Source organism: Sphingomicrobium sp. (genome assembly GCA_036563485.1).
Taxonomy (GTDB): domain Bacteria; phylum Pseudomonadota; class Alphaproteobacteria; order Sphingomonadales; family Sphingomonadaceae; genus Sphingomicrobium.
Genome location: DATCMI010000001.1, coordinates 1056444 through 1110000 on the forward strand (window position 1 = coordinate 1056444; position 53557 = coordinate 1110000).

Sequence of the window (53557 nt, forward strand, 5' to 3'; positions counted from 1 at the left end):
CCGGCCGGCTAATCGGCAGGGGCGCAACGGCTCAGGGCGGAAGGCCGCACGCAGAAGCCATCGCGCTTGCCCAGGCCGGCAAGAGAGCAGCCGATTCGACCGTCTACGCGTCTCTCGAACCGTGCGCGCATGACAGCGACCGCGGCCCTGCCTGTACCGATCTGCTCTTGAATGCTGCGCCGGCGCGTGTCGTCGTCGCCCTCAAGGATCCGGACCCGCGCACCTCGGGCAAGGGGATCCGCCGCTTGCGCCGTGCCGGCATCGAAGTGACGCTCGGCGTCGGCCGTGAGTCGGCGAAGCGCTCGCTCGCCGGGTGGCTGACGCGGCTGGAGCTGGGACGGCCGCGGATCACGCTAAAGCTGGCGCTGTCAATCGACGGCAAGATCGCGCTGCCGTCGGGCGAATCGAAGTGGATCACCGGCGAGGACGCCCGCCGCCACGTCCACCTGGAGCGCGCGCACAGCGACATGATCCTCGTCGGGCGCGGGACCTATTTGGCAGACGAACCGCGGCTGGACGTGCGCCTGCCGGGCCTCGAGGACCGCTCTCCACGCCGCGCGTTGCTGACTCGCGGCGATGCCGTCGAAGGGTGGGAAACGCTGCGAAATCCGCAGGATGTGCATCGACTTCATGACGTCAACGACCTGCTGGTCGAAGGCGGATCGACGACCGCGACGGCGTTCCTGACCGAAGACCTCGTCGACCGCATCCTGATCTACCGCGCGCCGATCATCGTCGGCGAAGGCAAGTCGAGCTTCGGCTATGTCGGCCTCGACGCGATCGCCGACGCCCATGGCCGCTGGCAGATGGTCGACGAGCAACGCCTCGGCGTCGACCGGCTCGAAGTTTACGAGCGGGTGAGGGCGGACTAAGCCGCCGCCATGTTCACCGGGATCATCACCGACGTCGGCATTGTCCGAAGCGCCGAGCAGCGTGGAGACCTCCGGCTGGTGATCGAGACCAGCTACGACATGGCGAGCGTCGATCTCGGCGCGTCGATCGCCTGTTCGGGCGCATGCCTGACCGTGGTTGACAAGGGCGACGACTGGTTCGCGGTCGACGTGTCGGGCGAAACCGTATCGAAGACCGCGGCTGGCCACTGGCAGGAAGGCGCGCGGCTCAATCTCGAACGGTCGCTGCGCCTTGGCGACGAGCTTGGCGGCCATATCGTCACCGGCCACGTCGATGCGGTCGGGACGGTCGTCGGCGTCTGCCCGGAAGGCGATTCCAAACGCATCGGGATCAGCGTGCCGCGAGCCCTCGGCGAAATGATCGCGGCCAAGGGCTCGATCGCGCTCGACGGCGCCTCGATGACCGTTAACGACGTCCGCGATGCGGAGGACGGCACCACCCATTTTTCGATCAACCTGATCCCCCATTCGGCGCAGCACACGACCCTCGGCGAACTCGACGCAGGGAAACAGCTCAATGTCGAAGTGGACGTGCTCGCCCGCTATATTGATCGCATGCTCGCCGCCCGCTCACATTAGGAACAAGCTTGTTCCTGCTTGTCGTCACATTGCAGTGTGATATCTGGCAGCCATGAGTACGACCCTCATCGACCGCCTCGAAGCGATCATCGCCACTGGCGAAGTTAGCCGCGCCGGCCTTGCCCGCGCCGCCGGCCTTCACCCCAACTCCCTGCGCAAGCTCGGCTCGCCGGAGTGGAACCCGACCGCCGACACGCTGACCCGGCTCGAAAAGCTCATCCAGCGCGGCAACACCGAAGTGCTGGTCGGGCCCGAGGCGATCATCAACGAAGCGCGCAACGGCCGGATGTTCATCCTCGTCGACGACGACGACCGGGAAAATGAAGGCGACCTCGTCATCCCGGCCCAGATGGCGACGCCCGACGCGATCAACTTCATGGCGCGGCACGGGCGCGGCCTCATCTGCCTGGCGTTAGGCAAGGAGCGGGCGGACCAACTCGGTCTCGAGCCGATGACCCGCACCAACCGCAGCCGCAACGAAACCGCGTTCACCGTGTCGATCGAGGCGCGCGAAGGCATCACGACCGGCATCAGCGCCGCCGACCGCGCCCGCACGGTTGCCGTCGCAATCGACGCTTCGCACGGCGCCGATGCCATCGTGTCTCCCGGCCACGTCTTCCCGCTGGTCGCCAAGCCAGGCGGCGTCCTGGTTCGCGCCGGTCACACCGAAGCGGCGGTGGACGTCTCCCGCCTCGCCGGGCTCAACCCTAGCGGCGTCATTTGCGAGATCATGCGCGAGGACGGGACCATGGCCCGGCTCGAAGACCTGATGGACTTCGCGCGCACACACGGCCTGAAAATCGGCACCATCCGCGACCTCATCGCTTACCGGCTCAAGAAGGATCATCTGGTCGAGCGCGTCGCTTCGACCCCCTTCACCGCGGAAAGCGGCGGGCAGTGGCAGGCCCAGGTCTTCCGCGACAAGGCGAGCGGCGAGGAGCAGCTGGCGCTCGTCCACGGCACGCTGAACCCCGACGAGCCGGTGCTCGTCCGCATGCACAGCCTCGACCTGTTCGCCGACGTCATCGGCGAGAAGGGGCCGAAGTCCGGCATCATGCATACGGCGATGCGGATGATCGAGCAGGAAGGCTCCGGCGTCGTCGTTGCGCTCCACGCGGCCGCGCCAGGGTCGCTGTCGCGAAGCATCGACATCCGCTCGGGCAAGCCGGCGGAAATCGGCGATTCCGTGCGCGGCTACGGCACCGGCGCCCAGATCCTCGCCGCCCTAGGCATCCACGACATGATCCTGCTGTCCAACTCGCGCCACTCGCCCGTCGGCCTGTCGGGCTATGGCTTGGCGATCGTCGAAGAACGGCCGATCGAGGGGGCGCACTGATGGCCACTATCCTGCTCGTCGAGGCTCGCTTCTACGGCCACTTGAACGACATGCTCGTCGAAGGCGCACGCCGAGCCGTCGAAGCGGCGGGGCACAAGCATGAGACGCTGACGGTGCCGGGCGCGCTCGAGCTGCCAGGAGCCATCGCGCTTGCCGCGCGCAGCGGCCGCTTCTGCGCCTTCGTCGCGCTCGGCGTCGTGATCCGCGGCGAGACCTACCATTTCGAAGTGGTCTCGAACGAAAGCGCGCGCGGCCTCATGGATCTGACGCTCCAGGGCTTTGCGATCGGTAACGGCATCATGACGGTCGAGAATGAAGCGCAGGCGATCGTCCGCTGCGACCCCGACCAGCTCGACAAGGGCGGCGCCGCGGCCCGCGCAGCGCTCGCGCTCTTCGAGCTGAGGGAGACGTACGGTCCCTAAGCCGCCTTCGCGTCCTCCAGAAGCGGATAGTCGGTATATCCGCGCGCATCGCCCGAGTAGAAGGTCGCCGGGTCGCCCTCGTTGAGCGGAGCGCCGAGCGAGATCCGCTTCACCAGGTCGGGGTTGGCGATGAACGGCCGGCCGATGCTGATCGCGTCGGCGATGCCGTCGATCACGCTGCGGTGCGCGCCGCTCCAGTCGCCGTCGGTGTTTAGGACGATCTTGCCGGAATAAAGGTCGCGGACGGCGGGACTGACCGGTGCTGTCGGGACCACGCCGAGGGCGGTCGGCAGCCGCGGCTCGCGCAGCTCGATCCACGGCACCGCGAGCGCTTCGACCCGGCGCGCCACCGCCTCGAACAACGCCGGCGGATCGCTGTCTTCGACCCCCTGGGCGAGCACGTTGGGCGAAAAGCGGATGCCGACCCGGTCCATGCCGATGGCGGCCCCGACCGCTTCGAGGACTTCGGTCATGAACCGGAGTCGGTTGTCGATCGAACCGCCATAAGCGTCGGTTCGCTGGTTCGTGCTGTCGCGCAGGAATTGGTCGATCAGATAGCCGTTTGCGCCGTGGATCTGGACGCCGTCGAACCCGGCCGCGATCGCGTTGCGCGCCGCCGCCGAATAATCGGCGACGATCCGCTTGATGTCTTCGCGAGTTGCCGCGCGCGCTTCGACATACGGCTTCTTGCCGTCATAGGTGCGCGCGAAGTCGGGCGCTGTCGTCGCCGACGACGAGAGCGGCTGTCCGCCGCCCAGGTCGGGGTGCACGACGCGCCCCATGTGCCACAGCTGGGCGACGATCCGACCGCCAGCTTCGTGAACGGAGCTTGTGACGCGCCGCCAGCCGGCGACCTGCTCGTCGCTCCACAATCCTGGCGCGTCGGGCCAGCCGAGCCCTTCGCGGCTGATGCCGGTGGCTTCGGTGATCAGCAGCCCGGCACTCGCGCGCTGTGCATAATATTCGGCCATCAGCGCGTTCGGCACGGCCTCGCGGTTGGAACGGGCGCGGGTCAGCGGCGCCATGATGATTCGGTTGGGAAGCTCGAGAGCGCCGAGCTGAAGCGGGTCGAACAAGCAGGCCATATTCGTCTTTCTCAGAAGATCCCCTCTGCGCCGGAGAAAATGGTTGCTTGGGGAAACTCTTCAACGCGGAAACTATGCAGCACCCGATAAGCCCCGCTTATGATCTGTCCTGATCTTGTCGCTTCCTAGCGCGAGCGCGTGCGCCTAACGGGCTCGGATGGAGCAGCCGCAGCAGCACCGCCACGCCTTTTCAGCCCTGCTGGTCGGCGCCTGGGCCCTGGCATTCGGGCCGTGGTTCGTGCGCCTGGCGGACGTGGGGCCGATCGCCACCGGCTTCTGGCGGCTCGCCATCGCCCTGCCGTTCCTGTGGGTGCTGGCGAGGTTCAAGGGGCAGCCGGCGCACTGGCCGCGGCGCGGGCTCACCTACGCGATCCTCGGCGCGGCCATCTTCTATGCGCTCGACCTCGCGCTGTGGAACGTCGGCATTCGGATGACCAAGCTCGGCAATGCGACTTTGTTCGGCAATGCCGGTAGCCTCGTCTTCGCTTGCTGGGGGCTGTGGCTCGCGCGGCGCCTGCCGCTTGTGCAGGCGATTGCGATCGTGCTGGCGACCGGCGGCTCCGTGCTGCTGATGAGCGGCAGCTATGAGCTTTCGCCGAAGAACCTTGCCGGCGACGGCTTCGCGCTGGTGGCCGGGCTCCTCTACGGCGGCTACCTGATCCTGGTCGACAAGGTGCGCAGCGAACTTCATCCGCTGCCGCTCCTGTTCCTTGCCACCGCATTCGCAACGCCGATCCTGCTCGTCCTCAGCTTTGCGGCCGGCGAGCGGATCTGGCCGCACGATTGGACGCCCGTCGTCATGTTCGCGCTGTCGAGCCAGGTGCTCGGGCAGGGCTTGCTAGTCTTCGCCATCGGCAACCTGTCGCCGCTAGTGGTCGGCCTCGTCCTGCTCAGCCAGCCGGCGATCGCCGCACTGATCGGCTGGTTCGCCTATGACGAGCGGCTCAGCGCGACGGACATCGCGGGCGCGTTGGCGATCGCCGCGGCGCTCGTCCTCGTCCGCCTGCCGGACCGGGGGTTGCGAGTCGCCGCCGACCAGCCCAGTTGAGCGGCATGGAATCGACCAGCGACCTGCAACCCAGTCCGCTCGAACGCCTCCGCCGTGAGCTTGCCCTGGCCGTGGGCGAGAATGCGGTGTTCGACGGCTGGACGGTGAAGGCGGTCGACGCCGCCGCTCAGCAGCTCGGCATCGACCCGGCCCAGGCGCGGCTGGCGATGCCCAAGAACCCGGCCGGCATGGTCGACGTGTACATCCAGGAAGTCGATCGCGGCCTGGAGGCTTATTTCACGCCCGAGCGTCTCGCCGCGCTCAAGATCCGCGAAAAGATTCGCGCCTTGGTTTGGCGGCGGCTCGAGATCATGGAGCCGGCGCGTGAGGCGGTCCGCCGTGGGCTGGCTATCCTCGCCATGCCGCAGAACGTGGCGCTTGGCCTACGCATCTCCTGGCGCAGCGCCGACGTGATGTGGCGCATTGCCGGCGACACCAGCAGCGACTTTAATCATTATACCAAACGCATGATCCTCAGCGGCGTCTACGGCTCGACCTTGCTCGTATGGCTGGAGGATCAGAGCGAGGGTTGGGCCGACACGGCCGCCTTCCTCGACCGCCGCATCGACGACGTGATGAAGTTCGAGAAGTTCAAGGCGCAGTGGCGCGGCTCCGCCGACCAGCGGCTGAGCCTGACGCGCTTCCTCGGGCGGCTGCGCTATCCGCCTAGGTAATTGCCCGGATCGCCAGGCGCTTGCCGGCGGCTACATTGCCTATGGCCAATGCAGCTCGTTAATGATAATCACTCGCAACAATGAACGCGCCGTTCCAGCCTGACGTGACCAGCCTCGACCTGCTTACGGTCGGCACCAAAGCGCGCGTCTTGTCGGTGGATTGGGCGTCGCTCGAGGAATCGGAAGCGTGCCGCCTCCGTCACTTCGGGTTCGACGAGGGCGTCGTCGTCGAGCCGCTTCACCTTGGGCCGTTCGGGCGCGATCCGATTGCCATTCGCGTCGGCCGGATGACGGTGGCGATCCGGCGCCGGCAGGCGTGCGCCATCCGGGTCACCTCGGCCGCCTGACCCCTACAAGCTTCACGTGAACCCGCTTCCGCTCGTCGCCATGGCCGGCAGCCCGAATGCTGGCAAAAGCGCGCTCTTCAACGCGCTCACCGGCGCTCGCCAGAAGGTCGGCAATTATCCCGGCGTCACGGTGGAGCGGCACTCCGGGCGGATGACCCTCGGCGACGGCCGGCCGGTCGAACTGGTCGACCTTCCGGGCGCCTATAGTCTCGATCCGGCAAGCCTCGATGAAGCGGTCACCCGCGACGTGCTGCTCGGCAAGCAGCAGGGCGAGCGCCAGCCCGATGCATTGGTGGTGGTGCTCGATGCGTCGAACCTCGACAACCACCTCCGCTTTGCGCTCCAACTGATCGAATTGGGCCTGCCGACGATCGTCGCCTTGAACATGGTCGATCTCGCCAAGCGGGACGGGCTCGAGCTCGACGCGGCCGCTCTGTCGCGCGAGCTCGGCGTGCCGGTCCTGGAGACCGTCGCCGTGCGCCGCCGCGGCATCGCCGAACTTGGGCAGGCGCTCGACGAGCTGCTCGCCGGGCCGGTCCGGCGGCCGATGCCGGCCACGCCGAGCGACCTCATCCACCTGCAGCGCCGCGCGCGCGAAATTGCGACAGCGGCAGTAATCAGCGAAACGCCGGTCCGGCGTTGGACTCACCGGCTCGACAGCGTGCTTCTGCATCCCGTCGCGGGTCCGATCATCCTCGCGCTGGTGATGTTCGTGATGTTTCAGGCCGTGTTCGCCTGGAGCGAGACGCCGATCGCCTGGATCGAGAGCGGCGTCGCCTGGCTGTCCGACCTCGCAAGCCGCGCGGTCCCGGAAGGGCTGCTGCGCTCGATGGTCGTGGACGGCGCCATCGCGGGTGTCGGTGCCGTCATCACTTTCCTGCCGCAGATCCTGATCCTGTTCTTCTTCATCCTGCTGCTCGAGGGCACCGGTTATATGGTGCGGGCGGCGTTCCTGATGGACCGGCTGATGCACGGCGTGGGCCTGTCCGGCCGGGCCTTCATCCCACTCTTGTCGAGCTTCGCTTGCGCAGTGCCGGGCATCATGGCGACGCGGACCATCGACAATGAAAAGGATCGGCTGACGACCATCCTGATCGCCCCGCTGATGACCTGCTCGGCTCGGCTTCCGGTCTACACATTGCTGATCGCCGCGTTCATCCCGAACCGTCAGCTGGTGTGGGGGGTCGGCCTCCAGGGCACCGTCATGTTCGCCCTCTACGTCAGCGGCATCCTCGGTGCGCTTGGCGCTGCCTTCGTGCTCCGCCGCGGCGTGCTCAAGGGCGGCAGCAGCGGATTCATGATGGAGCTTCCGAAATACCAGCTCCCGCCGCTGAAGGACGTCGCAATCGGCCTCCTCACCCGCGCCGAGATTTTCCTGAAGCGCGCGGGCACCATCATTCTCGGCACCACGATCGTCTTGTGGGCGCTCGCGAGCGTGCCGCAAGCTGGCCCCGGCGAGAAACAGAGCGAAGTGTCGATTGCCGGAAAGATCGCCAGCGGCATCGAGGTCGTCGTGCGGCCGATCGGTTTCAACCACGACATCGCGCTTGCGCTGCTTCCGGCAATGGCCGCGCGCGAAGTGGCGGTCAGCGCCATCGCGACCGTCTATTCGCTCGACTCCGACGATGAGGAAGCGATCGAGAAAAGCCTTGCCGAGCGGCTTCGCCACGCCTGGCCTCTGCCCACCGCTTTGGCGTTCCTCGCCTGGTTCGTGTTCGCGCCGCAATGTGTGTCGACCATCGCGGTCACGCGCCGCGAGACGAACGGCTGGAAATGGCCGCTCTTCATGATCGGCTACTTATTCGCCTTGGCCTACATCGCGGCGGGTCTGACCTATTGGACGGCGGTGGCGCTCGGCCTATAGCCGCTTTCGAGGAAGAGGAGAGCGACGATGGCGGGCGTGAACAAGGTGATTCTGGTCGGCAATTTGGGTGCAGACCCGGAGTCGCGTTCGTTCAGCAATGGCGGGGAGGTCGTGAACCTCCGCATCGCTACCTCGGAGACCTGGAAGGACCGCGACGGCAACCGCCAGGAAAAGACCGAATGGCATTCGGTCGCCATCTTCAACGAGAACCTCGGCCGGGTCGCCAAGAACTATCTGCGCAAGGGCTCCAAGGTTTACGTCGAAGGACAGCTGCAGACCCGCAAGTGGCAGGACCAGTCGGGCAACGACCGCTACACGACCGAGATCGTGCTGCAGAAGTTCCGCGGCGAGCTCGTCCTGCTCGACAGCCGTGAAGGCGCGGGCGGCGGCCGCGGCTCATTCGGCGGCGGCAGCGACAGCTATGACGATTTCGGCGGCGGCAGCTCGAGCGGCAGCCAGCGCAGCCAGTCGCGTCCGCAGCCGGCGGCGTTCGACACCGATCTGGACGACGACGTCCCCTTTTAAGAATCGCTGCCCTTCTTGAGGGCGGCAAGCGCGGCGAACGGCCCCGCTTGCTCTTCGGTCAGGACGCCCGCTTCCTTCAGCGCGACCTCCGCGCCTGCGCTGCGCGGATAAGGATCGACGCTCAGCGCCAGCGTGTCGGCGATCGCGCCGCCGAGATCGATCTGCGCCCCGTCGTAGAAAACTGTGTCGCAATCTTCCGCGCCGAGCTCGATCTCCTCGTCCGGAGCCGACGTCTCAGGCTCCGGCATGAACAGGAGCGCGAAGGGTTCGTCGACATGGCCGGCGACCGGCTCGCCGGTGACGACGCAATTCTGGTCGAGCGCCGCGCTCAGGCGGCCCTCGGCGCGCACGATCTCACCGGTGCGCGACAGCACCACATGAGCCTCCAGCCGTTCGAGGCCGGCAAGCCCGAGCCGCTCGCCGATCGCCTTGCGCTCGGCGTCGTCGGCAATCAGGTCCAGCCGCTCGCCGTCGCGGATCTGGTCCAGGCGCAGCTGATGGGCAAATCGGTCGCTCATTCCACGCGTCCCTTCTCGATGTCGGCAAGGCTCGCTTGGTCGAGCCGGGCCCAAAGTTCGCGCAGCGCGGCAGCGGCGTGATCCAGCGCTTCCTCGGCTGCCTCCCCTTTGAACAGACTGTCGCGTGCAGCCTCGCGCCAGTCACCTTCACCGGCCACCGCCGTCCGCCACAGCTCGGTGCGCCGAGCCAGCGATCCGACTAGTTTGCGCACGGTCTTGCCGAGCGTCGGGTCGCCGAGGCCCAGTTCGCGATGCTCCGATTCCATCACTTCGATGAAACGCTCGGTGACGGCCACCGAGGCGGCATTGCCGGCCTGCCCCTCGGCTTCGAGCCGAACCAGGACCAGCGCCTGCACCGTCGTCAGCACCGCAAAGCGCCCGTCGAGCGTGTCGGCTACGCCGCCCTCGACATACCAATGGGGCCGGCGCGCGATCGCGGTCACCGCTTCGAACAGGTCAGCGCCGCGCTGCGGGTCCGCCGTTAATCTCCGGAACAGGAAGTTCAGCATAGCGTCCTTGGGTTCGGGCAGCGCTTGCGCCTGCAGCCAGCCGCGGCATATGAGGCGCGCACGCGACTTGCTCAAGCACGCTTGATAGTAAGAAGCGACAAGGGCAGCCGCTGAGCGGTCCGCAGAAGGAACATGATGCACATGAAGTTCGGGTCGTTCGGCGTCGCCACCATCGCACTTGCAGCGCTGCTCGCCTCGGGCTGCGCCACCAATCGGATGCACAAGGGCGCGGTGATCGATCGGGAACTGGCAAGCGCGATTCAGCCAGGCGTCGATAACAAGACGTCGGTGCAGAAGGTTTTGGGCACGCCGACGCTGACCGGCACGTTCACGCCGAACGACTGGTATTATGTCTCGCGCGATACCAACCAGCTCGCGTTCCGCAGTCCGCGGGTATCCAGGCAGACGGTGCTCCTGGTCCGCTTCGACCAGGCGGGCAACGTCGTGTCGACCCAGCAGACCGGCCGGGAATTGGTGCTCAACGTCGATCCGTCCGGGCGCGAAACCCCGACCTTCACCGGCAAGCGCGGCTTCTTCGAGGAGCTGTTCGGCGGCATCGGCCAGGTCGGCGGGCTCGGCGGCGCGCCGGCCAGTGATGGCGGCGGCGCCCCGCAATAGCGGATCTGCTTCCGCAACTCCGGCCTTTGTCCTAAGCCGGGGCATGACCGCGACGCCCGCCGGCATGACCTATGCCGACTATCTGAAGCTCGATCAGCTCCTGTCGGCGCAGCAGCCGCTGTCGCCCCTTCACGACGAGATGCTGTTCATCGTCATTCACCAGACAAAAGAGCTGTGGATGAAGGAGATGCTTCACGAGTTGGTGCTGGCGATCCGCCTGGTCGGCGAGGAAAGGTTCGCCGAAGGCTATAAGGCGATGGCGCGGATCAGCCGCATCCAGGCGGTGATGACGCTGTCGTGGGACGTTCTCGCCACCCTCACGCCCGTCGATTACATGAAGTTCCGCGACGTGCTCGGCACCAGTTCCGGCTTCCAGTCCGCGCAGTTTCGCGAAATCGAATACCGGCTGGGCCTGAAGAACCCCGCCTTCGTCGAACATTATGCTGACGGGTCGAACGAGCGTGCGCGCCTCAGCCTCGCTCTCGACGAACCAAGCCTTCGCGACGCGGCGGTCGCCGCGCTCGAACGTGTCGGCTTCGACATTGGGGACGGTTCCGTGGAGGCGCTCGCCGGCGCCTGGGTCCAAGTCTACCGCGATGCCGACCGCTGGTTCGAGCTCTACGAGCTTGCCGAAAAGCTGGTCGACATCGACGACGCGCTCGCCGCCTGGCGCCACAAGCATGTGCTGACCGTGGAGCGCATCATCGGCAACAAGCGGGGGACCGGGGGCTCGGCCGGCGCCGCCTACCTCCGCTCGACGCTCGACAAGCGCGTGTTCCCGGAGCTGTGGTCGCTAAGGACGGAGCTTTGACCTTCAAGCCGCTGTTCAGCCGCAGCCTCGCGGCCGACCCGACGCGCCTCCACTTCGCCGCACACAGCCACCATCTGTGGCCCGACGCGGCGCTCGCGGGTCATGCCCAGGCCGGCGAAGACGCCGCGCGTCTCGCCGACCGCAAATGGGACAAGGTGATGGGCGAGGTCTGGCCCGAAGCCCAGGCCCATGTCGCGCGCGAGATCGGCACCGATGACCCGGACGCCATCGTCTTTTCCTCCAATACCCACGACTTCCTCGTGCGGCTCTTCTCGGTCGTTCCGCGCACCGGGCGGCTGAAGGTGCTGACCACCGATGGCGAATTCCACAGTGCGCGGCGGCAGCTCGCCCGATGGGAAGAGGCGGGCACCGTCGAGGTGGAGCGCGTCGCCGCCGAGCCCTTCGAGACTTTGGGCGACCGCTTCATCGAGCGCGCCCGCTCCGGCGATCATGAGCTGATCCTCGTCAGCGAGCTGCTGTTCGGCTCCGGCGCATTGTTCCAGCCGCTTTCCGAACTGACTGCGCTCGGGCGTCCCGAGGGACCGTGGGTCGTCGTCGACGGCTACCATTCCTTCATGGCCATCGAAGCGCCGTTCGCGGAGGCGGCCGGCGACCGCGCCTTCTTCCTCGGCGGCGCGTACAAATATGCGATGTCGGGCGAAGGCGCGGCCTTCATGCATGCGCCCCCGGGATACGGCCTACGTCCCTATGTCACCGGCTGGTTCGCCGAGTTCGAGGATTTAAGCCTGCCGCCGGGCGCCGTCGGCTATGCGCCCGACGCGCGGCGATTCCTCGGCGCCACCTTCGACCCGTCGGCGCTTTACCGGTTCAACGCGGTCCAAAGGATGCTTCGGGAGAACGGCCTCACCACGGCCCGCATCTCCGGCCACGCCGCAACCCTCCAGAAGCGCCTGCTGGAGCAGCTGGACCGCACCCCGCTCGCCGATGCCGAGCTGCTCAACCCCCTGACCGAGGGGCCGCATGCCCGCTTCCTCGCCTTCCGCAGCCCCGACGCGCAGCGCTGGTACGAGCGGCTGAAGGCCAAGAATGTCATCACCGACGTGCGCGGGCAGGTGCTCCGGATCGGCTTCGGAATCTACCAGGACGACGGCGACGTCGATGCCCTCGTCTCCCATCTCGAGGGCTTGCGATGATCAGGGCTTCACCGGCGCAACGCAGTGCCAGGCTCGTCCTGGCTCTTCTGCTCGTCGCCTACATCTTCAACTTCCTCGACCGGCAGATCCTCGGCATTCTCCTGGAGCCGATCAAGAAGGACCTGCAGCTCAGCGACAGTGAGCTCGGCGTTCTCACCGGTGCGGCTTTCGCACTCGTCTACAGCCTGTTCGGCATCCCGCTGGCGGTGCTTGCCGACCGCACCAGCCGAGCAGCCGTGATTACCGGCGCGCTTGCCGTCTGGTCGGGCTTCACGGCACTGTGCGGCGCCGCCGCAGGTTTCGGCCAGCTGTTCCTTTGCCGGCTCGGGGTCGGCCTTGGCGAAGCCGGCGGCGTTGCCCCGTCCTACGCTTTGATCTCCGACTATTTCCCGCCCGAACGGCGGGCCCGCGCCATGGCCATTTTCTCGCTCGGCGTGCCGATCGGACTGGGCAGCGGCGCTATCTTCGGCTCGTGGATCGCCTCCGCGTTCGACTGGCGTACCGCCTTCATCGTCATGGGCGCGTTCGGCCTGCTCCTCGCGCCTGTGTTCGCCTTCGTCGTCCGCGACCGGCCGCGGCCGCAGGGCAGCGCTGCGCCCGCCATGCGCGACCTGACGGCGACCTTCGCCCTGCTCGCGCGCAAGCCGAGCTTCTGGCTGATGGCGTTCGGCGCCTCCTTGAGCTCGCTGTGCGGCTACGGTCTCGCCACCTGGGTCGCCTCGATCCTGATCCGCAGCTTCGGCATGAGCCTCAGCGGCGCCGGGCAGTTCCTGGGATCGCTGCTGCTGATCGGCGGCACCGTCGGCGTCTTCATGGGCGGCTGGCTGGCCGACCGCCTCGGCCGCCGCGACCGCCGCTGGTACGCCTGGCTCCCCGCGATCGCGTGGCTGATCACTGCGCCGCTCTACGCCGCCGGACTGATGACCGAGAACCTGACTGTGGTCTGGGCGCTCCTTCTCGTCCCGAACGCGCTCAACATCCTGTGGCTGGGCCCGATCACGACGGCGGTCCAGCACCTCGTCGAACAGCCGATGCGAGCGACGGCAAGCGGGGCCTTCCTGCTGATCAACAATCTCGTCGGCCTCGGCGCTGGGCCACTGCTGATCGGCGCGATCAGCGACTCCTTGCGCGCGACCTATGGTGCGGATTCGCTGCGGATCGCCGCCCTTGCGGTCCTCGCATTCTATCTCGTGGCCGCCGCACTCCTCTACCTGGCCGGCAAGCGGCTGCGCGGCGACTGGATCGACGAACGCGCCTGAGGGGCGCTTCGCCGCAACGCCCAACTATCTGAACAGCAAAGCAATTTGCGGTTCACCCTGGCGCGGTAGGGTGCCGGTTCCAATCGTTGAGACGTGGGAACGGCGCTCCTGGAGAGCCGTTCTTGCCGTCCGAAAGGAGTTTTTGTGATGACCAGGCTATTTCTCGCCGCAGGCGTTGCCGCCCTCGCAATCGCGACGCCGGCTGCCGCGGGCCCACATGGTGGCGGCGGCCCCAAGGGCGAGCAGGCGAAAGGACATGGCGGCGGCCAGCACGGTAACGTCCAGCGTGGCGGCGGCGGTGGCCAACAGGCCAAGGCGCAGCGCGGCGGCGGCCAGATGGCTCCGCCGCAGCAGGTGCGCGTGGAACGCCAGCAGGCGCGCCCGCAGCAGATGCGGCAGGCGCAGCGTATCGAACGCCAGCAGGCTCGTCCCCAGCAGTTCAGGCAGGCCCAGCGCATCGAGCGTCAGCAGATGCGGATCGAACAGCCTCGCCACGCCAATGTCCGCAAGGCGGAGCGTCAGCAGATGCGCGCTGAACGCCAGCAGGTAAGGAATTTCGAGCGCAAGCAGATGCGCGCCGATCGCGGTCAGGCGAAGAATCTCGACCGCCAGCAGGTCCGGATCGAACGCCAGGCGCAGCGCCTGAACACGCGCGACATGCGGATCGACAATCGTGAGATCCGTGACGTCCGCATGGGCGCAAACGGCCAGGGCTATGGCGTTGGCGGGTGCCCGCCGGGGCTGGCCGGCAAGGGCTGCATGCCGCCGGGGACCGCGCGAAACGACCAGCTGCAGGCGCTTCGCCGCGTCAATGCCGAGGCATTCCAGACCAGCCGCCTCCAGCTGCTGATGCCGCAGACGCGCATTCTCGCGCCGACCGAGGCGCTGCGCTACATCGGTGCGCCGCTTTCGACCGTTCGCAACTATGTGCCGCTCGCGGCGCTGCCGGCTTCCGTCGGCTATCTCTATCCGGAAACGCAGGATTATTATTACCGCTACGGCGACGGCTATCTCTACCAGGTCGATCGGTCTAACGACCTGATCTCGTCGCTCCTGCCGCTGCTCGGCGGCGGCTACCTGCCCGGCACCTATCTGCCGCAGCAGTATATGAGCAGCTACGTGCCGGACTATTACGGGCTGAACAGCTTCTACCCGGCCAGCTACAGCGAATACGGCGGCTATTCGGACTATTACGGCAACACCTGTAACCGCTACGCCAATGGCGTGGTCTACCAGGTCGACTGCGGCTCCGGCCTCGTCCAGAACATCGTTCCGACCTATGCGTCGGGCTATGGTGTCGGGCAGATGCTGCCGTCGTCGTACAGCTACTACAACGTGCCGACGCAGTATCGCAGCATGTACTATCCGACCGACGACCGATCCTATTGGTACGCGCCGGGTGCGATCTACCAGTACGATCCGTCGAGCAGCCTGATCACGTCGGTTGCGGCGCTGCTTTCGCCGGGCTTCTCGATCGGGCAGCCGCTTCCGGCCGGGTACAATATGTACAACGTGCCGATGGCGTATCGCAGCACCTACTACGACACGCCGAACGCCTGGTACCGTTACAACAACGGCAACATCTACCAGGTCGACCCGACGACGCAGCTGGTGACGGCGATCGTTGCTTCGCTGCTGACCTAAGCGGTATCGGCATCAGCGCTTTGACTTGGCCCGGTGTGGAACCCAATCCACGCCGGGCCATTTCGCGTTCACAACAAAGAAGGAGCAAGCGCATGAGGAATCATGCACTCGCGTTCGGGGTTGCAGCGGCGGCGCTGCTTTCGCTCGGCGCGTGCAACAAGGACGGCGGCAACGGCAATGGCGCGCGCGACGTCCAGACGCCGCAGGCCGAAAAGGCGGCGGGCAACCAGACGATTGCGGCCGGCCTTCCCGCGAACAGCCAGTTCATGGCCGCCGCCAAGGCTGCAGGCCTCGACCAGACGCTCGCCGGCCCCGGCCCCTACACGGTCTTCGTGCCGACCGACGAAGCGATCGGCAAGGCGCCGCAGGGCACGTTCGCCGCGACCCCCGAAAACCGCGCTCAGCTGACCGGCACGATCACCAATTTGATCCTGCCGGGCACGGTCCTGGTCGCCGACATCGACAAGGCGATCGACGCCGGCAAGGGCAAGACGCCGCTCGCGACCATTAGCGGCGGTACGCTGACCGCCAGCAAGGAAGGCGGGCGCACCGTCCTAACCGACAGCGCCGGCAACAAGGCCGCTATCGTCCAGGCGGACCAGCAGTTCAGCAACGGCGTCGTCCACCAGCTCGACGCGCTGCTGGTGCCCGGCAAGTCCGGCGGCGCTGCGCCTGCAGTTGGCCAGAAGGCCGGACAGCAGCAGCAACCCTAAAGTCCCCACTTCCGCACGCGTGACGGGCCGCTATAGTCGTGCCGTCACGCGTGCGGAAAAATGGGGCAACGAAGCAATGAAAGCGACGATTGAGCGGGCGGTCCTCCTGAAGAGCCTCGGCCACGTCCAATCGGTCGTGGAGCGGCGCAACACCATTCCGATCCTCTCCAACGTGCTGTTGGAAGCGCGCGAGGACGGCTCGCTGCGGCTGATGGCCACCGACCTTGATCTCCAGGTCGACGAGAGCGTTCCGGCCGACGTTTCGCAGCCCGGCGCTACGACTGTCTCAGCCCACACCTTCTTCGACATCGTCCGCAAGCTGCCCGAAGGCAGCCAGGTCGAGCTGACCGCCGCGGAAGGCAAGATGCAGGTGATCGCCGGGCGCGCCCGCTTCAACCTGTCGACGCTTCCGCGCGACGATTTCCCGGTGATCGCCGAAGGCGACCTGCCGACCCGCTTCGAGCTTCCTGCGGCGACCCTCCGCCAGATCATCGAGAAGACGCGGTTCGCCATCTCCAGCGAAGAGACGCGTTACTATCTCATGGGCATCTTCTTCCATGTCGTTGACGACCAGATGCGGGCGGCCGCGACTGACGGGCACCGCCTCGCGCGGGTCACCGTCCCGCGCCCGGACGGCGCCGACGGCATGCCGGACGTCATCGTTCCGCGCAAAGCCGTGCAGGAGCTCTACCGCCTACTCGAAGAGCTCGAAGGCACGGTCGAAATTTCGCTGTCGCCGACCAAGATCCGCTTCGGCCTCGGCAGCGCGATCCTGACCAGCAAGCTGATCGACGGCACTTTCCCGGACTACAACCGAGTCATTCCGACCGCGAACGACAAGCTGCTGAAGCTTGACCCCAAGACCTTCGCCTCGGGCGTCGACCGCGTCTCGACCATCGCCAGCGAAAAGACCCGCGCGGTGAAGATCAGCGTCGACCGCGACAAGGTGACGCTTTCGGTTACCTCGCCGGAAAACGGGCTGGCGACTGAAGAGCTCGCGGCCGACTATGGATCGGACGGGATCGAGATTGGCTTCAACGCCAAATATCTTCTCGACATCCTTGGCGAGATCGACGGTGACACGGTCGAGGTCCACCTCGCCGACGCAGCCGCACCGACCTTGCTTCGCGAAAGCGACAAGTCGAACGCCCTCTACGTCCTCATGCCGATGCGCGTGTGAGCCGCCAACCATAAGCCAAGCGGAGCGAAGCGAGCGCGGCTTATGGGCGAGACGGCGAGCCGCGGACGGCCTGCAGCGTAGCTGACAGGACCGACGGCGCGGATTTACTCCGCGCCCGGACTGCCTAAGTCGTTACAAGTGCCCGTCAGCCGCCTGACACTGACCGATTTCCGATCCTACGGCTCGGCGACGCTCGAGCCGCGGGGCGGCTTCGTGCTGCTGTTCGGCGACAATGGCGCCGGCAAGACCAATCTCCTGGAGGCGGTGTCGATGCTCGCGCCGGGGCGCGGGCTTCGCGGTGCGCCGCTGTCGGAAATGGCGCGACGGGGCGGCAACGGCGCCTGGGCCGTCGCTGCGAGCCTCGATGGCACCGACCTCGGCACCGGAACCCTCGCGACTGCGCCGGAGCGTCGCCAGGTGCGCATCAATGGCGCCGCCACCTCGGTCAACAGCCTGTCCGAATGGCTGTCGATCCTGTGGCTGACACCGGCGATGGACCGCTTGTTCGCCGGTAGCACCGGGGAACGCCGCCGGTTCCTCGACCGGCTGGTGCTCGCGCTTGAACCCGGCCACGCCCATCATTCGACGCGTTACGATGCGGCGATGCGGGCGCGGAACAAGCTTCTGGCGCAGGAGCGGTGGGACGACAGCTGGGTCGCTTCGCTCGAAGCGGCGATGGCGGAGCATGGCGCCGCGATCGCAGAGGCGAGGGCGCGAACCGTGGCGGCGCTCGATGAACGCCTCGCCCACGCGCCTGAGGACGAATTCGCCCGCGCGTCGGTGTCGGTCGAAGGCTGGAGTGCGGCCGACCTTGCCGGCGCTCTTCGCACCAACCGCGGGCGGGACGCTGCGGCAGGTCGCGCGACCGAAGGACCGCACCGGCAGGACTTCGTCGTTCTCCACCGCGCGAAGCAAATGCCCGCCGCTCTATCCTCGACCGGGGAGCAGAAGGCGCTGCTGCTCGGCATCATCCTCGCCCATGCCGAGCTCGTTGCCGATCGCCGCGGCGCACCGCCGATCCTGCTTCTCGACGAAGTCGCCGCCCATCTCGACCCGAAGCGCCGGGCGGCCCTTTTCGCGCGCCTCGAAGGCCGGGGTCAGGTGTGGATGACGGCCACCGAAGCAGCGCTGTTCGACGGCATTGGAGCTGCCAGCCGCTTCCATGTGCAGGGCGGCTCGGTGACCGCAATCTGAGCCGGTCATGGACAATTAAGCTCTAGCCCCTATATTGCACCGCAACACGAGGCGCCTTGCAAGCGGCGTGATCGGTTCAACGCTTCGGCGGTAACCGGCCCGCGCCTCGACGGTTTGAAGTTCTCCACATCACGCGGGGTTCTTGTTTCTCCCGCTTACCGGGGGCGCAAGAGGCGCACCGGCTGAGCCTTCATGTGGAAGTTCATCAATGTCGTTTCATAACCTTGGCCTTTCGAAGGGCCTTCTCGCCGCGCTTGCGGCTAAGAATTACACCAAGGCCACCCCGATCCAGCTGCAGGCGATCCCGACGGTCCTGACCGGCCGCGACCTGCTCGGCATTGCCCAGACCGGTACCGGCAAGACCGCAGCCTTCATGCTGCCCTCGCTCGATCGCCTGGACGAAAACCGTCCGCAGTTCCTCAAGCCCGGCCAGATTCGAATGCTGGTGCTCGCCCCGACCCGCGAGCTCGCGGCCCAGATCGCCGCCAGCGCGGAGGCCTATGGCAAGAACATGAAGCTGTCGGTCGGCGTCATCTTCGGCGGCGTCCCGAACGGCAAGAGCGTGCGCACGGTGCAGCGTGGCCTTGACGTCCTGGTCGCGACCCCGGGGCGCCTGCTCGACCTCGTCGACCAGCGCGCCGTAGACCTTCGCAGCCTCGAAATCCTCGTCCTCGACGAGGCGGACCAGATGCTCGACCTCGGTTTCATTCATGCGCTGCGCCGGATCGTGGCGCTGGTCCCGCCGAAGCGCCAGACCTTGTTCTTTTCGGCCACCATGCCGAAGGCGATCAAGGAACTGGCCGACAAATATCTGACGAACCCGGCCGAAGTGTCAGTGACGCCCGCCGCGACCACCGTTGAGCGGATCGATCAGACCGTCACCATGGTTAACCAGGCCGAGAAAGCGGCACTGCTGTCGATGGTGCTGTGCCGTGAGCCGATCGAGCGCGCGCTCGTCTTCAGCCGCACCAAGCATGGCGCCGACAAGATCGTCCGCCAGCTCGAAGCAGCCGGCATCCCCTCGGGCGCGATCCACGGCAACAAGAGCCAGGCGCAGCGCGAGCGCGCGATTGCGCTGTTCCGCTCGGGCGAGCTGAAGGTGCTGATCGCGACGGACATCGCCGCGCGCGGGATCGACATCCCGGGCGTCAGCCACGTGGTGAACTTCGACCTGCCGGACGTGCCGGAACAATATGTCCACCGCATCGGCCGCACTGCGCGTGCCGGAGCCGATGGCATTGCGATCGCCTTCTGCAGCGCGGAAGAGCGCGGCAACCTGCGCGATATCGAGCGGACCACGCGTCAGAAGATCCAAGTGACTCCGCTTCCGGCGGACTTCAACGCGGCTGCCGAAGCGTTCAAGCGCCTGAAGCCGGCGCCCAAGCCGCAGCCGGAACGCACGCGTCCCGCGACCAAGTCGGACCGGCGCAACCAGACGCAGCAGCGCGCGACCCGTAACGAGCGCCCTGCCGGTCAGGGACAGCGCCATCCGCACCGCGCCGACGGCCATGCGGCGCATCGCCCTGAAGGCGGCCAGCCGAAGCGCCCGTTCCGCGGGCGGCGCCGGAGTGGCGGCGGCCAGCAGCGGAATGCCCGCGGCTAAGCGCGCAAGCTGACCCCCGCTGCCGGTGCCGCTAAAATGGCATTCGGCAGACGGGGAGGACATTGGTGCTTCATTTTCCGACAGTCGCGGCGCTTGCAGCTCTTGCCGTGCCGGCATCGGCGACAATGGAAAAAGCTGTCCTACATGCAGGTGCCTGTGCAACCTGCTCCAATGCTGTCCGCCGGTCCTCGCGAATCTTCGCATAGGCCGTCCGTCACCGCGAAGATTGGCCTTTCCACGGCCTCCCCGAGAGGCGGGTTTTCGCTGGATTCCGGCAAAAGTTCTCACGCGTGCACGCGTGCGCGTATGCGCGCGTGCACGCACACACGCGCGTGACTTCCGTGCCGGAATCCCTATATCTGGACTATGGCAACCGACCCCGAAAACAGCAGCAACGGAAACTCCTACGGCGCCGACAGCATCAAGGTGCTCAAGGGCCTCGACGCGGTGCGCAAGCGCCCCGGCATGTACATCGGCGACACCGATGACGGATCGGGCCTTCACCATATGGTGTTCGAAGTCAGCGACAATGCGATCGACGAGGCGCTCGCCGGCCATTGCGACCGGATCCTGATCCAGCTGAACCCCGACGGCTCGGTTACGGTCGAGGACAATGGCCGCGGCATTCCGACCGGCATTCACGCCGAGGAAGGCGTGTCGGCGGCCGAGGTCATCATGACCCAGCTTCACGCCGGCGGTAAGTTCGAAAACACCAGCGACGACAATGCCTACAAGGTCTCGGGCGGACTTCACGGCGTTGGCGTGTCGGTCGTCAACGCGCTTTCGGAATGGCTCGACCTTACGATCTGGCGCGACGGCGAGGAGCATTACATGCGCTTCCGCCACGGCGATGCCGAAGCGCCGCTGAAGGTCGTCGGCACGGCACCCGAAGGGAAGACCGGAACCCGCGTCACATTCCTGCCGAGCCCGGCAACGTTCAAGATCACCGACTTCGACTTCGAAAAGCTCGAGCATCGGTATCGCGAACTCGCGTTTCTCAATTCGGGCGTCCGGCTGATCCTCGCCGACGCGCGCCATGACGAGCGCGTCGAACATGAACTGTTCTACGAAGGCGGCATTGCCGCGTTCGTGAAATATCTCGACCGCGCCAAGAACGCGTTGTTTCCCGAACCCATTGCCATATCGGCGGTTCGCGACGGCATCGGCATCGACGTCGCGCTGGAATGGAATGATTCCTATTACGAGAACGTCCTGCCGTTCACGAACAACATCCCGCAGCGCGACGGCGGCACGCACATGGCCGCGTTCCGCGCAGCGCTGACCCGCACAATTAATGCGTATGCCGAAAAATCCGGTCTCCTGAAGAAGGAGAAGGTGACGCTCACCGGCGACGACATGCGCGAAGGGCTGACGGCCATCGTGTCCGTCAAGCTCCCCGACCCGAAGTTCAGCAGCCAGACCAAGGACAAGCTGGTCAGCTCGGAAGTCCGCCAGCCGCTCGAAAGCCTGATGAGCGACAAGATGACCGAGTGGCTGGAGGAAAATCCCCAGAACGCCCGCTCGATCATCCAGAAGGTGATCGACGCCGCCGCGGCGCGCGAGGCCGCCCGCAAGGCGCGCGAAGCGACCCGCAAGTCGGTGATGGGCGTCGCTTCCCTGCCCGGCAAACTCGCCGACTGCCAGGAACGCGATCCCACCAAGTGCGAACTGTTCCTGGTCGAGGGTGACAGCGCCGGCGGCTCGGCCAAGCAGGGCCGCAACCGCCACAATCAGGCGATCCTTCCGCTCAAGGGCAAGATCCTGAACGTCGAGCGGGCGCGCATGGACCGGATGCTCTCGTCCAAGGAAGTCGGGACGATGATCCAGGCGCTCGGCACCGGCATCGCGACGGGTATCGACCGCACCGGCTTCGACCTCGAAAAGCTGCGCTATCACAAGATCGTGATCATGACGGACGCCGACGTCGACGGCGCCCACATCCGCACCTTGCTGCTGACCTTCTTCTACCGGCAGATGCCGGAGCTGATCGAGAACGGGCACCTCTTCATCGCCCAGCCGCCGCTCTACAAGGTCGCGCGCGGGCGCTCCGAAATGTATCTCAAGGACGACGCGGCGCTCGACGATTATCTCGAAGAAGCCGGTCTCGAGGGGCTCGTGCTCGATACGCCTGAGGGCCAGCGTTCGGGGCGCGACCTCAAGGCGCTGGTCGACCACGCCCGCCGCATGCGCACACTGATGCGCTATGCGCCGCGCAAGTACGATCCGGCGCTGGTCGAAGCCTTGGCCATCAATGGCGCGCTCAAGCCCGACATCCAGGATAAGGGCCGTGCGGAGGCCGTCGCCAAGGTCGCCGAATGGCTCAATCGCGGCGACGCCGAAGCGACCTGGACAGGCGAGCTCGCGGCGGAGGGCGGGTACCTACTCAAGCGGCTGTGGCGCGGCGTTACCGACGCCTACATCATCGAGCCGAGCTTCCTGGTGTCCGCCGAGGCCCGCAAGCTCGACACGCTCGCTGGCGAGCAGGCGGGCGTTTACGCCAGCCCGCTGACGCTGCGGACGATGAAGAAGGGTGCCGCCGCCGAGCAGGAGCCGACCGTTGGCTCTGGTGAGGGCGACGAAGCCGCCGAGACTGCCGAGGCCGACAGGAAGGGCAAGCCGACGCCCGTCACGCGCCCGTCGGAGCTCCTCGACGCCGTGCTCGCTGCGGGGCGCAAGGGCCTGTCGATCCAGCGGTACAAGGGCCTTGGCGAGATGAACGCCGAGCAATTGTGGGAAACGACGCTTGATCCGGCGAACCGCTCGCTGCTTCGCGTCGAAGTCGCGCAGGCCGATGTCGCCGACGAGATCTTCACCCGGCTCATGGGCGATGTCGTCGAACCGCGGCGCGAGTTCATCCAGGACAACGCGCTCAGCGTCGCCAACCTAGACGTCTAGGAACCATTAGGACGCAACAGCTATTGGCGCAGGCGTGAGCAGCGGCACGTCGATCACCCTCGCGTCCTACAATATGCACAAGGCCGTCGGTCTCGACGGCCGGCGCGACCCGCATCGCGTGCTCCGCGTGCTTCAGGAGATCGACGCCGACATCGTCGCGCTCCAGGAGGCGGACAAGCGCGTCGGCGGGCGCGGGTCGACGGTTCCGCACGAGCTGATCGACAGCCACGGCCTCTACCAGCCGGTCCATCTCGGCGTCCGCCACAAGCGCCCGTTCGAAAGGGCGCGCGCTCATGCGGATCGGCTGCTGAAGGTCGATACGCGCAACATCGGCTGGCACGGCAATGCGATTCTGGTGAAGCGGCATATCGGCGTGCTCGACTGCGCCGCACTCGACTTGCCGACGCTCGAGCCGCGCGGCGCCGTGATGGCCGAGCTGCTGATCGGCGACCGGCCGCTCCGCGTCATCGGCATGCACCTCGACCTGTCGGGCCTGTGGCGCCGGCGCCAGATGCGCGCGATCCTGGAAACGATCGCCAGACGCCCGCAGCAGATGCCGACGGTGCTGATGGGCGACACCAACGAATGGCGCACCGCCGCGGGCTGCCTGAAGGATTTGGACGGCGAGTTCTGCATCGCGCCGACGGGCCCGAGCTTCCATGCTCGCCACCCGGTTGCCCAGCTCGACCGGATCATCGTCCACCGCGACCTCAACATCGAAGCGGCCGGCGTGCACATGAGCGCGGTCGCGCGTCGCGCCTCGGACCATCTGCCGATCTGGGCGCGGGTGAGCGCCTAGCCCGCGATCTTTCGCAATCGGCGGCGCTGGATCGACGATCCGATCCCCATCGCCTCGCGATATTTGACGACCGTGCGACGCGCGCAATCGAAGCCTTGTCTCTTGAGCAAAGCGGCAATCGCATCGTCGCTGAGGATCTCGTCCTCGGCAGCGATCAGCTGCTTGATCGCCGCCTTCACCGCTTCGGCAGCCGCGCCATCGCCTTGGGCCGATTGGACGCCGGAACCGAAGAAATATTTGAGTTCGTAGAGGCCGCGGTCGCACAGCAGATATTTGTTCGAGGTTACGCGGCTGACCGTGGATTCGTGCATGCCGATCGCGTCGGCGACGTCGCGCAGCGTCATCGGCTTCATCGCCGACACACCGACTTCGAAGAAGCCTTGTTGCCGCTTCACGATCTCGGACACGACCTTGACGATTGTCCGCGCCCGCTGGTCGAGCGCTTTCACCAGCCAATTGGCGGTCTGTAGGCATTCGCTCAGCCAGGCGCGCGACGCCTTGTCCTGAGGCCCCGACTTTAGCTCCTGATAATAGCGGCGGTTGACCAGCAGCCGCGGCAGCGTCGCCTGGTTGAGTTCCACGGCGAAACCGGCGCGAGTGCGGCGCACGAAAACGTCGGGCGTCACCTCCGTCGCCGCTCCGCCTGAAAAACGGCAGCCGGGCTTTGGATCATAAGCGCGCAGCTCGCGGATCATGTCGGCGAGGTCCTCGTCGTCGACGCCGCAGATGCGCTTGAGGTCGTTGGTGCGGCCCTTCGACAGCAGGTCGAGATTGTCGATCAGCCGCGCCATCGCGGGATCGTAGCGATCGGCCGCCTTGGCCTGCAGCGCCAGGCATTCGGCGAGCGATCGCGCGCCGACTCCCGCCGGGTCGAGCCCCTGCACCGCTTCCAGAGCTCGCCGCACGAGGTCGAGCGGCGCGCCGGTCAAATCGGCGATCTGGTCGAGCGGGACTGTCAGATAGCCGGTCTCATCGACCGTCTCGGCAATGATCCGCGCGAGATCGCCGACATCGCCGGAGAGCCCGTGCAGCTGGTCGACAAGATGCTCGGACAGCGACGCCGCCGTATATTGAAGCCGATCGAAATCAAAGGCTTCGTCGCTTGCCGATGACGTCACGACGTCGGAAAAGCTGTCGGTCTCGAGCGCTTCGCTTTGCCAGTCCATGTCCAGCGGCCGGTCGTCATCGGCCTGGCCCATGATCAGGTCATCTGCGCCCGGATCTTCAGGCGCATCGTCGGAATCATGCTCATCAGCACCGAAATCGCCGCCGCTCCCCTCGTCCGGCTCCCCTGCCGCAGCTTCGAGCAAAGGGTTCTTCGACAGTTCCTCGGCGAGGTACCCGTCGAGTTCGAGATTGCTCAGTTGCAGCAGCTGGATGGCCTGCCGCAGCTGCGGCGTGAGGACCAACTGCTGCGACTGGCGGATGCTGAGGGAGGGGCCCAAACCCATGATCAGCGCCCCATGACTGCGCCTAGAGCGCGAAGCTCTCGCCGAGGTAGAGGCGCCGCACCTCGGGGTCGGCGACCAGTGCTTCGGGAGTACCGGCAAACAGGACCTGCCCGTCGTAGATGATGCAGGCGCGGTCGACGATGTCGAGCGTCTCGCGGACGTTGTGGTCGGTGATCAGGACGCCGATGTCGCGGCTCTTCAGCTCGCGCACGAGCTCGCGGATGTCGGCGATGGAAATTGGGTCGATGCCGGCGAACGGCTCGTCCAGCAGCATGATGGTGGGTTCGGCAGCGAGCGCGCGGGCGATCTCGCAGCGGCGCCGTTCGCCGCCGGACAGGGCCATTGCCGGCGATTCACGAAGCGCGGTGATGCCGAACTCGCTGAGCAGCTGCTCGAGCCGGTCCTTGCGCCGCTGGCGGTCCGTAACCGCGACTTGCAGCACGGCCATGATATTTTCCTCGACGCTCATGCCGCGGAAGATCGAGGTTTCCTGCGGCAAATAGCCGAGGCCGAGAACGGCGCGCCGGTACATCGGGAGGTCGGTGATGTCCTGCCCGTCGAGCAGGATGCGGCCGCTGTCGGGCCTGACCAGCCCCATGACGGAATAGAAGCAAGTGGTCTTGCCGGCGCCGTTCGGACCGAGCAGGCCGACGACTTCGCCACGATGGACGTCGAGCGAGACGTCGTGGAGCACCGCACGGCGATCATACGACTTGGCGATCGATCGCACCTGGAGCCCCTCGGCAAGCTGCCGCGCCTCGCCGGGCGAGTGCGGGAAGGGAGAGGCTTCGTTCATTGCGGGTGCCTAGCGCTGGGAGCGCTGCGGGACGGTGAAGTGGCCACTGACGCGTCCGCCGGTGGAATTCACGCCCGGCGGTCCGCCGTCGATCACGGCGCGGCCGGAGTTCAGGTCGATGACCAGGCGGGCGCCGCTAACCCGGCTCTGCTCGCGCGTCAGCTGGACGTTGCCGATCAGCGTGATCAGTTTGCGGTCGAGGTCGTAAACGCCGAAGTCGCCGCGCGCGGTTTCCGACGGGCTGCGGACCACCACCCCGTCGGCGGCATCGAGGCGCTTGATCTGCACATTGTCGCTGCCGCCGGTCGAATAAGCGACCGTCAGCCGCGGCGTGTCGAGCGTCAAATTGCCCTGCGCCGCATGGACATTGCCGCTGAACACGGCGCGGTCGGCGCGATCCTGTACCTCGATGCGGTCGGCACTAACATCGACGGGCGCATTGGTGTTGTGCCCTTTGAGTGCCGAATTGGGCTGCTCCTGCCGGATCTGGGCAAGCGCCGCCGTGGCCGCGAGAGCGGCGACCGGTGCAAGGATGATGCCAGCCATGCGCACTCTTATCATCTGACCGCCCCTTGGACGATTTTCAAGCGAGCACCGCCATCGAGGACGACGGTTCGAGTGCCGAGATCGGCGCGCAGCCGCCCTGCCTGGAACTGACCGAGGCGCATCGAACCCGACACCGGCGCGGAACTCGCAAGCTGGCGGCTCTTGAGGTCCACGGTCACGTCGCTGGTGCCGAGCCGATAGCCGCCGCCGCCAGCGACTTTCACCGGCCCGTCGATGTTCACCCGCTGGCTGTCGAGATTGTACCGGCCCTCGTTGGCGGCGATCAGCATTGGCCCCTGCGCCAGGTTCAGCCGCGCGAACATGCCGGTGATCGCGACCACCGGCACATCCGAACTCGGCTGGATGGCGCGGTCGGCGATCATCGTGAACTGCTGCCCCTTGTCGTCGGTGCCGACATAGCGTGCCTGCTCGACCCGCATGCGCTCGGGCGCATTGTCGACCTTCTTCTTGTCGAGGATGAAGCTGACGTCGCCCTTCTTGTCGAGCGGCGCGAGCGCCAGGATCGCGATCAGCACGCCGACCGCGCTCGGCAGCGCCACTTTCGACAAGCGCACCAGCCGGTCGTGAGTACTGCCGGGACGGGCCCAGCGCTTGCCTGGCCGTTGCTGGACGACGCTGTCAGCCATCGTGGGCGAAGATGTCGTGGTCAGGCCAGCCGGCGACGTCGAGCACGGCGCGTGCGGGAAGGAAGTCGAAGCAGGCCTGGGCGAGGCCGGTGCGGTCCTCGCGCTGAAGCCGTTCGTCCAGTTTCTCCTTCAGAGCATGAAGAAAGCGAACGTCGCTCGCCGCATATTCGCGCTGCGCTTCGGACAGGTCGTCGGCGCCCCAATCACTGGTCTGCTGCTGTTTGGAGATCTCGTGCCCGAGCAGTTCCTTGACGAGGTCCTTGAGACCGTGACGGTCGGTATAGGTGCGCACGAGGCGGGAAGCTGTCCGTGTGCAATAGAGCGGGCCAGCCAGGATGCCGAGATAGGCGTACATGATGCCCACGTCGAAGCGGGCGAAATGATAGAGCTTCAGCCGGTTCGGGTCAGCGAGCAGGGCTTTCAGGTTGGGCGCCGAATAGTCGCTGCCCTTAGCGAAGCGGACGAGATGTTCGTCGCCTTTGCCGTCAGACAATTGCACCAGGCACAGGCGATCGCGATGGGGGTTGAGGCCCATGGCTTCGGTGTCGACCGCGATCGGTCCGTCGGCAAAGGTCACGCCGGCGGGCAAGTCTTCCTGGTGCAGATGAACGGCCATTCGATATCCTCGGGTGAAGCGGTCGTGCGGCCTTTAGTCCGCGTTGCGCCCGCCTTGCCAGCCTTCCTTTATTTGAGTCACTAGAGGCGCTTCCATTTTTCCTGTAAGGGGCTGAACCGTGCGTGAGTGGTTTCGCGCGGTGACCGGTTGCGCCATTTGGCCCGAGCGCGTTGGTTTCTAGGGTTTTTTGGGCTTCTTGAGTTCGGACGGTTATGGGTTTTGACAGAGGGCGCAAGGGTGAACGCGGCGGGCGCGGCCGCGACAAGCGCGACAGTTTCGGTGGTGACGACAATTTCAGCGGTGGCGGCGGCGGCGACTTCGGCGGCGGCGGATTCCAGGAGCGCGGCGGCTACGGCGGCGGGCGCGGTGGATTCGGCGGCGGTGGTGGCGGCGGCTATGGCGGCGGCGGCGGTTTCGGTGATCGCGGCGGTGGCGGCGGTTACGGCGGCGGCGGACGCGGCGGCTTCGGCGGCGGCGGTGGCGGCGGCGGTTTCCGCGGCGGCGGTGGTGGTGGTGGCGGCATGCCTCCCCAGGTCGTCGGCGAAGGCAAGGGCGTCGTAAAGTTCTTCAACCCGCAAAAGGGTTTCGGCTTCATCGTTCGCGACGATGGCGGCGAAGACGTGTTCGTGCACATTTCGGCGGTCGAGCAGGCGGGTCTTACCGACCTGGCGGACGGCCAGCCGCTCGAGTTCACGCTGGTGGATCGCGGCGGCCGCATTTCGGCTACGAACCTGCGTATCGACGGTGAGCCGATGGCGGTCGAGCGCGCCGCTCAGGCCCCGCAGCGCCAGCTGACCGGGGAAAAGGCGCAAGGCACGGTGAAGTTTTTCAACTCCATGAAGGGCTTCGGCTTCATTCAGCGTGATGACGGCCAGCCGGATGCGTTCGTTCACATCTCGGCGGTCGAGCGCGCGGGCATGCCGACTCTCAACGAAGGCGACCGGCTCGAGTTCGAGCTGGAGGTCGACCGCCGTGGCAAGACTGCCGCGGTGAACCTTTCTGCGATCAGCTAAGCTTACCCGAACAAAGGGGGCAGGGGCCGGTGGAGGAGACTCCGCCGGCCTTTTTTTTGAGACTTGCTCAGGAGGCATTGATGGTCTCGTCGCTCGTTATCGCCGCAGTCATTGCGCAAGCAGGCGCCGCCACCGCGGCTCCTGCGTCCTCCCAGGTCGATTTTGGCATTCGCTGCATGGTCGCTGCGCAAATGGCCGTCGGACAGCTGGACGGCGCGATGAAGGCGAGCCTGCAATTGGCGGCGCTTTACTATTTTGGTCGCGTCGACGCCGCGGCGGGAGCCGAATTGGACCAACGCGTCGAACGGGTGGCGCGAGCTATGGAAGGTCAGCCTCTGGGCCCGCTTCTTCAGGAATGCGGGACGTTCATGGAGAGCCGAGGCAGGATCATGCAGGACGTCGGCGATCGACTGCTCGCTCGTGAGCAGGCACGGCAGACGCAGTAACTCAGTTACGTGGCCATCGCCTGCAAGGTCGCAACGCGATCGGCTTCGGCGGCCGGCTTGTCGGTGCGGATCCGGCTGACACGGGGGAAGCGCATGGCCAGGCCGGACTTGTGGCGCGAGCTGGCGTGGATCGAATCGAACGCGACTTCCAGCACCAGTGCTTTTTCGACTTCCCGGACAGGGCCGAAGCGCTGAACCGTGTGGCTGCGGATCCAGCGGTCGAGCCACTTAAGCTCCTCGTCGGTGAAGCCGAAATAGGCCTTCCCAACCGGGAGCAATTCGCCGCCGTCCGACCAGCAGCCAAAGGTATAGTCGCTGTAGTAGCTCGACCGCTTCCCCGACCCGCGCGCCGCATACATCAGCACGCAGTCGGCGGTCAGCGGATCGCGCTTCCATTTGTACCACAGACCGGCGCGGCGGCCGCCGACATAGGGGCTGTCGCGGCGCTTCAGCATCATGCCCTCGATCGACACGTCGCGGGCGTTCAGCCGCAAGTCCTCCAGTTCCTCGAAGCTCGTGCAGTCGATCAGCTGCGACACGTCGAAACGGTCCCGGTCGAGATCGACGGCAAATCGCTCGAGGCGCTTGCGGCGCTCGGACCAAGGCAGCTCGCGCAGGTCCTCATCGCCGTCGAACAGGATGTCGTAAAGGCGGACGAACGCCGGATAGGAACTCAGCATTTTGCCGCTGACCGCCTTCCGCCCGAGCCGCTGCTGAAGGGCGTTGAAGCTGGCTGCCGCACCGCCATGGACGTCGGCGACACCCTGCTCCTCGCCGCGCACCAGCAATTCGCCGTCGAGCACGCCAGGCGTGCGGAACGCTTCGGCCACGTCCGGGAAGCTGTGCGAAATGTCGTCGCCGGTCCGGCTGTAGAGGCGCGTTTGGCCGCCCGCGTGGACGAGCTGAACCCGGATCCCGTCCCATTTCCACTCGGCGGCATAGTCGTCGAGCGACACGCGCGTGTCCTCGAGCGCGTGGGCGAGCATGAACGGCCGGAAGACCGGCACGTTGCGCACCGCCGGCTGGCCGGTTCGCCCTTCGGCCCAGTCGAACAGCTCGGTGAACGGCGGGGCAAGGCCGTGCCAGACTTCCTCCACCGCTTCGACCTGGAGGCCGAAGGCATCAGCGAACGCCTGCTTGGCAAGCCGCGCATTGATCCCGACGCGAAGCTCGCCGGTCGCGAGCTTCAGCAGCGCGAATCGGCCGGACGCGTCCAAATGGTCGAGCATCGAGGCGAGCACGCGCGGCGCTTCGAGGCGCGATGCGGCGCGCAGCCGCTCGATGGCTTCGGAGATGCGGATGGTGGCGTCGTCGATCTCCGGAACGCCGTCCGCGGCGCTGGGCCACAACAATGCCACCGTCTCCGCCATGTCGCCGACATAGTCGCGGCTCATGTACAGGAGCGTGGGGTCGACACGCTCTTCAGCGATCGCCCGCACCGCGGCGCCTTTGACGGCGGGAATGCTGAGAGTGCCCGTCAGTGCGGCAAGGCCGTAGCCACGGTCCGGATCCGGCGTCTCCTTGAGATAGTCGCCGATCAGCCGCAGCTTGGTATTGCGCGAGCGCGTGTAGACGAGGTCGTCGAGAAGCTGCGAAAAGGCGCGCATCGCGCAGCACAATGCGCGAGCCGCGTTGCGGTGCCGAAACTAGTGCAGGCGCAGTGCGAGCGCGGCGAGGATCGTGTTGCAGTCGCCGTCGGAACGGCTGTCGAGCGCTTCGTCGACATGTTCGAGGCAGCTGCTCATCGCCACGCGATGACCCGGCAGGAGGGCCAGCTGCGCCGAGCAGCGGGCGAGGCCTTCAAGCGCTGCGAGGCCGTTGTCGGCGGCGAGTTGGCGGATCGCGTCCATCCTGGCGTGGAGGTCAAGAGGGGAGAGCTGCGGACCGGCGTTTCGAATCTCCGCGACGCGGGCGCCGACCGTGAGCCGGACATTTGCGAGCGGATCGATTGCCATGGCCTTGCCTCCTGCTCAGCCAAGGTCTCGCACTTTGGTTAAGGCGTCGTTACAGCGCTGTGTCGGTTGACAGAATCGATGCGCTCGGCCATGGAGCCGGCGATTTCGAGCGGCGCGCAGCCGCTCTTCTTTTTTCAGATCGGGAATTTTCCATGGCGAAGCCGGCAACGGTCAAGATCAAGCTCGTCAGCAGCGCGGACACGGGTTTCTTCTACGTGACGAAGAAGAATCCGCGCACGCAGACGGAAAAGCTGAGCTTCCGCAAGTATGATCCGGTCGCGCGCAAGCACGTCGACTTCAAGGAAGCGAAGATCAAGTGAGCCTGACGGCGTAGCCGTTCAGGACTCATCCGCGCAGCAGCGGGGATCCAGCAAAACTACAAAACTGCACTCCTGCGCTCGCAGGAGCGCTCAGCCCTGCGCGGTTTCCGCTGGCGTGGGCTGCAGCAGTTCGTCAACCGTCTGGACGAACTTCACCACCGAAATCGGTTTCGACACATAGGCTTGGGCACCCGCACCGCGGATCCGCTCCTCGTCGCCCTGTGCCGAATAGGCCGTCACTGCCATGATCGGCACCTCTGCCAGCGCTTCGTCGCGGCGAATCATCCGGATCAATTCCAGGCCGCTGACGTGCGGCAGCTGGATGTCGGTGATCACCAGGTCCGGTGAAAAGGCACGGGCAGCGTCGAGCGCAATACGACTGTCGGTCACCGCCTCGGGCTCATGGCCATGTGCGGCGAGAAGGTCGCAGAACAGCTTGATGTTCAGCGCATTGTCCTCGACGATCAGGATCTTGGCCAATCTGCTTCCCTCAAGCCTTCACGCACCATCTTAAGCCGTGCAGCGCGAATCGCATAATGATCCGCATGCGCTCGCTCTCGCGGCGCTCGCGGCAACGCTCGGCGACGGCCGCCGGGCCCAGCGCTTCCTCGACTTGACTGGAATTGGGACGGACGAGCTCCGCGCCCGCGCGGGGAACGCCGATCTCCTTGCCGGGCTGGTCCGCTTTCTCGAGGCGCACGAGCCGGACCTGATCGATGTCGCGGAGGAGCTTGGCGTGACGCCCGAACTGCTCGTAGACGCGCGCCGCAAGCTCGAGGAAGGACGCCAATGAAGACCATCCTGATCACCGGCGCGACGGCCGGCTTCGGCGAAGCGGCGGCGCGCAAGTTCGTCGCCGGCGGCTGGCAGGCGATCGGCACGGGCCGCCGCGGCGACCGCCTCAGGAACCTTCAGGATGAGCTCGGCGACGCCTTTCTCCCGCTCGAGGTGGACATGCGCGACGTCGCTGCCCTCGAAGATCTCGCGAATCTCTCCGGGCGCTGGGCGGACATCGACCTGCTGCTCAACAATGCCGGCCTCGCGCCGCCGATGACCGACCTCCAGGACTCCGAGTGGGACAAAATCGAGACGGTCATCGACACCAACGTCACCGGGCTGGTCGCGCTCACGCGGGCGCTCCTGCCCAAGCTGATTGAGCGCAAGGGCCAGGTGATCAACCTCTCGTCCGTCGCGGGTACCTACCCGTACAAAGGCGGCGCGGTGTACGGCGCCAGCAAGGCGTTCGTCCGCCAATTCTCGCTCGACCTGCGCTGCGACCTTGCCGGCACTGGCGTGCGGGTCACATCCATCGAGCCGGGGATGGCGGAAACGGAATTCACGATCGTCCGCACCGGCGGCGACGAAGAAGCGTCGCGCAAGCTCTACTCCGGCATGAACCCGATGACGGCGGACGATCTCGCCGACCTCTTCTGGTGGCTCGCGAACCTGCCGCCGCACCTCAACATTAATACGATCGAGCTGATGCCGGTCAGCCAGAGCTTCGCGGGCTTCACGGTCACCCGCTAGGGTTGATTCGTGCGCGCGCGAGTGCTTGTGCGCTGCGCATGAGCATCGACCAGCGCCTATCCGAACTCGGGATCACCTTGCCCGAGGCCGCCGCCCCCGTCGCATCCTATGTTCCAGCCGTGCAAGCTGGCGGGCTGCTCCACATCTCGGGCCAGATCAGCTTCGCCGAGGACAAGAGCCTGATCACCGGAAGGCTGGGCGAGGACATGGACGTGGATGCCGGCATCGCCGCGGCGCGCCGCTGCGGGATCATGCTGCTGGCCCAGATCAAGGCAGCGCTCGGCTCGCTGGACCGGGTCGAGCGGATCGTAAAGCTCGGCGTGTTCGTGAACAGCGCGCCGTCGTTCACCGACCAGCCGAAGGTCGCCAACGGCGCGTCCGAGCTGATGCAGGAAGTGTTCGGCGAGCCCGGCCGCCATGCCCGCAGCGCAGTCGGCGTCGCCGCCTTGCCGCTCGGCGTCGCCGTCGAGGTCGATGCGATCGTTGCGGTGAAGGGCTAGCTGATCCGCTCCGGCCACCCCACCTCAAGGGAAATGGCCGACCGCGAACAGGAAATCACTGCCAAGATCGCGTCGGGGGTTGCCGGGCTGAACGGCAGCGCCTGGGATCGGTTGGCCGGCGACGATCCGTTCCTCAGTCATGCGTTCCTGTCGACGCTCGAAGATTCGGGGAGCGTCGGCCCTGGTACGGGCTGGACTCCCGCGCCGGTGCTGGTCGAGGACGAAGCCGAGCACCTGCTCGCCGCCGCTCCTGCTTATTTGAAGACTCACAGCCAGGGCGAATATGTGTTCGACCACGGCTGGGCCGACGCGTGGGAGCGGGCGGGTGGCCAATATTATCCGAAGCTACAGGTCGCGGTCCCGTTCACGCCGGTGCCCGGACCACGCCTGCTCGGGTCGCGGCCGCAGCAGCTGCTTGCTGCACTGGAAGCAGTGACCGTTCAGAACGAGCTATCGTCGGCGCACATCACCTTCGCCGATGAGCCCGGTGCGGCAGCCGCAGAGCAGCGCGGATGGCTGATCCGCCACGGCGTCCAATATCATTGGCACAATCGCGGCTACTCGAGCTTCGACGATTTCCTCGCCGCCTTGTCGAGCCGCAAGCGCAAGTCGATCCGCAAGGAGCGTGCGGCCGCGCGGGAGGGGCTGGAGTTCCGGGCGCTTCGCGGCGCCGAGATCGGCCGCGACGAGTGGGATGCGATGTGGGTCTTTTATCAGGATACCGGCTCCCGGAAGTGGGGGCGGCCCTATCTTACGCGCGCCTTTTTCGACCTGATCGGCGAGCGCATGGCCGACCGGCTACTCCTCTTCCTCGCCTGCCGCGACGGGCGGCCGATCGCAGGGGCGCTCAACTTCATCGGCGGCGATACGCTATACGGCCGCTACTGGGGCACGATCGACGAAGTGCCGTTCCTCCACTTCGAGCTCTGCTATTACCAGGCGATCGAGTGGGCGTGTCAGCACCAGCTCGCCTCGGTGCAGGCCGGCGCCCAAGGCGAACACAAGGTCGCGCGGGGCTACGAGCCGGTGATTACGCGCAGCGCCCACTTCCTGCCGAACCCCAGCTTCCGCGATGCGGTGTCAGCGTTCCTCGAGGACGAACGCGCAGCGGTCGCAGCCGAGGTCGAGTGGCTGCGGCGCGACCTGCCCTACCGCTCGTCCGCTTCCGAATAGACGGCGACCGTCCGGCCGCTGGCGTCGGCCATGCCGCGGTACATGCCCGGGGTAGTGAAGCCCCAGGCCGCGTCGCCGTCCGGCGTCACGGCGATGAGCCCGCCCTTGCCGCCGAGATCGGCAATGTCGGCGAGCACCGCGTCGAGCGCCTGCTGCAGGGTCTCACCGCTCAGCCGGATGCGCTCCGCCACCTGGTGAGCAGCGACGGCACGAATGAAATATTCTCCTGAGCCCGTTGCCGACACCGCCGCCGAGCGGTCGTCGGCGTAGGTCCCGGCGCCGATCAGCGGCGAATCGCCAACGCGTCCCCAGCGTTTGGCCGTCAGCCCGCCGGTCGATGTCGCAACCGCGACATGGCCGCTGCTGTCGACCGCGACGGCGCCGACAGTCCCATATTTGATCTCGTCGTCGAAGCCGCCTTCCTGAATCAGCTCGTCGAGCTGGCGGCGTCGCTCCGGGATCTCGAACCAGCTGTTTTCGACCTGTTCGAAGCCGTGGTCGCGCGCGAAATCGTCAGCGCCCTTGCCGGAAAGGAATACGTGCGGCCCTTCGGCGAGGAGCCGCCGGGCCAGGCTGATCGGGGCCCGCGTAGTGCGCAGCCCGGCCACCGCACCTGCCGCGCGGCTCCGGCCATCCATGATCGCCGCATCGAGTTCGACGCAGCCGCTCGCGGTTAGCACGCTCCCGCGTCCGGCATTGAAGCATGGGTCTTCTTCAAGGATGCGCACAGCCGCTTCGACGGCGTCGAGAGCGCCGTCGCCCGAGCGGAGGGTCGTCGCACCGGCTTCGAGTGCCCGCTCGAGTCCTGCCCGTGCGCAGCGCTCCTGCTCCGGGTCGAGCTTGCCGGGGCGCATCGAGCCCGAGCCACCGTGGATCACCAATCGCCAGCGTCTGTCCGTCATCGCCGCGCCTTAGACGCGAGGCCCTGCCGATTCCAGTTGCGCGCAGCGCGTCGTCATATTATTATGATATCAATTAAAAGGAGACTTGGAATGGCTGACACTCAGGTCATTGCACTGACGGCAACCAGCGAGCGGAAGGCAGGAACGGGGAGCGGCTATGGCATGCTGGTCGTCCTCCTGCTCGCGATCGCGCTCGATGCGTACGGGATCCAGCGGCTCGGCGACGGAGCCGACTTCACCAGCCTGGCGATCGTCGGGATCGCGACGCTGGCGATCATCCTCGTCCTGCCCGGCTTCTACATGCTTCAGCCCAACCAGGGGGCGGCGATCACCTTGTTCGGCGAATATCGCGGCACCGACCGGGCAACCGGTCTGCGCTGGACCTGGCCGTGGATGGCCAAGAAGAAGGTCTCGGTCCGCGCCAACAACTTCATCTCCGAAAAGATTAAGGTGAACGACCTTCGCGGCAACCCGATCGAAATGGCCGCGCAGATCGTCTGGCGCGTGGTCGACACGGCGCAGGCCCTGTTCGATGTCGACGATTACAAGCAGTTCGTTCGCGTCCAGGTCGAGGCCGCGATCCGCACCATCGGCTCGCGCTACCCCTATGACGACTTCGAGCATCAGGAAGTCACGCTGCGCGGCAATCACGACCAGGTCGGGGCCGAGCTTCGCAGCGAGCTGATCGCGCGGCTGGCGGTAGCCGGCATCACGGTCGACGAGTGCGGCTTCACCCACCTTGCCTACGCGCAGGAAATCGCGGGTGCGATGCTTCGCCGGCAGCAGGCGCAGGCCGTCGTCGCGGCGCGCAAGACCCTGGTCGAGGGTGCGGTCGGGATGGTCGAAATGGCGCTCGAGCAGCTATCCGAAAAGAATGTTGTCGAACTCGACGACGAGCGGCGGGCGGCGATGGTGTCGAACCTGATGGTCGTCCTGTGCGGCGAGCGCGATACCCAGCCCGTCGTCAACACCGGCACCTTGTACCAGTAAGCGGACATGCCCGGCGGCGAGCGCAAGGCGTACCCCTTGAGGGTGGACCCGGACCTCTGGTCCGCGGTCGAGCGCTGCGCCGCCGCCGAGCTTCGAAGCGTCAATGCCGAGGTCGAAATCCTGCTTCGCGAAGCGCTCAAGCAACGCGGCGTGAAGCTCGACGCGCCCAAGCCGATCAAGCGCGGGCGCCCACCGAAGGAGGAAAAGTATGGCTGACGACCCTTATTGGTTCGCGCCCAAGCGCTACGGCTATGGCGCGGGCTTGCCGATCGCCTGGCAGGGCTGGGCACTGATGCTCGGCTTCGTCGCCATCGCGATCGGCCTCGGCGTCACGATCGAGGATCGGCCGTTGCAGGCGGCGGCGATCCTGGCGCCGCTGACTGTCGCCTTGCTCGTCGTTTCTGCACGCAAGACGCGCGGCGGCTGGCGCTGGCGCTGGGGAGAAGAAGAATGAGTGCAATCATGGCCATGCTCGCCGGTGCGGCGGCGGCCGCCCAGCCGATCAGCGCGCCCGGCCCGCAAGGGCCGCTTGCCGGAACGTTCGAAAAAGCAGGCAAGAATGCTCCGGTCGTGCTGATCATCCCCGGCTCCGGTCCGACGGATCGCGACGGGAACAATCCGCTTGGCGTGAAGGGCGGGCCCTATGCGCAGCTCGCCCAAGCGCTGAAGGCGAAGGGCGTCTCAAGCGTCCGCATCGACAAGCGCGGCATGTTCGGCAGCAAGGCGGCAATCGCCGACCCCGCAAAGGTGACGATCGACGATTATGCGGCCGACGTGCACTCCTGGGTCCGCGCCATCCGCAAGCAGGCCGGCGCGAGGTGCGTCTGGGTGCTGGGTCACAGCGAAGGCGGGCTCGTCGCGATGACGGCGGCGCAGAAGCCGGCCGGCATCTGCGGGATCGTTCTCGTGTCGACCGGCGGCCGCAAGCTCGGCGACATCATTCGCGACCAGATCAGGTCGAATCCGGCCAATGCGCCGGTTCTCGACGTGACCATGACGGCGATCGATTCGCTCGAAAGCGGCAAAACTGTCGACGTCACAGGCATGCACCCCGCCCTCCAGCGCCTCTTTGCGCCGCAGGTTCAGCCATATCTGATCGACATGATGAAGCGGCAGCCGACGAAGCTCGCCGCCGCCGTCCGTGTGCCGGTGCTGATCGTCCAGGGCGAACGCGACCTCCAGGTCTCCGTCGCCGATGCCGAGGCCCTGGCCGCGGCGCAGCCGAAGGCCGTGCTGAAGCTCATTCCGGCGATGAACCACGCACTGCGCGACGTCGCATCCGACGACCGCGCGGCGAATGCGGAAAGCTATGCGGATGAAAAAGCGCCGGTCGATGCCGACCTCGTCGCTGCCATCGCCGATTTCGTGAAGCCCTGACCGGTACCGGCTCGGGGCCAGCTTTGCGCTGGTCCGCCGAGCGCCTATATGCGCCAGCGAAAAGCGAGCCCTTCACAATGTCTTCCATCCGTCCCTGGCGCACCATCGAGCGGCGAAAGTCGCGGCAGATCATGCTCGGCTCCGTGCCCGTCGGCGGAGACGCGCCGATCACCGTACAGACGATGACCAACACGCCGACGGAAGATGCGGCGGCGACGATCGACCAGATCCGCCGCTGCGAGGACGCCGGTGCCGACATCATCCGCGTGTCCTGCCCGACGGTCGAAGCGACGGCCGCCCTGCGCCAGATCGTCCGTGCCGCCCGGGTGCCGATCGTCGCCGACATCCATTTCCACTACAAGCGTGCGCTCGAAGCCGCCGACGCCGGCGCCGCCTGCCTGCGCATCAACCCGGGCAACATCGGCTCGGAAGAGCGGGTCAAGGAAGTCATCGCCGCCGCCCGCGCCAACGGTTGCGCCATCCGCATCGGTGTGAATGCCGGCAGCCTCGAAAAGGATCTGCTTGAGAAGTACGGCGAGCCGTGTCCGGAGGCTTTGGTCGAAAGCGCGCTCGACCACATCCGCATTCTCGAGGACCACGGCTTCCAGGAGTATAAGGTCGCGGTGAAGGCCAGCGACGTGTTCCTCGCGGTCGCCGCCTACCAGCAGCTCGCCGACCAGGTCGATTGCCCGCTGCATCTCGGCATTACCGAAGCCGGCGGCCTGATCGGCGGCACTGTCAAATCCTCAATAGGCATCGGCTCACTGCTTTGGGCCGGCATCGGCGACACCATCCGTGTCTCCCTCTCCGCCGAGCCGGAAGAGGAAGTCCGCGTCGGCTATGAAATCCTCAAGTCGCTCGGCATCCGCAGTCGCGGTGTGCGCGTCGTCTCCTGCCCCAGCTGCGCGCGCCAGGGTTTCGACGTCATCCGCACCGTCGAAGCGCTCGAAGGCCGGCTGCAGCACATCAAGACGCCGATGAGCCTTTCCGTCCTTGGCTGCGTCGTCAACGGACCCGGCGAGGCGCGCGAGACCGACATCGGCATCACCGGCGGCGGCAACGGCAAGCACATGGTCTATCTGTCGGGCGTTACGGACCACCATGTGCAGGACGAAGGCATGATCGACCACATCGTCCGCCTGGTCGAAGCCAAGGCCGCGGAGATCGAAGCGTCGCTCGAAGCGCCCGTGCTCGACGCCGCTGAATAGCCGCGGCTAATCGCTGGCGATGAACCGTGTCGCCCAACAACCCCTTGCCGCCTTCGCCGCCGCGCTCGCCGCGGTCGCGCTGCTGTCCGTGATGGACGCGGTGATGAAGCACCTGGTGCTGGCGATTGGGATCGTTTCGGTCAGCGTTTGGCGCAGCGCCGCGAACCTGATCATCAGCGGCAGCCTCTATCTGCCGCGGCGTCTGCCCTGGCCGGCGCGCAAGACGCTCGTCATCCACGTCAGCCGCGGGGCCGTCAGCACGCTGATGGCGGTGCTGTTCTTCTGGGGCATTGGCCGAGTGCCGCTTGCCCAGGCGATCGCCCTGACCTTCATCGCGCCGCTGATCGCGATGCTGCTCGCGCCCTTGTTCCTCAAGGAAAAGCTCGGTGCGCGCTCGCTGGCCGGTGCGCTCATGGCGCTCGCCGGCGTCATCGTGATCATGCTCGGCCAGGCACGCGCCGAGCTCGGCCCCAAGGTGATGATCGGCAGCCTGGCGATCCTCGGCTCCGCGCTTTGCTATTCGGCGAATATCCTGATGATGCGCTGGCAGGCGCTCGCCGCGAAGCCGCTGGAGATCAATTTTTTCCAGTCGAGCGTGATCCTGGCGATCTGGTTGCTCGCTCTGCCGTTCGTGGGTCTTCCGGCCTGGCCGGTAGGCGAGGTCGAGTGGGTGATCGTCGCCTCGCTGCTGTCGACCGGCGGCGCGCTGCTGTTCGCCTGGGCCTATGCACGCGGCGAAGCGAGCTACCTCGCCGTGACTGAATATAGCGCCTTCTTGTGGGCGGCCGCGCTTGGCTGGCTGGTCTTCAGCGAGCCGGTGTCCCTCTACACGGTGGCCGGCGCCTTGATGATCGTCGGCGGTTGCCTCGTCGCTGCCCGCCGCAAGCCCTCGGTGCCGCCTGAGATCGAGGCGACGGCCTAGCAGCGCGGCTCCCGCGCGGCTAACCAGCCGCCATGGCTTGGCTATGGCTCATCGTCGGCGGCTTGTTCGAAGTCGGTTTCACCACGTCGCTGCGCTTCGTCGACGGCTTTCGTAACCTGCCTTGGACACTGGCCTTCCTGGTCAGCGTGTCGATCAGCATGGGTCTGCTGGAGCTCGCGTCGCGGTCGATCCCGATGGGCACCGCTTATGCGGTCTGGGGCGGTATCGGCGCAGTCGGCACGGTGATCGTCGGCATGCTCTTCTTCAACGAGCCTTCGACGACGATCCGAATCCTGCTGATCCTCGCCATCGTTGCGGCGATCGCCGCATTGAGGCTCACCGCTTAACGCGGCGCCGGGTTCATCCACGGCGCGACGCTCGGCTCATTCTCCTCGATCGAGCGGTAGAATTGCGGCGTCGGGAAGGGACCGCGCGCCTGCTCGAAGGCATAGCCGAGGGACAGCAGCCGGGCTTCGCTCCACTTGGGACCGATGAAGCTCAGGCCGACCGGCAGGCCTTTGACCAGGCCCATGGGCACGGTGAGGTGCGGATAGCCTGACACCGCCGCGAGAGAGCCAGCGCCGCCGCCGGAAATCTGGTCGCCGTTGACCGCGTCGATCTTCCACGCCGGCGGCATCGTCGGGCCGACCAGCGCTACGACATTGTGCTCCTTCAGCAGCTTGTCGATGCCATTCGGGCCCGCCGCGCGGAAGCTGGTCTCGCGCGCCTTCTTGTACGCAGGATCGCTCAGGCCCTTGGTCTTGTCGGCCTGCTCGAACGTCTCCTGGCCGAACAGCGGCATTTCCTGCGGCGCGCGGTCCTTGTTGAACTTGATCACGTCGGCGAGCGTGCGAACCGGGATCGGCGCCGGGCTACTCTGGAGATATTTGGCGAGGTCGGCCTTGAGCTCCGTCAGCAGCACGTTGAACTCGTTGCCGCCGATGGCGCTGTCGTCGAACTTCTTGATCTCGACGAGGGTCGCGCCTTGCGCCCGCAGAAGGTCCAGCGCCTTTTCGAAGACCTCGTCCGTGCCGAACCCAGACGCGAAGCGCATCACGCCGATGCGCTTGCCCTTCAGCGAGCCGGCATCGAGCGCCGCGGCATAGTCGGTCTTGCGCCTGTCGGCGTCGCGGGTCGCCTCGTCAGCCGGATCGCTTCCGGCGATCACGGTCAGCAGCTCGGCGGCGTCGCGGACCGTCAGGGTCATCGGCCCGGCCGTATCCTGGCTGTGGCTGATCGGCACGATGTGCGTCCGGCTGACCAGCCCGACCGTCGGCTTCAGGCCGACGATCCCGTTGATCGAAGCGGGGCAGGTCACCGATCCGTCGGTCTCCGTGCCGATCGCAAACCGAGCAAAGCCCGCCGCAACCGCGGCGCCGCTGCCGCTCGAACTGCCGCAGGTGTTGCGGTCGAGCGCATAAGGGTTGCGGTTCTGCCCGCCGATCGCGCTCCAGCCCGAAATCGAGTGGCTTGAGCGGATGTTCGCCCATTCGCTGAGGTTCGTTTTGCCGAGGATCACGGCTCCCGCGGCGCGCAGCCGCGCGACCAGCGGCGCATCGCGGTTGGTCACATTGTTGGCGAGCGCCAGGCTGCCTGCCGTCGTGGGCAGGGGGCCCGCGGCCTCAATATTGTCCTTGAGCAGCACCGGCTGGCCGGCGAGCGGGCCGCGTAAGGTCCCGGCATCCACCGCCCGCGCCTGCTCAATCGCGGTCGGATCGATAGCGATGACCGAATTGAGCATCGGGTCGATGCGGGTGATCCGGTCGATGGCGATACGCACGTTCGTTTCCGCCGGTAGCGCAGCTGTCACTGGCTGGGCCGGCATCGTCGGCACGCTCGTGCCGCTGTCCACCCCTAGCGGCGGAACCGTCTGAGCCGACGCTGCGGCGGCGCTGCAGCTGGCGAGAAGTGCAATCAGCTTGGTACGCATATTCGGAACTGCCCCTTCAGGTTCTGCGCGCCAATCGGCGACGCCTGTCTCACGGCGATAGCTCAGTGTGGAATGCCAATCGAGAGTTCGCAAACCCGCAGTTCACAGAAGCGGCATGGCCGTTCGTCGGACGGTCGGCCGAGCGTCAGGCGAGGTTCACGCTGAACCCTTAGCCGCGGGTCAAATGAATATACGTCACCTTGCGCTCACCGGCGTGGCGATTGCCGCGCTGTCCACGCCCGCTACCGCCCAATCCGTTGCTCAACCTGTTCAACCGGAGGTTGCGGAAGCCCCGGCAGTCGATGACCTGGACGCCGAAGAAGAGATCGTCGTTACCGGCGCCCGGCCGCGCGGCTCGGTCATCGGCGATATCCCACCGCAGAACGTGCTGAACTCCCGCGACATACGCGCGACCGGCGCCAGCAGCGTCGAGGAGATCCTGGAGGCGCTGGCGCCGCAGATTGGTAGCGGGCAGGGCCGTAGCGGCGGCCGTCCGATCACGCTCATCAACGGCCAGCGGATTTCGAGCTTCCGTGAGCTGCGCGACGTCCCGCCCGAAGCGATTCAGCGGATGGAGATCCTGCCGGAAGAAGTGGCGCTGAAATATGGCTATCGCGCCGACCAGAAGGTCGTGAACATCGTCCTTCGCGAGCGATTCCGCTCGACCACCGCTCAGGCCGGAACGCGCATCGCGACTGAAGGCGGCTATCTCGGCGGCAACGTCGACCTCACCCAGTTCAGCGTTCAGCGCAACGGCCGCACGACGATGAACGCGCATGTCGAAGGAAACGGCATGTTGACGGAGGGCGAGCGCAATATCCTGATCGACCCCGATCAGTCAGCGACGGCGGACCAACAGCTTGCGGCGCGGTCGTTGCTGCCGACCAAGCGCGATGTTCGGCTGTCCGGCACCATGAACCGCCAGCTCGGCACCGTCGGCGCCACGTTCAACGCCGAAGTCGAGCATCGCGATGGCCGCGCGCTGGTCGGGCTTGGCGACACTTTGCTCGTGCCGCTTGCCCGCAATACCAGCACCGACAGCAGCCATGGCGGTATCGCGCTCAACGGCACGAAGGGCGACTGGCGATGGGCGCTTACCGGGAACGCCGACGTCCAGCAGGACGTCACGCGTACCGAACGCGACGATGCTCCCGGCGACCGCTCGCGCCAGACTCTGGTGTCGGGGGACTTCAAGGGCACGGCGAACGGCAAGCTGTTCACGCTCCCTGCCGGCAATGCGAGCACCACGCTGACGATCGGCGGCAGCACCCTCCACCTCGACAGCGAACGACAGCGCCTCGGCGTCGCGAGCAGCCAGTCGCTTGGGCGCACGACCGGCGAGGCGGCGGTCAACGTCGACCTGCCGATCTCGCGCCGCGGGCGGGACTTCAGCGCGCTCGGCAACTTGACGCTCAGCGCGAATGCCGGCGTGGACCAGATCAGCGACTTCGGCACGCTGACTACGATCGGCGCAGGCGCCAACTGGTCGCCCGTCGACCGCTTGAACCTGATCACGAGCTGGTCGCGCGAGGAAGGCGCGCCCAGTATCAACCAGCTCGGCGATCCGGTGCTGGAAACGCCCGGCACGCGCATTTTCGATTTCACGACCGGCGGCACGGCCCTTGTGACCGCCACTACCGGCGGCAATCCTGACCTGCTCGCCGACCGGCGGACCGTGTGGAAGCTTGGCGGAAACTGGCAGCCGAGCGAAAAGACGGACCTGCGGCTGCGCGCCGAATATGTCCGCCAGACGGTCGACCGGCCGATCGCCGGCCTTGCGGTCACGCCGACCCTCGAGGCGGCGTTCCCGGAGCGTTTCGTCCGCAATGGAGCGGGCGAACTGATCAGCGTCGATCTTCGGCCCGTCAACTTCGACAGCTCGGAGCGGCAGACGCTCCGGTTCGGCTTTGATTTCACCAAGCCGCTGGCGTCGCGGCGACCGTCGCAGGCCTTGGTCGAACAGCTTCGCGGACAGTTCGGCGGCGCCCGTCGCCCAGGTGGAGCCGAAGGCGCGGCGCCCACGGCCGGTGCGGATCGCCAGGGCGCCCGCGGTGCCGGAGCTGGAGGGCGCGGTGGCGGGTTCGGCGGGCGCAATGGCGGCCGGCTGACCTTCTCGCTGACCGACACGCTGACCTTCGTCGACAAGGTCATCATCGGCCCGGGCCTGGCCGAGATCGATTATCTCGGCGGCGATGCGGCGGGGCAGAGCGGCGGCACGCCGCGGCACAACGTCGAAGCGCGCGCCGGTTACTTCAACAACGGCCTGGGCGCGCGGCTGAGCGCGAACTGGCGCAGCGGCACGACTGTCGACACGCTCGCCGGCGACGAGCTTCGCTTCTCGCCGCTGTCGACGTTCGACCTGCGGCTGTTCGCGAACGTCGGGCAAATTCCGGAAGTTGTCGTCAAGCACCCGTGGCTGCGCGGCTCGCAGGTCACGCTGCAGGTCGACAATGTCTTCAACAGCCGCCCGAATGTTCGCAACGGGGCCGGCGCGGTGCCGCTTAACTACCAGCCGGGGCTTCTCGACCCGCTCGGGCGCACGGTGATGATCAGCTTCCGCAAGCTGTTCCTGCCTGCCCGCTCGTTCTTCCGGAACGAGCGGGGTCAGGGCCAGTCGCGCTAGCGCTTGGGCTGCAGCAGAAGGTCGAGCGCGCCGTTGCCCGCCCGCGTCTTGACGAGCCGCGGGTAGCGGATGCCGCCATTGTACGCGATGTTCACGGTCCGCACGGTGTCGCCGCGCTTGACGATCAGCCGCACCGGCTGGCCGTTGTCCTTCGCAGCCTTGATCGCGCTGGTCAGCGCATCCTTCGAGTAAGCGCGCTCGCCCACGGCGACGATTTCGTCTCCGCCGCGCAGCGACTGCGCGAACGCGGCGGAGCCCCAGCGGACGCCGCTCAGCTTGCGTTCCTTGCTGACGTTGAAGCCGAGTGAATAGTAAAAATCGTCGGTGCCAAACAGCTTGAGCCGAGCGGCATAAGCGCCGGTCGGCTCGTCGGTATAGGTAAGCTGATAGCCTGACCGTTCGAACCCGCCGAGCGGCGCGCGCGTGCTCGTCTGGTCGACGCGCTCGTGAAGGAAGCGCGCCCAGTCATAGGCATAGACGCCGTTCAGCGTCCGAATCACGTCCTCACGCGTGTAGGGAAGCACGCCCCAGTCGCCGTTGTTCACGCCGAAGAAGGCGCGGGCGAAGTCGTCCATGCCGCGCTTGCCGCCGGTGCCGCCGCGAATGATCGCGTCGGCCTCGATCCAGATCAGCATGCCTTCGTTGTAATAATCCTCGTTCCGCTGGAACGTGCCCCACGGCTCCGGCCGGCGGTTCTGGATGATCGGGTCAAACGTCGTGTCCTCGAGCGCCCGCCATTCGCGCCCCGGCTGGTTGTCGAGGTTGGCGGCGGCGATCGCGATCTTGTCGAGCACGTCCTGCTTCGAGCTCATGCCCGAGCGCGCCTCCAGAACGGTGCCCCAAAACTGCGTCTGGCCTTCGTAGACCCACAGCAGGTTGTTGCGCAGCGGCGTCTTGAAGTCCGCGACGATCTGGCCGGCCGGGCGGCGATACTTGCCGTTCCAGCTGTGGACGAACTCGTGCGGAAACACGTTCCGGTCGAGCAAGTGGTTGGCGTAGTCGGTGTAGTAGCCCGGGTCGGTCGAAATCTCGGTGCTGCGGTGATGCTCGAGCCCAATGCCGCCCAGCTTGTCGCTGATCGCATTGAGGAAGTCATAGTGGTCGAAATGGCGGGCGCCGAACAGCTTGACCGCCTGGTCGACCATCGCCCGGTGCTTGGCGAGCACGTCGGCCGGAAGCGCGAGCTCCTTCGCTTCGTCGGCGACAGTGTTGAGCGCGACATTGTGACCGAGGTCGTCACGGCGGAAATGAAGGCCGGCGAATACCGGCGAGTCCTGCAGCGTCTCGAAGTTCACTTGCTGATAGGTCATCCGGTTCACGCCGGCGGGTGCCGAGCCAGCAGCGGGGCGGAGCGCCGTCGCCGCCTGCCAGCCGGCGGGGAGCGTCAGGGAGGCAACCACCGGGATGTTCCGGACGAAATAGCCGGCCGGATAGAGCGCCACCGACTCCCACTGGATGTTCGCCATTTCAGGAGTGGAGACAATGCGCCCTTGGTTCGACGCGGTCGCCGACAGGAACTGGAATTGCGCTTCCACTTCGGCCACGCCCGCCGGAACGTCGACATGATAGGCGGCGACTTCGACCGGGTCGCGCGCCCACTGCAGACGCTGTCCGTTGGCGGTGAATTGGACACCAGCGATCTTGTCGAGCTCGACATCCGGGCTGTGATGGCCGGGAAGCCACCGAGGCAACATCAGCGTCAGCCTGCCAGGCGCGGTAACCGGCACCACCTCGCGAACCTTGAAGATCGCCCGTGCCATGTCGGTTGCGTCCACGTCGAGCCGGATGGTGCCGGGATAAGCAACGTCGCGCGCGGCAGGGATCGTCTCGACGATCGGCGTGGGCTGGGGCGCGCTGTTGCCGGGCACGACCTGTGCCGGGGCAGCGGAAGCGAGGAGCAGGCAGACAAACGCGGCATTCCGCATGGACGATCTCCGAGGACAAGGAAGCTGCGGCCCGCTTGGGCAGCCGCCTCGTCCATGTCCACCCGCATTCGGTCGCCCGCCGATGCATTCCTTTCCTTTGTCGAAACTTTTTGCCATTCGCGCCGCGATGACGCCCGTTCAGCCCGTCCGGGGCACGCAAAGCCTGATTGGAGAAGAAGCCGACCGTCTAGCGACGGTGATCGCGGCGTTCGACAAGGTGCGCCGGCTTTACGGCTTCAAGCGCGTCGAAGTGCCGACGATCGAGCAGACGGCGGTCTTTTCCCGCACGATGGGCGAGACCACAGATGTCGTGTCGAAGGAAATGTATTCGTTCGAGGACCGCGGCGGCGAGTCGATCACGCTGCGGCCCGAATTTACTGCCGGCATTTGCCGCGCGTACATGAGCGAAGGCTGGCAGCAGTACGCGCCGGTCAAGGTCGCCACCTACGGCTCGGCTTTCCGCTACGAACGGCCGCAGAAGGGACGCTTCCGCGAATTCCACCAGCTCGATGCGGAGATCCTCGGCGCAGGCGAGCCGCAAGCCGATGTCGAGCTTCTCGCATTCGCTGACCAGCTGCTTAAGGAGCTGGGGATCAGCGCTGCGGTCCTGAAACTCAACACCTTGGGCGACCCCGAAACGCGCAGTGCCTGGCGCGATGCGCTTCATGATCATTTCCGTGCCCGGGCTTCAGAGCTCAGCGAAGACAGCCAGGCCCGGCTCGAACGCAACCCGCTGCGCATTCTCGACAGCAAGGCGCACCAGGATTGGCCCGTCGTCGACAGCGCACCTGTGATCGACGACTTCCTGACGGCCGAGGCTGCGGATTTCTTCCGCCGGGTCACTGAAGGCCTCGACGCTGCCGGCATTCGTTGGGAGCGGGCGCCGCGGCTGGTGCGCGGCCTCGATTACTACCGCCACACGGCGTTCGAATTCATCACCGACCAGCTCGGCGCGCAGGGCACGGTGCTGGCCGGCGGCCGCTACGACGGGCTGATGGAAGCGCTTGGCGGGCCGCACACGCCGGCGGTCGGCTGGGCCGCGGGCATCGAGCGCCTCGCGATGATGATCGACGCTCCGGCTCCGACGGTCGCCGACGTTGCCGTGGTGGCGGAAAACGCAGCGCGCGAGGCAGAGGCATTCGGCCTGGCCGCCGAGCTGCGCCGAGCGCATATCGCGGCCCAAATCTACGTCACTGGCAGCGCTCGCAAACGCTACGATCGGGCGATGAAGGCAAAGCCCGGGGCGATCGTGTCGCTCGATGTCCGGGACGGCGCGAGCACCCGCAACTTCCGCCTCCTCGACGACAAGAATGAAGCGGCTCGGCGGGCCGAGGGCATCGTGCAGCAGGCATGACCCAGATCTCGTCCGAACGCATCGCCTCCATAGAGGCCCGCCGGCACGAGCTTGCCGACGCAATGGCGGCGCCGAACCTGTCGCCCGACGAGTTCGTGCGGCTGTCGAAGGACTATGCCGCGATCGAACCCGTTGCCGCGGCGGCACGCGAAGTCCGCCGCCTGCGCGCCGAGCGCGAGAGCCTGGCGGCAATGACTCGCGACGCCGATGCCGAAATGCGGGCGATGGCCGAGGAAGAACTGGCGGAGATCGAAGGCAAGCTGCCCGAGGCCGAACGCGCGCTTGCTTTGCAGCTGCTGCCGAAGGACGCGGCGGACGAACGGGCGGCCATGCTGGAACTCCGCGCCGGTACCGGCGGCGACGAAGCGGCGCTGTTCGCAGGCGACCTGCTGCGCATGTACCAGCGCTTCGCCGAGGAGCAGGGCTGGCGGTTCGAGCTGATCTCCGCAAGCAGTTCGGAAGTCGGCGGCTACAAGGAAGCCGTCGCCTCGATCAGCGGCGCCGGCGTCTTCGCGCGCCTGAAGTTCGAAAGCGGCGTGCATCGGGTTCAGCGCGTCCCCGCCACCGAGAGCGGCGGGCGCATCCACACGTCGGCAGCGACGGTCGCCGTCCTGCCCGAAGCCGAGGACGTCGATGTCCAGATCGACGACAAGGACCTTCGAATCGACGTATACCGCTCGTCGGGTCCAGGGGGGCAGTCGGTGAACACGACCGACAGCGCCGTGCGCATCACCCACCTTCCGTCCGGGCTTGTCGTCATTCAGCAGGACGAAAAGTCGCAGCACAAGAACAAGGCCAAGGCTCTGAAGGTGCTACGCACCCGGCTGTTCGAGCTGGAGCGCGAGCGGCTTGCCAATGAACGCGCCGGCGCCCGCAAGTCGATGGTTGGCTCGGGCGACCGATCGGAGCGGATCCGAACCTACAATTTCCCGCAGGGGCGCGTCACCGATCACCGGATCAACCTGACGCTCCACAAGCTCGACGAAGTGCTCGAAGGGCCGGGACTAACCGAGATCATAGACGCGCTCGTGTCCGAGGACGAAGCGCAACGGCTCGCCGGGCTGGAAGAGGCCTAGGGCACACCCCACCTCACGCGAGTGGAGTTCAAATCTTGAAGCCGATCGTCCGCGCGCTCAATGATGCGGCGCGCCAGTTAAGCGGAACCAGCGACACCTCGCGGCTCGATGCAGAGCTGCTGATGGCCGAGGCGTTCCACATCGATCGCGACAAATTGCTGCTGTCGCCGCCGCAGCGCGATGTGCCCGACCGCTTTTGGTCCATGGTCGAACGTCGCAAGTCTGGCGAGCCGATCGCCTACATCACCGGACGACGCGCCTTCTGGAATATCGATCTTCACGTCGGCCCTGGGGTGCTGGTTCCCCGGCCGGACAGCGAAGTGCTGATCGCCTCCGCCATCGAGCATTTCGGGCGAGTGGGCGAAGCGCCGAAGCGCATCCTCGATCTTGGTACCGGGCCGGGGACGCTGATCCTCGCCGCTCTCGACATCTGGCCCGACGCGCTGGGCCTGGGAGTCGACGTTTCGCGCCAGGCCTTGTCCTATGCGTCGGCCAATGCGCGGCGGCTGGGGCTTGAGCCGCGGGTGCGATTCCAGCTCGGCAATTGGGCGGACGGAATTGCTGAGCGGTTCGACCTGATCCTGTGCAATCCGCCCTATATCGCGGAAGGCGCAGAGCTCGGTCCCGGCGTTCGCGAATATGAGCCTGACGAAGCCTTGTTTGCCGGGCGCGAAGGCCTCGACGCCTATCGCGAACTGGCGCCGCAGCTTGCGCGACTGCTCAATCGCCGCGGCATTGCGGCAATCGAAATCGCCCCCGATCAGGCGGACGCCGTCACTTACCTTCTTGCTCGCGACGGGCTGTCGGCGCGGGTCGCGGACGACCTCGCAGGGCGCGACCGGGCGGTATTGCTAACCTGGGTGTGAACGAAATCGCTTGGCAGATGCGGCCATGCGCACTACATCAAGGCTCTGGGCCGGGCCCGCTCCACCACATCGAAGATGTAGAGCGCATCCCGTCCCGACCCCCGAAGCAATCGGCCGTTACCCTCGCGCATGTGGCGCAAGCGAAACGGGAAGGGTCAGGAGCCGGCGCCCGCGCGCCGACCCTGCTGCCCGGTTACCCAAGGGGCTAGCGACACTGCGTAAGGACGGTGGATTTGATCAATAATCGTCAAGGCGGCCGCAGGCGCGGTCGCGGGGGCCAGCGGAACCCGAACATGGGTGGACAGCCGGGCAACCGGCAGGACAACCGCCAGCGCGGCAATGCCGCCCAGCTTCTCGAAAAGTACAAGAGCATGGCGCGCGACGCGCAGCTCGCGGGCGATCGCGTGCAGACCGAATATTATCTGCAGTTCGCCGACCATTATTTCCGGGTGCTGAGCGAAAGCCGCGCCCGCTTCGAAGAACAGAACCCGCGCCGCGGCCGCGATGACGACGACCAGGACGACGACGACAGCGACGAGCTGGACGCCGGCGACAACGACGTCTCCGACGAGCAGCAGGAGCGCGAAGAGCGCCACGAGCGCCAGGACCGGGAAGAGCGGCAGGATCGCGGCGAACGCAACCAGCGCCGCAGCCGTCCGCGCCGCGATCGCGACGATCGCCAGCAGGGTCGCGACGCCGACTCCGACGACGACCAGCGTCAGTTCAATGGCAGCACCAACGGCGAGACGATCGCGTTCGACGTGCTTCCGCCAGCAATCGGCCGCGATGACGACAGCTCGGACGAAGAGGAGGAGCAGCCCCGTGCGCCGCGCCGCCGCACTCGCCGCGCGCGTCCGACCGAAGGCGAAGAGGAAGTCGCTCCGGCCGCCTGAGGCCGTTCAGTTGACAGTCACTGCTGCTGACTGACAACTCTCCTTCACGAGCGAGTGAGGGAGAGGGTCTTGTCGCGTAACTATCTTCTTGGGGCCGCTGCGCTGGTCAGTGGCGCTGCCATGGCGCAGCCCGCTTCGACCCCGATCCAGACGGCGCAGGGCGACATCGCTGTCACCATCTACAACAACGATCGAGCGCTGGTCGAAGACAAGCGCGTCCTCAACCTCCCGTCGGGCCGCAGCCGTCAGGAGTTCCGCGACGTGTCCGCGCAGATCCAGCCGGAGACGGTGACGCTGTCGGGCCGCGGCGTCGGCATTGTCGAACAGAATTTCGACTTCGACCTGCTGTCGCCATCGGCGCTGATGCAGAATGCTGTGGGGCAGACTGTTACCGTGGTTCGGGTCAACCCTGCCACGGGCGCCGAGGTTCGCGAACGCGCGAAGATCCTCGCGGCGAATGGCGGCGTGGTGATGCAGATCGGCGACCGCATCGAAGTGCTTCGCGACGATGGTCTTCCGGCCCGGGTGATTTTCGACCAGGTGCCGCCGAGCCTCCGCGCCCGGCCGACTTTGTCGGTGACGGTCGAGACCGCTGCCGGCGGTCCTCGCCCGGTGATCCTCACCTATCTGACGCCGGGGCTCGCCTGGTCCGCCGACTATGTCGCCTTGTTCGACGAAGCGAACGGACGGATGGACGTACAGGGCTGGATCACGCTGACCAACAACAGCGGCACGCCTTATGTGAACGCGTCCACCTTGCTGGTCGCCGGAGCAGTCGGCTCGGCCCGCGACAATTATGGCCGCTACGGCGGCTATCCGCCCCCGCCCCCGCCTCCGCCGCCGAGCATCGACCGCGCCGGGACCGAAAGCGCGCCGCGTGAGCGGATCGGGGATTTCTACCTCTACCCGCTGCCGGAACGGACGACGATCGCCGACAAGCAGACCAAGCAGGTCAGCTTCCTGGATGCGCAGGGCACGCCTGCGGCGCGGGCCTATGAATTCGTCAATGGCTGGCTGTCGACCAACGAGCAGCCGGTCAGCGCCAACACCGTCCTGCGCTTCACGACCTCGCGCAACCAGGGGCTGGGCGACGCGCTGCCCGCGGGCACCATGCGCGTTTATCAGCGCGATGCCCGCGGCAATCCGCAGTTCGTCGGCGAGCATCGGATCGGTCATACGCCGATGGGGTCGAGCCTCGGCCTCCTGACCGGCCAGGCGTTCGACGTGAAGGTCCGCACGATCGTCGAGGAACGCACGCGGCTCGGCAACGATCGCTGGCGGACGCGCATGCGCTACACGCTGACGAACGCGTCGCCGAAGCCGATCACGGTCGACCTGATGCAGTCGGGCCTGTGGGGCGACACCCGCATCATCCAGGAAAGCATCAAGTCGACCCGGACGACCGCAGACGATGCGCGCTGGCGCGTGCCGGTGCCGGCGAACGGCGAAGCAACAGTCACGGCGACGTTCGACACCCGCTACTAAGGTGCGCCTGCTCCTGTTCCTTGCAGCGCTCGGCATCAGCGCTGCTGCGCATGCGCAGCCCGTCGTCAGCTCGGCGGCGCCTGATCGGGTGGCGGTGACCATCTACCGCAATCCGGAGCGCGGCGAGCCGCTCAACCTGCGCTGGCTCGGCGGCTACGCGCTGGTCAGTGAGACGCGGCGAATCTCCCTACCTGCCGGGGAAACGGAGGTGCGCTTCGAGGGCGTGACATCGGGGATCGTCCCGCAAAGCGCGATCGTCACCGGGCTGGGCGAGGCGGCGCTTGAGAAGAATCGCGATGCGCGGCTGCTATCGCCCGGCTCGTTGCTCGACGCATCGCTCGGCGAGCGGCTCCGGCTTCGCCGCACGTCGCGGGCGACGGGCAAGGTGCGTGAGCAGGATGCGATCGTCCGCGCGACCGGCGACGGAGTCGTCATCGAAACGGCTGACGGTGTGGAAGCACTGCGCTGCACAGGCCTGCCCGAAACGCTGATTGCGGGCCGCGTCCCCGTGGGCCTCTCGGCGAAGCCGACGCTGTCAGTACGGATCCGCAGCCCGCGCGCGGTCGAACGGACCGTCACGCTCTCTTACATCACCAACAATTTCGACTGGCAGGCGGATTATGTCGCCGACCTCTCGGACGATGGCGAACTGATGTCCCTGTTCGGCTGGATGACCTTGGCCAACGGCGACGAGACCGGCCTTGCCGGAGCCCAGACGCAGGCGGTCGCTGGCAATCTGAACCGCCAGCGCGTGTGGGTCGATCCCGGCGAGGCGAAGCCGATCCGGATCAGCTGCTGGCCGCAAGGGACGACCAGCGACATCCCTGTAGAGCAGCTGAGGGCAATCGACGTGCAGGACATCGTCGTCACCGGGATGAGGGCGCCGCCGCCGCCCCCGCCTCCGGCACCGATGGCTGCACCCGAACGTGACGGGTACATGGCACAGGAGGAGCGGCTCGGCGACGTCCGGCTCTACCGTGTCCCGATCACCGTTACCGTCGCCGGCAAATCGCAGAAGCAGATCGCGCTGCTCCGCCAGCCGAGCGTGAAAATCTCGAGCGTGCTTCGGCTTCGCCCCGGCCATGCCAATTTCGACCAGCCGCTCGAGCGTGTGCTGATTACGCGCAACCGTGCTGCCGAGGGTCTCGGCTTGGCCTTGCCGGCGGGCAAGGTGGCGTTGTTCGGCCGGCGGGAGGGCCGACGCATCCTGTTGGGCGAAGGCCGCATCGACGATCACGCCATCGGCGAAAAGGTCGAAATTCCCGTCGCGACGGCGACTGGCGTTCGCGCCCGCCACCGCATCGAGGAGCGGAGCACCGGCGTCGCCG

56 protein-coding genes (2 of these 56 only partly in view) are annotated in these 53557 nt (G+C 66.5%); 41 read left to right on the forward strand and 15 right to left on the reverse strand.

The genetic code is table 11. The features are described from left to right. The 4 genes in view from ribD to ribH are tightly spaced (at most 52 nt apart) and all read left to right on the forward strand, a layout consistent with a single transcriptional unit that may run on beyond the window. Positions 1-872, forward strand: the 3' portion of a protein-coding gene (gene ribD, locus VIL42_05550; GenBank protein ID HEY8592318.1) for a bifunctional diaminohydroxyphosphoribosylaminopyrimidine deaminase/5-amino-6-(5-phosphoribosylamino)uracil reductase RibD. 85 nt of this gene lie to the left of the window's left edge; only the last 872 of its 957 coding nucleotides appear in the window; its start codon lies off the left edge, out of view; its stop codon occupies positions 870-872. Positions 873-881: 9 nt separating this feature from the next. After that, entirely contained in the window at positions 882-1490 is a 609-nt protein-coding gene (locus tag VIL42_05555) for a riboflavin synthase (GenBank protein HEY8592319.1), read from the forward strand. 52 nt (positions 1491-1542) lie between these two features. Continuing rightward, positions 1543-2826, forward strand: coding sequence for a 3,4-dihydroxy-2-butanone-4-phosphate synthase (ribB, locus tag VIL42_05560; protein HEY8592320.1), 1284 nt, complete (start codon positions 1543-1545; stop codon positions 2824-2826). Continuing rightward, positions 2826-3248: a 6,7-dimethyl-8-ribityllumazine synthase gene (ribH, locus tag VIL42_05565; GenBank protein HEY8592321.1), complete on the forward strand. Its 423-nt coding sequence runs from the start codon at positions 2826-2828 to the stop codon at positions 3246-3248. Before ribB ends, ribH begins: the two co-directional genes overlap by 1 nt. Here ribH and VIL42_05570 read toward each other — a convergent pair. Further along, on the reverse strand, positions 3245-4333 hold the full coding sequence (locus VIL42_05570; GenBank protein ID HEY8592322.1) for an alkene reductase: 1089 nt from the start codon (positions 4331-4333) through the stop codon (positions 3245-3247). The two genes, ribH and VIL42_05570, sit on opposite strands and share 4 nt — an antisense overlap. A gap of 157 nt (positions 4334-4490) precedes the next feature. Between VIL42_05570 and VIL42_05575 the strand changes: the two genes are divergently transcribed. The 5 genes from VIL42_05575 (at position 4491) to ssb (ending at position 8791) form a co-directional block, all read left to right on the forward strand. Continuing rightward, positions 4491-5381, forward strand: coding sequence for a DMT family transporter (locus tag VIL42_05575; protein ID HEY8592323.1), 891 nt, complete (start codon positions 4491-4493; stop codon positions 5379-5381). Between the two features lie 5 nt (positions 5382-5386). Continuing rightward, positions 5387-6055, forward strand: a complete 669-nt coding sequence (locus VIL42_05580; GenBank protein ID HEY8592324.1) for a COQ9 family protein — start codon at positions 5387-5389, stop codon at positions 6053-6055. Positions 6056-6135: 80 nt separating this feature from the next. Next, positions 6136-6402, forward strand: coding sequence for a FeoA family protein (locus tag VIL42_05585; protein HEY8592325.1), 267 nt, complete (start codon positions 6136-6138; stop codon positions 6400-6402). A gap of 16 nt (positions 6403-6418) precedes the next feature. Next, positions 6419-8266 (forward strand): ferrous iron transporter B, encoded by a 1848-nt coding sequence (locus VIL42_05590; GenBank protein ID HEY8592326.1) that lies wholly within the window; start codon positions 6419-6421, stop codon positions 8264-8266. A gap of 27 nt (positions 8267-8293) precedes the next feature. Further along, positions 8294-8791, forward strand: a complete 498-nt coding sequence (gene ssb, locus VIL42_05595; protein ID HEY8592327.1) for a single-stranded DNA-binding protein — start codon at positions 8294-8296, stop codon at positions 8789-8791. On the opposite strand, the gene VIL42_05600 is transcribed toward ssb, so the two are convergent. Together VIL42_05600 and VIL42_05605 are read right to left on the reverse strand one after the other, a co-directional pair. Continuing rightward, the gene (locus VIL42_05600; protein ID HEY8592328.1) at positions 8788-9309 is read right to left on the reverse strand and encodes a DUF177 domain-containing protein; all 522 of its coding nucleotides are present in this window, start codon (positions 9307-9309) and stop codon (positions 8788-8790) included. The two genes, ssb and VIL42_05600, sit on opposite strands and share 4 nt — an antisense overlap. Then, positions 9306-9893 carry a ubiquinol-cytochrome C chaperone family protein gene (locus VIL42_05605; GenBank protein ID HEY8592329.1) on the reverse strand — a complete coding sequence of 196 codons (588 nt, stop codon included), beginning with the start codon at positions 9891-9893 and terminating at the stop codon, positions 9306-9308. The genes VIL42_05600 and VIL42_05605 overlap by 4 nt, the downstream gene beginning before the upstream one ends. 66 nt (positions 9894-9959) lie before the next feature. On the opposite strand from VIL42_05605, the gene VIL42_05610 reads away from it, so the two are divergent. Genes VIL42_05610 through VIL42_05625 form a run of 4 tightly spaced genes read left to right on the forward strand, consistent with a single transcriptional unit; the run spans position 9960 to position 13660 of the window. Next, positions 9960-10436, forward strand: a complete 477-nt coding sequence (locus VIL42_05610) for an outer membrane protein assembly factor BamE (protein ID HEY8592330.1) — start codon at positions 9960-9962, stop codon at positions 10434-10436. 43 nt (positions 10437-10479) lie between these two features. Then, positions 10480-11247: a tryptophan 2,3-dioxygenase gene (locus VIL42_05615; protein ID HEY8592331.1), complete on the forward strand. Its 768-nt coding sequence runs from the start codon at positions 10480-10482 to the stop codon at positions 11245-11247. Then, positions 11244-12401, forward strand: a complete 1158-nt coding sequence (locus VIL42_05620) for an aminotransferase class V-fold PLP-dependent enzyme (protein ID HEY8592332.1) — start codon at positions 11244-11246, stop codon at positions 12399-12401. Before VIL42_05615 ends, VIL42_05620 begins: the two co-directional genes overlap by 4 nt. Next, entirely contained in the window at positions 12398-13660 is a 1263-nt protein-coding gene (locus tag VIL42_05625; GenBank protein ID HEY8592333.1) for an MFS transporter, read from the forward strand. Before VIL42_05620 ends, VIL42_05625 begins: the two co-directional genes overlap by 4 nt. A 156-nt stretch (positions 13661-13816) precedes the next feature. Here the strand turns inward: VIL42_05625 and VIL42_05630 are convergent, their stop codons facing one another. Continuing rightward, entirely contained in the window at positions 13817-14155 is a 339-nt protein-coding gene (locus VIL42_05630; protein HEY8592334.1) for a hypothetical protein, read from the reverse strand. Between VIL42_05630 and VIL42_05635 the strand changes: the two genes are divergently transcribed. The 7 genes from VIL42_05635 (at position 14132) to VIL42_05665 (ending at position 23688) form a co-directional block, all read left to right on the forward strand. Next, positions 14132-15304 carry a hypothetical protein gene (locus VIL42_05635; protein HEY8592335.1) on the forward strand — a complete coding sequence of 391 codons (1173 nt, stop codon included), beginning with the start codon at positions 14132-14134 and terminating at the stop codon, positions 15302-15304. The genes VIL42_05630 and VIL42_05635 overlap by 24 nt on opposite strands. Positions 15305-15396: 92 nt before the next feature. Beyond that, positions 15397-16017 carry a fasciclin domain-containing protein gene (locus tag VIL42_05640; GenBank protein HEY8592336.1) on the forward strand — a complete coding sequence of 207 codons (621 nt, stop codon included), beginning with the start codon at positions 15397-15399 and terminating at the stop codon, positions 16015-16017. 76 nt (positions 16018-16093) lie between these two features. Next, positions 16094-17197, forward strand: coding sequence for a DNA polymerase III subunit beta (gene dnaN, locus VIL42_05645; protein ID HEY8592337.1), 1104 nt, complete (start codon positions 16094-16096; stop codon positions 17195-17197). 138 nt (positions 17198-17335) lie between these two features. Further along, entirely contained in the window at positions 17336-18391 is a 1056-nt protein-coding gene (gene recF / locus VIL42_05650; protein ID HEY8592338.1) for a DNA replication/repair protein RecF, read from the forward strand. Between the two features lie 208 nt (positions 18392-18599). Continuing rightward, the gene (locus VIL42_05655; protein HEY8592339.1) at positions 18600-19994 is read left to right on the forward strand and encodes a DEAD/DEAH box helicase; all 1395 of its coding nucleotides are present in this window, start codon (positions 18600-18602) and stop codon (positions 19992-19994) included. A gap of 366 nt (positions 19995-20360) precedes the next feature. After that, complete coding sequence (gene gyrB / locus VIL42_05660; protein ID HEY8592340.1) at positions 20361-22889, forward strand: DNA topoisomerase (ATP-hydrolyzing) subunit B; 2529 nt, start codon at positions 20361-20363, stop codon at positions 22887-22889. A gap of 73 nt (positions 22890-22962) precedes the next feature. Beyond that, positions 22963-23688, forward strand: a complete 726-nt coding sequence (locus tag VIL42_05665) for an endonuclease/exonuclease/phosphatase family protein (GenBank protein ID HEY8592341.1) — start codon at positions 22963-22965, stop codon at positions 23686-23688. On the opposite strand, the gene rpoN is transcribed toward VIL42_05665, so the two are convergent. The 5 genes from rpoN to VIL42_05690 are packed head-to-tail and all read right to left on the reverse strand — an operon-like array spanning position 23685 to position 27744. Next, the gene (rpoN, locus tag VIL42_05670) at positions 23685-25139 is read right to left on the reverse strand and encodes an RNA polymerase factor sigma-54 (protein HEY8592342.1); all 1455 of its coding nucleotides are present in this window, start codon (positions 25137-25139) and stop codon (positions 23685-23687) included. The two genes, VIL42_05665 and rpoN, sit on opposite strands and share 4 nt — an antisense overlap. A 22-nt stretch (positions 25140-25161) precedes the next feature. Then, on the reverse strand, positions 25162-25935 hold the full coding sequence (gene lptB, locus VIL42_05675) for an LPS export ABC transporter ATP-binding protein (protein ID HEY8592343.1): 774 nt from the start codon (positions 25933-25935) through the stop codon (positions 25162-25164). A 9-nt stretch (positions 25936-25944) separates the two neighbouring features. Continuing rightward, positions 25945-26481, reverse strand: coding sequence for an LptA/OstA family protein (locus tag VIL42_05680; GenBank protein HEY8592344.1), 537 nt, complete (start codon positions 26479-26481; stop codon positions 25945-25947). 11 nt (positions 26482-26492) lie between these two features. Continuing rightward, the gene (gene lptC, locus VIL42_05685) at positions 26493-27128 is read right to left on the reverse strand and encodes an LPS export ABC transporter periplasmic protein LptC (protein ID HEY8592345.1); all 636 of its coding nucleotides are present in this window, start codon (positions 27126-27128) and stop codon (positions 26493-26495) included. Further along, positions 27121-27744, reverse strand: a complete 624-nt coding sequence (locus VIL42_05690) for a ribonuclease D (protein ID HEY8592346.1) — start codon at positions 27742-27744, stop codon at positions 27121-27123. The genes lptC and VIL42_05690 overlap by 8 nt, the downstream gene beginning before the upstream one ends. Positions 27745-27956: 212 nt before the next feature. Here VIL42_05690 and VIL42_05695 point away from each other — a divergent pair, with 212 nt between their 5' ends. Together VIL42_05695 and VIL42_05700 are read left to right on the forward strand one after the other, a co-directional pair. Next, on the forward strand, positions 27957-28757 hold the full coding sequence (locus tag VIL42_05695; protein HEY8592347.1) for a cold-shock protein: 801 nt from the start codon (positions 27957-27959) through the stop codon (positions 28755-28757). Between the two features lie 29 nt (positions 28758-28786). Next, a complete protein-coding gene (locus VIL42_05700; GenBank protein ID HEY8592348.1) occupies positions 28787-29203 on the forward strand; it encodes a hypothetical protein in 417 nt (138 codons plus the stop codon). A gap of 5 nt (positions 29204-29208) precedes the next feature. Here the strand turns inward: VIL42_05700 and VIL42_05705 are convergent, their stop codons facing one another. Further along, positions 29209-30810, reverse strand: a complete 1602-nt coding sequence (locus VIL42_05705; GenBank protein HEY8592349.1) for a cisplatin damage response ATP-dependent DNA ligase — start codon at positions 30808-30810, stop codon at positions 29209-29211. Positions 30811-30849: 39 nt separating this feature from the next. Further along, entirely contained in the window at positions 30850-31158 is a 309-nt protein-coding gene (locus VIL42_05710) for a hypothetical protein (protein ID HEY8592350.1), read from the reverse strand. 152 nt (positions 31159-31310) lie between these two features. On the opposite strand from VIL42_05710, the gene rpmG reads away from it, so the two are divergent. Next, positions 31311-31478 (forward strand): 50S ribosomal protein L33, encoded by a 168-nt coding sequence (gene rpmG / locus VIL42_05715; protein ID HEY8592351.1) that lies wholly within the window; start codon positions 31311-31313, stop codon positions 31476-31478. Between the two features lie 90 nt (positions 31479-31568). On the opposite strand, the gene VIL42_05720 is transcribed toward rpmG, so the two are convergent. Beyond that, positions 31569-31958 carry a response regulator gene (locus VIL42_05720; protein ID HEY8592352.1) on the reverse strand — a complete coding sequence of 130 codons (390 nt, stop codon included), beginning with the start codon at positions 31956-31958 and terminating at the stop codon, positions 31569-31571. Between the two features lie 37 nt (positions 31959-31995). On the opposite strand from VIL42_05720, the gene VIL42_05725 reads away from it, so the two are divergent. From VIL42_05725 to VIL42_05740, 4 genes are read left to right on the forward strand one after another with little or no spacing between them, the layout of a single operon-like run. Continuing rightward, positions 31996-32271, forward strand: coding sequence for a DUF3572 family protein (locus VIL42_05725; GenBank protein HEY8592353.1), 276 nt, complete (start codon positions 31996-31998; stop codon positions 32269-32271). After that, positions 32268-33005 carry an SDR family NAD(P)-dependent oxidoreductase gene (locus tag VIL42_05730; GenBank protein ID HEY8592354.1) on the forward strand — a complete coding sequence of 246 codons (738 nt, stop codon included), beginning with the start codon at positions 32268-32270 and terminating at the stop codon, positions 33003-33005. Before VIL42_05725 ends, VIL42_05730 begins: the two co-directional genes overlap by 4 nt. Before the next feature lie 38 nt (positions 33006-33043). Further along, a complete protein-coding gene (locus tag VIL42_05735; GenBank protein HEY8592355.1) occupies positions 33044-33505 on the forward strand; it encodes a RidA family protein in 462 nt (153 codons plus the stop codon). Positions 33506-33538: 33 nt separating this feature from the next. Beyond that, a complete protein-coding gene (locus tag VIL42_05740) occupies positions 33539-34678 on the forward strand; it encodes a GNAT family N-acetyltransferase (protein ID HEY8592356.1) in 1140 nt (379 codons plus the stop codon). Here the strand turns inward: VIL42_05740 and VIL42_05745 are convergent. After that, on the reverse strand, positions 34654-35580 hold the full coding sequence (locus tag VIL42_05745) for an isoaspartyl peptidase/L-asparaginase (GenBank protein HEY8592357.1): 927 nt from the start codon (positions 35578-35580) through the stop codon (positions 34654-34656). The genes VIL42_05740 and VIL42_05745 overlap by 25 nt on opposite strands. Positions 35581-35670: 90 nt before the next feature. On the opposite strand from VIL42_05745, the gene VIL42_05750 reads away from it, so the two are divergent. The 7 genes from VIL42_05750 (at position 35671) to VIL42_05780 (ending at position 40424) form a co-directional block, all read left to right on the forward strand. Then, complete coding sequence (locus tag VIL42_05750) at positions 35671-36570, forward strand: SPFH domain-containing protein (GenBank protein ID HEY8592358.1); 900 nt, start codon at positions 35671-35673, stop codon at positions 36568-36570. A 6-nt stretch (positions 36571-36576) separates the two neighbouring features. Then, positions 36577-36786: a toxin-antitoxin system HicB family antitoxin gene (locus tag VIL42_05755; GenBank protein HEY8592359.1), complete on the forward strand. Its 210-nt coding sequence runs from the start codon at positions 36577-36579 to the stop codon at positions 36784-36786. Then, positions 36779-37024 carry a hypothetical protein gene (locus VIL42_05760; protein HEY8592360.1) on the forward strand — a complete coding sequence of 82 codons (246 nt, stop codon included), beginning with the start codon at positions 36779-36781 and terminating at the stop codon, positions 37022-37024. Before VIL42_05755 ends, VIL42_05760 begins: the two co-directional genes overlap by 8 nt. Beyond that, positions 37021-37947, forward strand: coding sequence for an alpha/beta fold hydrolase (locus VIL42_05765; GenBank protein HEY8592361.1), 927 nt, complete (start codon positions 37021-37023; stop codon positions 37945-37947). Before VIL42_05760 ends, VIL42_05765 begins: the two co-directional genes overlap by 4 nt. A 77-nt stretch (positions 37948-38024) precedes the next feature. After that, positions 38025-39155 carry a flavodoxin-dependent (E)-4-hydroxy-3-methylbut-2-enyl-diphosphate synthase gene (gene ispG / locus VIL42_05770; GenBank protein ID HEY8592362.1) on the forward strand — a complete coding sequence of 377 codons (1131 nt, stop codon included), beginning with the start codon at positions 38025-38027 and terminating at the stop codon, positions 39153-39155. Positions 39156-39174: 19 nt separating this feature from the next. After that, the gene (locus tag VIL42_05775; GenBank protein HEY8592363.1) at positions 39175-40077 is read left to right on the forward strand and encodes a DMT family transporter; all 903 of its coding nucleotides are present in this window, start codon (positions 39175-39177) and stop codon (positions 40075-40077) included. Between the two features lie 32 nt (positions 40078-40109). Next, on the forward strand, positions 40110-40424 hold the full coding sequence (locus VIL42_05780) for a multidrug efflux SMR transporter (GenBank protein HEY8592364.1): 315 nt from the start codon (positions 40110-40112) through the stop codon (positions 40422-40424). Here the strand turns inward: VIL42_05780 and VIL42_05785 are convergent. Further along, positions 40421-42007 carry an amidase gene (locus VIL42_05785; protein ID HEY8592365.1) on the reverse strand — a complete coding sequence of 529 codons (1587 nt, stop codon included), beginning with the start codon at positions 42005-42007 and terminating at the stop codon, positions 40421-40423. The two genes, VIL42_05780 and VIL42_05785, sit on opposite strands and share 4 nt — an antisense overlap. A gap of 184 nt (positions 42008-42191) precedes the next feature. On the opposite strand from VIL42_05785, the gene VIL42_05790 reads away from it, so the two are divergent. Then, the gene (locus VIL42_05790; protein ID HEY8592366.1) at positions 42192-44630 is read left to right on the forward strand and encodes a TonB-dependent receptor; all 2439 of its coding nucleotides are present in this window, start codon (positions 42192-42194) and stop codon (positions 44628-44630) included. Here VIL42_05790 and VIL42_05795 read toward each other — a convergent pair. Then, positions 44627-46555: a peptidase M61 gene (locus VIL42_05795; protein ID HEY8592367.1), complete on the reverse strand. Its 1929-nt coding sequence runs from the start codon at positions 46553-46555 to the stop codon at positions 44627-44629. The genes VIL42_05790 and VIL42_05795 overlap by 4 nt on opposite strands. Positions 46556-46682: 127 nt before the next feature. Here VIL42_05795 and hisS point away from each other — a divergent pair, with 127 nt between their 5' ends. From hisS to VIL42_05825, 6 genes are all read left to right on the forward strand, one after another. Next, on the forward strand, positions 46683-47909 hold the full coding sequence (hisS, locus tag VIL42_05800; protein ID HEY8592368.1) for a histidine--tRNA ligase: 1227 nt from the start codon (positions 46683-46685) through the stop codon (positions 47907-47909). Next, positions 47906-48985, forward strand: a complete 1080-nt coding sequence (gene prfA / locus VIL42_05805; GenBank protein HEY8592369.1) for a peptide chain release factor 1 — start codon at positions 47906-47908, stop codon at positions 48983-48985. The genes hisS and prfA overlap by 4 nt, the downstream gene beginning before the upstream one ends. A 32-nt stretch (positions 48986-49017) precedes the next feature. Beyond that, complete coding sequence (gene prmC, locus VIL42_05810; protein HEY8592370.1) at positions 49018-49851, forward strand: peptide chain release factor N(5)-glutamine methyltransferase; 834 nt, start codon at positions 49018-49020, stop codon at positions 49849-49851. A gap of 227 nt (positions 49852-50078) precedes the next feature. Then, complete coding sequence (locus tag VIL42_05815) at positions 50079-50744, forward strand: DUF4167 domain-containing protein (GenBank protein ID HEY8592371.1); 666 nt, start codon at positions 50079-50081, stop codon at positions 50742-50744. Between the two features lie 120 nt (positions 50745-50864). Continuing rightward, positions 50865-52229, forward strand: coding sequence for a DUF4139 domain-containing protein (locus VIL42_05820; GenBank protein HEY8592372.1), 1365 nt, complete (start codon positions 50865-50867; stop codon positions 52227-52229). Position 52230: 1 nt separating this feature from the next. Beyond that, positions 52231-53557 carry the 5' portion of a hypothetical protein gene (locus VIL42_05825; protein HEY8592373.1) on the forward strand. The gene runs 182 nt beyond the window's last position, so only the first 1327 of its 1509 coding nucleotides appear in the window; it begins with the start codon at positions 52231-52233; its stop codon lies off the right edge, out of view.

Bases quoted from the DNA above. Each gene is read 5' to 3' on its own strand.
- VIL42_05555 (HEY8592319.1), top strand. From the start codon at position 882: ATGTTCACCGGGATCATCACCGACGTCGGCATTGTCCGAAGCGCCGAG.
- ribB (HEY8592320.1), top strand. From the start codon at position 1,543: ATGAGTACGACCCTCATCGACCGCCTCGAAGCGATCATCGCCACTGGC.
- ribH (HEY8592321.1), top strand. From the start codon at position 2,826: ATGGCCACTATCCTGCTCGTCGAGGCTCGCTTCTACGGCCACTTGAAC.
- VIL42_05570 (HEY8592322.1), bottom strand. From the start codon at position 4,333: ATGGCCTGCTTGTTCGACCCGCTTCAGCTCGGCGCTCTCGAGCTTCCC.
- VIL42_05575 (HEY8592323.1), top strand. From the start codon at position 4,491: ATGGAGCAGCCGCAGCAGCACCGCCACGCCTTTTCAGCCCTGCTGGTC.
- VIL42_05580 (HEY8592324.1), top strand. From the start codon at position 5,387: ATGGAATCGACCAGCGACCTGCAACCCAGTCCGCTCGAACGCCTCCGC.
- VIL42_05585 (HEY8592325.1), top strand. From the start codon at position 6,136: ATGAACGCGCCGTTCCAGCCTGACGTGACCAGCCTCGACCTGCTTACG.
- ssb (HEY8592327.1), top strand. From the start codon at position 8,294: ATGGCGGGCGTGAACAAGGTGATTCTGGTCGGCAATTTGGGTGCAGAC.
- VIL42_05600 (HEY8592328.1), bottom strand. From the start codon at position 9,309: ATGAGCGACCGATTTGCCCATCAGCTGCGCCTGGACCAGATCCGCGAC.
- VIL42_05610 (HEY8592330.1), top strand. From the start codon at position 9,960: ATGAAGTTCGGGTCGTTCGGCGTCGCCACCATCGCACTTGCAGCGCTG.
- VIL42_05615 (HEY8592331.1), top strand. From the start codon at position 10,480: ATGACCGCGACGCCCGCCGGCATGACCTATGCCGACTATCTGAAGCTC.
- VIL42_05625 (HEY8592333.1), top strand. From the start codon at position 12,398: ATGATCAGGGCTTCACCGGCGCAACGCAGTGCCAGGCTCGTCCTGGCT.
- VIL42_05635 (HEY8592335.1), top strand. From the start codon at position 14,132: ATGCGGATCGAACAGCCTCGCCACGCCAATGTCCGCAAGGCGGAGCGT.
- VIL42_05640 (HEY8592336.1), top strand. From the start codon at position 15,397: ATGAGGAATCATGCACTCGCGTTCGGGGTTGCAGCGGCGGCGCTGCTT.
- dnaN (HEY8592337.1), top strand. From the start codon at position 16,094: ATGAAAGCGACGATTGAGCGGGCGGTCCTCCTGAAGAGCCTCGGCCAC.
- VIL42_05655 (HEY8592339.1), top strand. From the start codon at position 18,600: ATGTCGTTTCATAACCTTGGCCTTTCGAAGGGCCTTCTCGCCGCGCTT.
- gyrB (HEY8592340.1), top strand. From the start codon at position 20,361: ATGGCAACCGACCCCGAAAACAGCAGCAACGGAAACTCCTACGGCGCC.
- VIL42_05665 (HEY8592341.1), top strand. From the start codon at position 22,963: ATGCACAAGGCCGTCGGTCTCGACGGCCGGCGCGACCCGCATCGCGTG.
- rpoN (HEY8592342.1), bottom strand. From the start codon at position 25,139: ATGGGTTTGGGCCCCTCCCTCAGCATCCGCCAGTCGCAGCAGTTGGTC.
- lptB (HEY8592343.1), bottom strand. From the start codon at position 25,935: ATGAACGAAGCCTCTCCCTTCCCGCACTCGCCCGGCGAGGCGCGGCAG.
- VIL42_05680 (HEY8592344.1), bottom strand. From the start codon at position 26,481: ATGGCTGGCATCATCCTTGCACCGGTCGCCGCTCTCGCGGCCACGGCG.
- lptC (HEY8592345.1), bottom strand. From the start codon at position 27,128: ATGGCTGACAGCGTCGTCCAGCAACGGCCAGGCAAGCGCTGGGCCCGT.
- VIL42_05690 (HEY8592346.1), bottom strand. From the start codon at position 27,744: ATGGCCGTTCATCTGCACCAGGAAGACTTGCCCGCCGGCGTGACCTTT.
- VIL42_05695 (HEY8592347.1), top strand. From the start codon at position 27,957: ATGGGTTTTGACAGAGGGCGCAAGGGTGAACGCGGCGGGCGCGGCCGC.
- VIL42_05705 (HEY8592349.1), bottom strand. From the start codon at position 30,810: ATGCGCGCCTTTTCGCAGCTTCTCGACGACCTCGTCTACACGCGCTCG.
- VIL42_05710 (HEY8592350.1), bottom strand. From the start codon at position 31,158: ATGGCAATCGATCCGCTCGCAAATGTCCGGCTCACGGTCGGCGCCCGC.
- rpmG (HEY8592351.1), top strand. From the start codon at position 31,311: ATGGCGAAGCCGGCAACGGTCAAGATCAAGCTCGTCAGCAGCGCGGAC.
- VIL42_05730 (HEY8592354.1), top strand. From the start codon at position 32,268: ATGAAGACCATCCTGATCACCGGCGCGACGGCCGGCTTCGGCGAAGCG.
- VIL42_05735 (HEY8592355.1), top strand. From the start codon at position 33,044: ATGAGCATCGACCAGCGCCTATCCGAACTCGGGATCACCTTGCCCGAG.
- VIL42_05740 (HEY8592356.1), top strand. From the start codon at position 33,539: ATGGCCGACCGCGAACAGGAAATCACTGCCAAGATCGCGTCGGGGGTT.
- VIL42_05745 (HEY8592357.1), bottom strand. From the start codon at position 35,580: ATGACGGACAGACGCTGGCGATTGGTGATCCACGGTGGCTCGGGCTCG.
- VIL42_05750 (HEY8592358.1), top strand. From the start codon at position 35,671: ATGGCTGACACTCAGGTCATTGCACTGACGGCAACCAGCGAGCGGAAG.
- VIL42_05755 (HEY8592359.1), top strand. From the start codon at position 36,577: ATGCCCGGCGGCGAGCGCAAGGCGTACCCCTTGAGGGTGGACCCGGAC.
- VIL42_05760 (HEY8592360.1), top strand. From the start codon at position 36,779: ATGGCTGACGACCCTTATTGGTTCGCGCCCAAGCGCTACGGCTATGGC.
- VIL42_05765 (HEY8592361.1), top strand. From the start codon at position 37,021: ATGAGTGCAATCATGGCCATGCTCGCCGGTGCGGCGGCGGCCGCCCAG.
- ispG (HEY8592362.1), top strand. From the start codon at position 38,025: ATGTCTTCCATCCGTCCCTGGCGCACCATCGAGCGGCGAAAGTCGCGG.
- VIL42_05775 (HEY8592363.1), top strand. From the start codon at position 39,175: ATGAACCGTGTCGCCCAACAACCCCTTGCCGCCTTCGCCGCCGCGCTC.
- VIL42_05780 (HEY8592364.1), top strand. From the start codon at position 40,110: ATGGCTTGGCTATGGCTCATCGTCGGCGGCTTGTTCGAAGTCGGTTTC.
- VIL42_05785 (HEY8592365.1), bottom strand. From the start codon at position 42,007: ATGCGTACCAAGCTGATTGCACTTCTCGCCAGCTGCAGCGCCGCCGCA.
- VIL42_05790 (HEY8592366.1), top strand. From the start codon at position 42,192: ATGAATATACGTCACCTTGCGCTCACCGGCGTGGCGATTGCCGCGCTG.
- VIL42_05795 (HEY8592367.1), bottom strand. From the start codon at position 46,555: ATGCGGAATGCCGCGTTTGTCTGCCTGCTCCTCGCTTCCGCTGCCCCG.
- hisS (HEY8592368.1), top strand. From the start codon at position 46,683: ATGACGCCCGTTCAGCCCGTCCGGGGCACGCAAAGCCTGATTGGAGAA.
- prfA (HEY8592369.1), top strand. From the start codon at position 47,906: ATGACCCAGATCTCGTCCGAACGCATCGCCTCCATAGAGGCCCGCCGG.
- VIL42_05820 (HEY8592372.1), top strand. From the start codon at position 50,865: ATGGCGCAGCCCGCTTCGACCCCGATCCAGACGGCGCAGGGCGACATC.